Origin of the sequence: Leeuwenhoekiella polynyae (genome assembly GCF_004104075.1) — a bacterium.
In the GTDB taxonomy this organism is placed as follows: domain Bacteria; phylum Bacteroidota; class Bacteroidia; order Flavobacteriales; family Flavobacteriaceae; genus Leeuwenhoekiella; species Leeuwenhoekiella polynyae.
Genome location: NZ_QOVK01000001.1, coordinates 57,672 through 115,342 on the forward strand (window position 1 = coordinate 57,672; position 57,671 = coordinate 115,342).

Annotated in this window: 45 protein-coding genes (2 of these 45 cut by a window edge); 23 read left to right on the top strand and 22 right to left on the bottom strand. The window is 39.9% G+C overall.

Annotated features, from left to right (window positions below):
• A protein-coding gene (ligD, locus tag DSM02_RS00225) for a DNA ligase D (RefSeq protein WP_128763765.1) crosses the window boundary here: on the bottom strand, positions 1 to 1,417 show its 5' portion. It extends 1,013 nt beyond the left edge of the window; the window shows 1,417 of its 2,430 coding nt (coding positions 1-1,417); it begins with the start codon at positions 1,415 to 1,417; its stop codon lies off the left edge, out of view.
• Between the two features lie 2 nt (positions 1,418 to 1,419).
• Positions 1,420 to 2,196, bottom strand: a complete 777-nt coding sequence (ku, locus tag DSM02_RS00230; protein WP_128762049.1) for a non-homologous end joining protein Ku — start codon at positions 2,194 to 2,196, stop codon at positions 1,420 to 1,422.
• 740 nt (positions 2,197 to 2,936) lie between these two features.
• Between ku and DSM02_RS00235 the strand changes: the two genes are divergently transcribed.
• The 5 genes from DSM02_RS00235 (at position 2,937) to DSM02_RS00250 (ending at position 6,215) form a co-directional block, all read left to right on the top strand.
• Positions 2,937 to 3,227, top strand: coding sequence for a hypothetical protein (locus tag DSM02_RS00235; RefSeq protein WP_128763766.1), 291 nt, complete (start codon positions 2,937 to 2,939; stop codon positions 3,225 to 3,227).
• Between the two features lie 10 nt (positions 3,228 to 3,237).
• On the top strand, positions 3,238 to 3,675 hold the full coding sequence (locus DSM02_RS00240; RefSeq protein ID WP_128763767.1) for a hypothetical protein: 438 nt from the start codon (positions 3,238 to 3,240) through the stop codon (positions 3,673 to 3,675).
• A gap of 94 nt (positions 3,676 to 3,769) precedes the next feature.
• Positions 3,770 to 3,904 (top strand): hypothetical protein, encoded by a 135-nt coding sequence (locus DSM02_RS20645; protein WP_262707827.1) that lies wholly within the window; start codon positions 3,770 to 3,772, stop codon positions 3,902 to 3,904.
• A gap of 28 nt (positions 3,905 to 3,932) precedes the next feature.
• A complete protein-coding gene (locus DSM02_RS00245) occupies positions 3,933 to 4,781 on the top strand; it encodes an SDR family oxidoreductase (protein WP_128763768.1) in 849 nt (282 codons plus the stop codon).
• Positions 4,782 to 5,084: 303 nt separating this feature from the next.
• Entirely contained in the window at positions 5,085 to 6,215 is a 1,131-nt protein-coding gene (locus DSM02_RS00250; RefSeq protein WP_128763769.1) for a sensor histidine kinase, read from the top strand.
• A 78-nt stretch (positions 6,216 to 6,293) separates the two neighbouring features.
• Here DSM02_RS00250 and DSM02_RS00255 read toward each other — a convergent pair whose 3' ends face one another.
• The 7 genes from DSM02_RS00255 to sbnA all read right to left on the bottom strand — a co-directional run bounded on the left by DSM02_RS00255 (position 6,294) and on the right by sbnA (position 14,145).
• Positions 6,294 to 8,432: a catalase gene (locus tag DSM02_RS00255; RefSeq protein WP_128763770.1), complete on the bottom strand. Its 2,139-nt coding sequence runs from the start codon at positions 8,430 to 8,432 to the stop codon at positions 6,294 to 6,296.
• A 165-nt stretch (positions 8,433 to 8,597) separates the two neighbouring features.
• Entirely contained in the window at positions 8,598 to 9,005 is a 408-nt protein-coding gene (locus tag DSM02_RS00260) for a hypothetical protein (RefSeq protein ID WP_128763771.1), read from the bottom strand.
• Between the two features lie 15 nt (positions 9,006 to 9,020).
• Positions 9,021 to 9,581 (bottom strand): hypothetical protein, encoded by a 561-nt coding sequence (locus DSM02_RS00265; protein ID WP_128763772.1) that lies wholly within the window; start codon positions 9,579 to 9,581, stop codon positions 9,021 to 9,023.
• A gap of 124 nt (positions 9,582 to 9,705) precedes the next feature.
• Positions 9,706 to 9,969, bottom strand: a complete 264-nt coding sequence (locus DSM02_RS00270; protein WP_128762057.1) for a SemiSWEET family sugar transporter — start codon at positions 9,967 to 9,969, stop codon at positions 9,706 to 9,708.
• An 11-nt stretch (positions 9,970 to 9,980) separates the two neighbouring features.
• Positions 9,981 to 11,408, bottom strand: a complete 1,428-nt coding sequence (locus tag DSM02_RS00275) for a Y4yA family PLP-dependent enzyme (protein ID WP_128763773.1) — start codon at positions 11,406 to 11,408, stop codon at positions 9,981 to 9,983.
• A 2-nt stretch (positions 11,409 to 11,410) separates the two neighbouring features.
• Positions 11,411 to 13,168: an FAD/NAD(P)-binding protein gene (locus DSM02_RS00280; RefSeq protein WP_128763774.1), complete on the bottom strand. Its 1,758-nt coding sequence runs from the start codon at positions 13,166 to 13,168 to the stop codon at positions 11,411 to 11,413.
• Positions 13,168 to 14,145 carry a 2,3-diaminopropionate biosynthesis protein SbnA gene (gene sbnA / locus DSM02_RS00285; RefSeq protein WP_128763775.1) on the bottom strand — a complete coding sequence of 326 codons (978 nt, stop codon included), beginning with the start codon at positions 14,143 to 14,145 and terminating at the stop codon, positions 13,168 to 13,170. Before sbnA ends, DSM02_RS00280 begins: the two co-directional genes overlap by 1 nt.
• 192 nt (positions 14,146 to 14,337) lie before the next feature.
• Here sbnA and DSM02_RS00290 point away from each other — a divergent pair, with 192 nt between their 5' ends.
• A complete protein-coding gene (locus tag DSM02_RS00290) occupies positions 14,338 to 14,862 on the top strand; it encodes a DUF421 domain-containing protein (RefSeq protein WP_128763776.1) in 525 nt (174 codons plus the stop codon).
• A 126-nt stretch (positions 14,863 to 14,988) separates the two neighbouring features.
• On the opposite strand, the gene DSM02_RS00295 is transcribed toward DSM02_RS00290, so the two are convergent.
• Complete coding sequence (locus DSM02_RS00295; RefSeq protein ID WP_128763777.1) at positions 14,989 to 18,429, bottom strand: T9SS type B sorting domain-containing protein; 3,441 nt, start codon at positions 18,427 to 18,429, stop codon at positions 14,989 to 14,991.
• Between the two features lie 200 nt (positions 18,430 to 18,629).
• Positions 18,630 to 20,024, bottom strand: coding sequence for an RtcB family protein (locus tag DSM02_RS00300; protein ID WP_128763778.1), 1,395 nt, complete (start codon positions 20,022 to 20,024; stop codon positions 18,630 to 18,632).
• 214 nt (positions 20,025 to 20,238) lie between these two features.
• On the opposite strand from DSM02_RS00300, the gene DSM02_RS00305 reads away from it, so the two are divergent.
• A complete protein-coding gene (locus tag DSM02_RS00305; protein ID WP_128763779.1) occupies positions 20,239 to 21,249 on the top strand; it encodes a helix-turn-helix transcriptional regulator in 1,011 nt (336 codons plus the stop codon).
• A gap of 186 nt (positions 21,250 to 21,435) precedes the next feature.
• Here DSM02_RS00305 and DSM02_RS00315 read toward each other — a convergent pair whose 3' ends face one another.
• From DSM02_RS00315 to DSM02_RS20270, 6 genes are all read right to left on the bottom strand, one after another.
• Entirely contained in the window at positions 21,436 to 22,698 is a 1,263-nt protein-coding gene (locus DSM02_RS00315) for a YdcF family protein (protein WP_128763780.1), read from the bottom strand.
• Between the two features lie 107 nt (positions 22,699 to 22,805).
• Positions 22,806 to 24,470 (bottom strand): RagB/SusD family nutrient uptake outer membrane protein, encoded by a 1,665-nt coding sequence (locus tag DSM02_RS00320; RefSeq protein ID WP_128763781.1) that lies wholly within the window; start codon positions 24,468 to 24,470, stop codon positions 22,806 to 22,808.
• 11 nt (positions 24,471 to 24,481) lie between these two features.
• Positions 24,482 to 27,631, bottom strand: coding sequence for a SusC/RagA family TonB-linked outer membrane protein (locus DSM02_RS00325; RefSeq protein WP_128763782.1), 3,150 nt, complete (start codon positions 27,629 to 27,631; stop codon positions 24,482 to 24,484).
• A gap of 576 nt (positions 27,632 to 28,207) precedes the next feature.
• Complete coding sequence (locus DSM02_RS00330; protein ID WP_236638889.1) at positions 28,208 to 28,876, bottom strand: helix-turn-helix domain-containing protein; 669 nt, start codon at positions 28,874 to 28,876, stop codon at positions 28,208 to 28,210.
• Positions 28,873 to 30,525 (bottom strand): tetratricopeptide repeat-containing sensor histidine kinase, encoded by a 1,653-nt coding sequence (locus DSM02_RS00335; RefSeq protein ID WP_128763783.1) that lies wholly within the window; start codon positions 30,523 to 30,525, stop codon positions 28,873 to 28,875. The genes DSM02_RS00330 and DSM02_RS00335 overlap by 4 nt, the downstream gene beginning before the upstream one ends.
• Before the next feature lie 20 nt (positions 30,526 to 30,545).
• On the bottom strand, positions 30,546 to 30,716 hold the full coding sequence (locus tag DSM02_RS20270; RefSeq protein WP_164918198.1) for a hypothetical protein: 171 nt from the start codon (positions 30,714 to 30,716) through the stop codon (positions 30,546 to 30,548).
• A 360-nt stretch (positions 30,717 to 31,076) separates the two neighbouring features.
• Between DSM02_RS20270 and DSM02_RS00340 the strand changes: the two genes are divergently transcribed.
• The 7 genes from DSM02_RS00340 to DSM02_RS00370 all read left to right on the top strand — a co-directional run bounded on the left by DSM02_RS00340 (position 31,077) and on the right by DSM02_RS00370 (position 39,703).
• A complete protein-coding gene (locus DSM02_RS00340) occupies positions 31,077 to 31,613 on the top strand; it encodes a hypothetical protein (protein WP_128763784.1) in 537 nt (178 codons plus the stop codon).
• Positions 31,614 to 32,039: 426 nt separating this feature from the next.
• Complete coding sequence (locus tag DSM02_RS00345) at positions 32,040 to 32,357, top strand: hypothetical protein (RefSeq protein WP_128763785.1); 318 nt, start codon at positions 32,040 to 32,042, stop codon at positions 32,355 to 32,357.
• Between the two features lie 378 nt (positions 32,358 to 32,735).
• Positions 32,736 to 33,431 carry an ABC transporter ATP-binding protein gene (locus tag DSM02_RS00350; RefSeq protein WP_128762069.1) on the top strand — a complete coding sequence of 232 codons (696 nt, stop codon included), beginning with the start codon at positions 32,736 to 32,738 and terminating at the stop codon, positions 33,429 to 33,431.
• Positions 33,432 to 33,452: 21 nt separating this feature from the next.
• Positions 33,453 to 35,927: a TonB-dependent siderophore receptor gene (locus DSM02_RS00355; RefSeq protein WP_128763786.1), complete on the top strand. Its 2,475-nt coding sequence runs from the start codon at positions 33,453 to 33,455 to the stop codon at positions 35,925 to 35,927.
• 2 nt (positions 35,928 to 35,929) lie between these two features.
• Positions 35,930 to 37,357, top strand: a complete 1,428-nt coding sequence (locus tag DSM02_RS00360) for an ABC transporter permease (RefSeq protein ID WP_128763787.1) — start codon at positions 35,930 to 35,932, stop codon at positions 37,355 to 37,357.
• A gap of 2 nt (positions 37,358 to 37,359) precedes the next feature.
• Positions 37,360 to 38,625: an ABC transporter permease gene (locus DSM02_RS00365; RefSeq protein WP_128763788.1), complete on the top strand. Its 1,266-nt coding sequence runs from the start codon at positions 37,360 to 37,362 to the stop codon at positions 38,623 to 38,625.
• Positions 38,626 to 38,650: 25 nt separating this feature from the next.
• Positions 38,651 to 39,703 (top strand): succinylglutamate desuccinylase/aspartoacylase family protein, encoded by a 1,053-nt coding sequence (locus DSM02_RS00370; RefSeq protein ID WP_128763789.1) that lies wholly within the window; start codon positions 38,651 to 38,653, stop codon positions 39,701 to 39,703.
• A gap of 480 nt (positions 39,704 to 40,183) precedes the next feature.
• Here DSM02_RS00370 and DSM02_RS20515 read toward each other — a convergent pair whose 3' ends face one another.
• The 5 genes from DSM02_RS20515 to DSM02_RS00400 form a co-directional block, all read right to left on the bottom strand.
• A complete protein-coding gene (locus tag DSM02_RS20515) occupies positions 40,184 to 40,366 on the bottom strand; it encodes a type II toxin-antitoxin system RelE/ParE family toxin (RefSeq protein ID WP_240673940.1) in 183 nt (60 codons plus the stop codon).
• Between the two features lie 3 nt (positions 40,367 to 40,369).
• Positions 40,370 to 40,558: a hypothetical protein gene (locus DSM02_RS00380; RefSeq protein WP_240673941.1), complete on the bottom strand. Its 189-nt coding sequence runs from the start codon at positions 40,556 to 40,558 to the stop codon at positions 40,370 to 40,372.
• A gap of 447 nt (positions 40,559 to 41,005) precedes the next feature.
• The gene (locus tag DSM02_RS00385; RefSeq protein ID WP_128763791.1) at positions 41,006 to 42,304 is read right to left on the bottom strand and encodes a TlpA family protein disulfide reductase; all 1,299 of its coding nucleotides are present in this window, start codon (positions 42,302 to 42,304) and stop codon (positions 41,006 to 41,008) included.
• Between the two features lie 621 nt (positions 42,305 to 42,925).
• Positions 42,926 to 43,240: a DUF6730 family protein gene (locus tag DSM02_RS00390; protein ID WP_128763792.1), complete on the bottom strand. Its 315-nt coding sequence runs from the start codon at positions 43,238 to 43,240 to the stop codon at positions 42,926 to 42,928.
• A gap of 245 nt (positions 43,241 to 43,485) precedes the next feature.
• Positions 43,486 to 44,514: a LacI family DNA-binding transcriptional regulator gene (locus tag DSM02_RS00400; protein WP_128763793.1), complete on the bottom strand. Its 1,029-nt coding sequence runs from the start codon at positions 44,512 to 44,514 to the stop codon at positions 43,486 to 43,488.
• 249 nt (positions 44,515 to 44,763) lie between these two features.
• Here DSM02_RS00400 and DSM02_RS00405 point away from each other — a divergent pair, with 249 nt between their 5' ends.
• The 9 genes from DSM02_RS00405 to DSM02_RS00445 form a co-directional block, all read left to right on the top strand.
• A complete protein-coding gene (locus DSM02_RS00405) occupies positions 44,764 to 47,865 on the top strand; it encodes a SusC/RagA family TonB-linked outer membrane protein (protein ID WP_128763794.1) in 3,102 nt (1,033 codons plus the stop codon).
• Between the two features lie 17 nt (positions 47,866 to 47,882).
• Complete coding sequence (locus DSM02_RS00410) at positions 47,883 to 49,244, top strand: RagB/SusD family nutrient uptake outer membrane protein (protein ID WP_128763795.1); 1,362 nt, start codon at positions 47,883 to 47,885, stop codon at positions 49,242 to 49,244.
• Positions 49,245 to 49,287: 43 nt separating this feature from the next.
• Positions 49,288 to 50,724, top strand: coding sequence for a CBM96 family carbohydrate-binding protein (locus DSM02_RS00415; protein WP_205875033.1), 1,437 nt, complete (start codon positions 49,288 to 49,290; stop codon positions 50,722 to 50,724).
• Positions 50,725 to 50,738: 14 nt separating this feature from the next.
• Positions 50,739 to 51,503: a glycoside hydrolase family 16 protein gene (locus DSM02_RS00420; protein ID WP_128763796.1), complete on the top strand. Its 765-nt coding sequence runs from the start codon at positions 50,739 to 50,741 to the stop codon at positions 51,501 to 51,503.
• A 62-nt stretch (positions 51,504 to 51,565) separates the two neighbouring features.
• A complete protein-coding gene (locus tag DSM02_RS00425; RefSeq protein WP_128763797.1) occupies positions 51,566 to 52,342 on the top strand; it encodes a 6-phosphogluconolactonase in 777 nt (258 codons plus the stop codon).
• A 12-nt stretch (positions 52,343 to 52,354) separates the two neighbouring features.
• Positions 52,355 to 53,905, top strand: coding sequence for a family 20 glycosylhydrolase (locus tag DSM02_RS00430; protein WP_128763798.1), 1,551 nt, complete (start codon positions 52,355 to 52,357; stop codon positions 53,903 to 53,905).
• A 34-nt stretch (positions 53,906 to 53,939) separates the two neighbouring features.
• A complete protein-coding gene (locus DSM02_RS00435; protein WP_128763799.1) occupies positions 53,940 to 55,412 on the top strand; it encodes a sodium:solute symporter family protein in 1,473 nt (490 codons plus the stop codon).
• A gap of 12 nt (positions 55,413 to 55,424) precedes the next feature.
• Positions 55,425 to 56,573, top strand: a complete 1,149-nt coding sequence (locus DSM02_RS00440) for an N-acetylglucosamine-6-phosphate deacetylase (protein WP_128763800.1) — start codon at positions 55,425 to 55,427, stop codon at positions 56,571 to 56,573.
• Between the two features lie 11 nt (positions 56,574 to 56,584).
• Positions 56,585 to 57,671 carry the 5' portion of a beta-N-acetylhexosaminidase gene (locus tag DSM02_RS00445; RefSeq protein ID WP_205875034.1) on the top strand. Its footprint extends 554 nt past the window's final position, so only the first 1,087 of its 1,641 coding nucleotides appear in the window; its start codon is at positions 56,585 to 56,587; its stop codon lies beyond the right edge, outside the window.

The window sequence follows — 57,671 nt, forward strand, 5'->3', positions numbered from 1 at the left end:
TTGTTGTCCATTCGGAAAATTTAACTTCACAAATCAATTGTGGAATGATCCAATTTGGCTTTCGGCCCTTCAGGTTTATCTTTTTACCAAAGGGATTTTCAGCAACCGAAAGTTTTTTCAGCTGCTTCAGCAACCCATGTTGTTCTTCATTGCTAAACCCGGAACCGCAATTGCCCACATATTTCAGTTTATCTTCGGTATACATCCCTAGAATTAAACTCCCAAACGGGGTACCGCCACTATTTGAATTGGTATACCCGCAGATCAGCGTCTCTTCGGTGAGCACGGCTTTGATCTTTAGCCATTTTTCAGAGCGGTATCCCGGCGCATAGGTCGATTCTTTGTGTTTGGCGATGACGCCTTCCATACCGGCATCAACCGCTTTATTGTAGAGTGCAGATCCCATACCTTCAATATGGTCGCAATACAGCGTAGCTTCACAACCTGCGATGACTTCCGGAATCAGGCTTTTACGGTCTAAAAGGGGCAGGTCTAGCATGTCATGCCCGTTGAGGTTGAGCATATCAAATACATAATAGCGCAACGTGCCCGCCGTAGTATGGGTATAATTCTGCAACGCCTGGAACTGCGGTAAGCCGTCAGCATCTACCACGACCACTTCACCATCCAGTATTGCATCATGCTCAATTGCTTCTAAATCCTGTTTCAGTTTTTCAAACTTTTCCGTGTAGTTGATACCGTTTCTCGAATGCAGATTAACCTTCCCATCCTGAATATGTGCCAGAACCCGGTAACCGTCCCATTTGAGTTCATACACCCACTCGGGATCGTTAAATATGTTTTTAGTCGCTGTGGCTAACATAGGTCGGATGAATTGGGAGGGGTCGAGTTTTTTGATGGGGGTGGAAGAGGAAGCAGGAGATTGGTTGCGGTTTACAAATACCTCTGCATCGTAGTGTAAATCGGTAGCGTAGGAATCTTTCTTCTTGATGAGCAACCAGTGGTTATCTGCATTTTCTCTTTTGGTATGTACAAGGGCAAATGTTCCTTTTATTTTGGTGCCAAAAAACTGAATCTTTAAGTCGCCTTTTTCATAGTGTTGCAACAGGGCATCCGTGGGATATCCGGCTGCTATGGTAAAGGTGCCTTCATCCCAAATGATCATTTCCCCGGCGCCATAATTTCCTTTAGGGATGGTGCCGTGAAAAGTTAGATAGCGTATAGGATGATCTTCAGTCTGTACCGCAAGGCGCTTGTCTGCAGGATTGAGCGAAGGGCCTTTGGGAACCGCCCAACTTTTGAGCACCCCATCCAACTCCAGCCGTAGATCGTAATGCAAACGTGAAGCCTGATGGCGTTGTATGACAAACCGACCCGCTGATTTGGAATGGATGTCTGCGGCGGGTTCTGGGGTTTTGTTGAAGTCCCTTTTACGTTTGTACTCCTCCAGCCCCATAATCAGGAAGCTTTATTTTTTTTCTTTTTCTCAAGACTGGCTTTTAGCTGTGCCATCAGGTCTTTTGCGGGAGTGGGTTTGCTTTCAAATTTTTCAGGCTCCTTTACTTTTCCGGTGGACTTCGACTTGATAATTTTCATCAACTGGTCGTTGTATACGTCTTTGTATTTAGCAAAATCAAAGGTCTCGGTGTAGTTTTCTATGAGCGAGATAGCCATATCCACTTCTTTCTTAGTCACCTTAGTCTTGGATAATTTGAGTTCCCCAGGATCGCGTATCTCGTCTTCAAACCTGATCACATGCAAAACCAAAGCATTGTCGTAAACTCCTACCAGACTAAGATGCTCTTTTTGACGCATCACAAAGGTGGCCACGCCTAGTTTTTTGGTTTTTTTCAATGCGTTTCGTAGCAGGTTATACGATTTCCCTCCTTCTTTCTGCGGTTCGAGAAAATATGGCTTTTTAAAAAGAACATCGGCAACTTCAACCTCGTCTATAAATTCCTCGATATCGATGGTTTTGCTTTTTTTGAGGTTGGCCTGTTCAAAGTCTTCCTTTTCAAGGACTACGTATCCGTCATCCTGCTTAAAACCTTTAACGATATCCTTCCATTCTACTTCTTTTCCGGTTTCTTCGTTAATGCGTTTGTAGCGTATACGCGCATTGTCGTGGCGGTCAAGCATATCGAGATCCAACTTGCGGTCCTCCGAGCCGGAATACATTTTTATAGGTATGGAAACCAAACCAAAACTTATTGAACCATTCCAAATTGAGCGCATAGTCTTTTATTTAAAATCAGATTACTCAAGGTAAGTCTTTTAATGAAGATTTAAATTGAGCATTTTGTTAATACTATTTGAATTAGGGAATACTTAACGAATGCCTGAAGAGCCAAGATGGGCATTATTTTTTAAAACATTCACCCAAGCCTTCCTTCAAAGTAAGGGAGTTGTGATTGGACACCAGACGAATTATGCTGTTTAAACCTCAGCACAAACGCGATATGAAGCAGGTGGAAACAATAGATTTAAATTAAAGGCGTCGTGCTGAACTGGATTCAACATCGTTTTACGCTAAGCTTCTTGAATGCGAAATTGAATTGGCGGGCAAGAAAATAAGCTTCTATTTTTTTGGTTTCTAGCCGCATCAACTCGCTCAAAGACATGCTTTGCCGTATCGATGGAAATAATGAACAGGGAGATGAATGGAAGTTCTATGTTCAATTTTTAGCCCGCTGTTGATTATTTGTTGTGCTTCCTATGGTTAATCTGAACCGAAGGATTTTGATTCATTTAACCATGCGGGTTTGGTAGTATAATGCTATACAAATCGGGTATCCAAACCTGGAGCTGCTTGAAGTCTATATCGATTCTGAATTTGAATGGTTTGAATACTATTTATTCACGCATTAACAAGACTTTTTGATAGGCTATTAAAGTTTTCTCAATTGGCATTTTTTACAGTTGTATTATTTTAAGTTATCAATACATTTAATGTACGATTAAAAACAATATTTAATATGAAGACTTCTCCAAACTCCCATTTTGAACGTGCGCTAAACAAACTGCTAAAGCGTTACGACTGCACCCAGAACGAGCGCAAGCGCCTGCGTGCTGTAGCTATGACAACTATCTCTAAGATCTCTCACACCGAATATGGCGGTTTTGAGGAACAGACCGGAGCGTTTTTGAGTGAGGCAATGAGCAGCACATTTAAAATTAAGATCGACTATATAGATCAACACACACAGGCATTCAAATCCCTGTACCTCGTTCCCAATACTGAGGAGTATTCTGACACAAGTATTTAAGGGTAGTATTATGGAATCCTTTTCGATCAATACCCGGGATGTACTACTGCTTGAAACGATAGCCGATCAGCTTGCTAGAGATCAATCTGATTACTTCGATAGACACAAGCGCAGCCTTTATCTGTATGAATCTTACCTTTTTGAAAAGCTTTTTAAGCTTAAAAGAGCTTCCCATATGGTAATAGCAGGCATTTTAAAAGATAATAGGTCTAAAAACCTGAATGCTAATGGGCAAGCGTCTGCCATACGGGAGAAGGCTGCCTGCACTACGTATCAGGGGCTTTGTATTAAAAAATATGAGAATCAGAAACTACAGGTGCTATCACATTATGTGAGTCAATTGGAGGACCATGCCTTACAAAAGACCTTGTACGCTCAATTGAGCGGGATCAACCAGTTTGTAAAAGGGATCGAAACCTATCAGGTATCTAAAAACTACGTGGAATAAATGCGCTGTGATTCACAAGATCAGAAGCAGCAACCTGTTTTGCGCGTGAAGCAATTAACTATAAATACATATTACGAATCTAAATCTATAAATTATGAGTGCTAAAAATGAAAAGTCGAAAAACGATAAAAAAGAAAATAAGGACTCCATCGACAAAGGACCTTTAAAAGATAAACATACCAATCAATACGGTAATACCGATGATAAGCCTAAGAAAAGAGGCGCATAATAGATCATAAGCTCAAACAACCTATATCATGACAAAACCATCAAAATTTCCGGAACAGGAACAAGAGTTACCCGGTAGTGAAAAAGACATGAACCCGCAGCCCGAAATTGTACGGAAGGGCTATACCGGTTCGGGTAAATTAAAAAATAAAGTAGCCTTGATCACCGGCGGAGACAGCGGCATCGGTCGCAGTGTGGCCGTTCATTTTGCCATAGAGGGGGCTTCTGTAGCGATTATTTATAAATCAGAGACCGAAGACGCATTAGATACTCAGAAGCTGGTAGAAGAACACGGAAAGAAGTGTCTTTTGATCGAAGGGGATGTGCGGGATGCTGAATTTTGTAAAGAGGCTGTTGCACAAACCCGCTCAGAGCTGGGACACATTCATATTTTGGTTAACAATGCAGCAGTGCAATTTCCAAAGGATACGGTTTCTGAGATCGACGAAGACCAATTGGCTACAACTTTTGAGACCAATATTTATCCGTATTTTTTCTTTACCAAGGCATTAGAAAGTCAGTTTGAAAGTGGAGACTGTGTGATCAATTCCACTTCGGTAACCGCATACAGAGGTTCATCGCACCTGCTGGATTATAGCAGTACCAAAGGAGCTATCACAACCTTTACCCGTTCCCTGAGTAAAATGTGGGCACCCAAAAATATTCGCGTCAATGGCGTGGCTCCGGGGCCGATCTGGACGCCGTTAATCCCGGCAACCTTTGATGAGGTATCAGATTTTGGTCAGGACGTGCCTTTGGGCAGAGCCGGGCAACCCAGTGAAGTTGCGCCCGCTTATGTATTTCTGGCATCAGAAGACAGCAGCTATATAACCGGACAGGTTATTCATGTGAATGGGGGAGAAGTGGTAGGAGCTTAACATCAAATCCCATTTATTATTTTAAATTATGTTTTAAGTATCCCGTTTGCATACAACAGCAAACGGGATACTTCTTTTTATACCTCAACAAATCGTTGAAAAAAGATTCTTTAAAACCAATTTATTTTAAAAATTTGTATTTATTTGAATATTTAATCAATTGTTTTTAAGTATTTTACACTGTAGTTTTTAAGTTTTACCCCAAGTCGTTTATTTGAGTTAGAAGTCTTTATACACGTATTCAATCTTGAATTTTTGCAATACTATTTTAATCAACCAACTAAAAAGTTTAAGAGAATCGATATGAACGATATTGCTAAGTTAATTGAGAATAATAACGACACCATTATTAACATGTGGGAAGAAAAGGTTATCAAAGAAATTGAGGTTTCTAAAAATACCAAAAGCTTAGTCTTGAGGAATCAACTTCCGCATCTGCTGAATGATATCGCAGTTATATTAGAGGGACAGGATGATCTTATCAATATAAAAAATGAGGAAAGTTATAAAGGCATCTTAACGAATAGTGAAGACCATGGAAGGCATAGAGCAACTACACTTAATTACACCATAGCTAGTATATTAGAAGAATATGTAGTTTTTAATGAGGTGATCACAGCATTTTTGAGAGAGCGAAATTCATATGATGTAAATGTAGGTTTAGTTCTGCATTATGTAATTCAAACTGCAATGGTTCAATCTGCTCGATCTTTTAGTGATTCTATTAATGACATGAAAGAAAAGTTGATAAGCATGCTTGCACATGATATTAGGAACCCCCTTTCAGCAGCAAAAGTAGCACTAGAAATGCTTAAAACAGAAACCGATATCAATGAAATTCATGAAGTTTCTAAAATGACAGCAACCAGTCTGGATTTTTCTTTAAAACTAATTGAAGGCCTGCTAGATGCAATCACTATAGAAGCTGGAGAAGGTATAACGCTCAATTTTAAAGAATGTGATTTACTGAAAGATATACGGTGGGTAGTTGAGGAGACCCGATTGATATTTCCGAATACGATTATTGAAAATTTTCATGCTTCACAAATTATTGGGGTCTTTGATGGTATGGCCATACGAAGAATTTTAGAAAACTTAATCACCAATGCTGTAAAATACGGAACTAGTAAAGAACGCATAACGATAGCTGTTAGTGATTTAGGAGATCAAACGCGTATAAGTGTTCATAATTTTGGAGAACCTATACCAGAGCACAAACAAGATGAGATTTTTGATTATCTAAAGTCGAATAAGCGTGTAAAAAAAGAAGGGATTAAAAGTTGGGGCTTAGGTCTTAGCCTGGTTAAAACTGTAACAGAAGCTCATGGCGGAACTGTAAAAGTTTTGAGCAATGAAGAACTGGGTACTGAATTTCAAATAACCCTCTTAAAGAATATCAGTAAATCGGGTAAGATAAAAACACAACTATCCTGAAACTGAAACCCTTTTTCTTTAAAAAAATAACCCAAAGCGGATACTGCTTTGGGTTATTGCTTAAAAAAGTATTTAATTCTATACCGGTATTGAGGAAGCAGTCTCCATACGGTCCCAGTTTCGATGCTGTTTAATGGCATCAATAAAATCCTGGGCTTTTGCATCTACAAATACAGCTTTATCTTTCGTGTAATTTTTGATATAACTTTCTTTGAGTAGTTCTTCTCCAGCTCCTAATACAGCTATGGCTTTGCAATGTTTAAAAGCTTCACTGATAAACTTAGCATATTTGCCTTTCTTTAAAAGGCTTTTAACCGATTTCTCACCTCCCGGAACCAAAATGGCATCAAACAATACACTTTCGGTGGTCATGATCGCAGCAGCAACTTTATGTTCCATATCCTGATCGCAGGTAATACTACCTCCGTGAGGTGCCACAATTTTAACAACAGCACCTGCTTTTTCTAAGGCAGCTTTATACGGTTTAAAACTTTCCATCTCAAAACCATCTGCAGCCAGTACCGCGATCTGGCGGGTAGCAATGCTGTCAAATTTGGTCTTTGCCTGACTCAAGGCATTGTCTTTTTTCAGATAGTCTTTTTTAGGTTGAGGCTGAAACTTTTCAACATCAGCATCAGCACCTATGGCCTGGTTTACAGGCTGCTCAATCTTTTTAGGGATTTTTAAACCGAGGCCGTCTGCAACTTTAGTGGCCAGGTTTTCATCTATCTGATTGATGATCCAAAGCATGCGCTCTTGAATGTCCTGATGGTTGCATTTACCCAATTCAAACGTATACGCATCTGCTACGTGCTCTTGTTCCCAAGGAGCCAGACTGCGGTAAAATAATGCAGGTTGTGAAAAGTGATCGCTAAAGCTCTCGCTGCGTGAGCGTATTTTATGCGCGTCTATACGTTCTTCGTGATGCGTAAAACCGCCCTCGGCCATTTTAGCCAAATGCGGACAACCCATACTTAGGGAGTTGGGGAAATAAGCCGTTTGTCCTTTAGGGATTTCCGTCTGCATATGTCCGTCTCGCTGGTTGTTATGACTGGGTACTACCGGTCTGTTGATGGGGATCTGGTGAAAATTAGGGCTGCCCAAACGCGACAATTGCGTATCGCGGTAGGAGAATAACCTTCCTTGTAAAAGCGGGTCGTTCGTAAAATCAATTCCCGGGACGATATGTCCCGGTAAAAAAGCAACCTGTTCGGTTTCTGCAAAGAAATTTTCAGGGTTTTTATTCAAGGTCATTTTACCGATGATCTCTACAGGCACTAGTTCTTCTGGAATTAGCTTCGTAGGATCAAGCAGGTCAAAATCGTATTTATGTTCGTCTTCTTCTGCGACCACCTGAATACCAAATTCCCACTCGGGATATTGACCGGCTTCAATAGCGTCCCACAGATCTCTGCGGTGAAAGTCAGAATCGGCACCATTGATCTTTACTGCTTCATCCCAGGTAACCGAATGCACACCCAATACCGGTTTCCAATGGAATTTTACGAAGTGTGATTTCCCTTCCTTATTTATAAAACGAAAGGTGTGAATCCCAAAACCTTCCATCATACGGAAGCTACGCGGAATACCACGGTCGCTCATCACCCAGATGTGGTTGTGCAGGGTTTCGGTAGCACGAGAAACAAAATCGTAAAAGGTATCGTGTGCAGAAGCCGCCTGCGGGATCTCGTTATTCGGTTCGGGTTTAACCGAGTGAATGAGGTCTGGAAATTTCATCGCATCCTGAATAAAAAAGACAGGCATATTGTTTCCTACCAGATCCCAGGTACCTTCTTCAGTATAAAACTTTACGGCAAAACCGCGTACGTCCCGAGCTAAATCTGGAGAGCCTTTAGAACCCGCAACGGTAGAAAAACGTACAAATACCGGGGTCTTGCGTTGTGTGTCTGTAAAGAGTCCGGCTTTCGTATACTTTTCAATACTCTCATACAATTCAAAATATCCGTGCGCTCCACTTCCTCGAGCGTGAACGATGCGTTCTGGAATGCGCTCATGGTCAAAGCTGGTGATCTTTTCGCGTAGCAAAAAATCTTCAAGCAACGTGGCGCCGCGTTCACCGGCTTTTAAGGAGTTGTTGGTGTCGTTTACTTTGAGACCCTGATTGGTTGTAAGGTTTTTATCTGTAAAATCTTTGGTACTGTCAGCAAGCTGATCGATCTTTTTAGAAGTTGGTTTACTTTTATTTTCTTTAGCCATTATGCGAAGACTTTTGGTTAGTATATTTTCTAAAATTAGGTTGAAAACACACCAAATGGTCAAAATAAAGGTTAAAGTATATCTATAGATAAATTAAAATTATCTTAAATAATAGCTTAGAGCGCTGTAGGAGGTATAAATAGATCAAACCATGCGGAATGCGTTTTAGTAGGTACATAGTGCTGCTGTGGCAAAAACGATATGCGCTGCTATTAGGTTTACATAGTACCAGGAGACATTGAGTTTATGAGGATAGTGGGTCATTTTAAAAAGGATCCCCCACATTACAATACCCAAAACACCTTCTAAGAATCCATATATTAAAATTGTAGTGATCAATGAAAGTGGATAAAGATCATTAAGGAAAATGAGTAAATACATAAAACCAATTCCTGTTAAATAATGAGTTACCCACCCCAGTGGATTGCGCCATCCTCTTTTTTTAAAGAGCAACACATTCAACCAATACGGTTCAATCAAATTCTGCGCGAGTATTTTGCTGAGGATACAACTAAATGCGGTCATCAAGACGGTGCTCAAAAGCGCAATACCCAATATTAAAAGGACATCCATAGGTTAGTATTTTGTTTAGTTCTTTTCTTCTTCTTCTTCTTCTTCTTCTTCTTCAATCTCTTCTTCGGAAATCAAGTAATGGTCTTTACCCAGGCCAACGATTGAAATGATATTTGTTACTGTACTGTATAGCAACAGTACTACCGTAACCATCATTCCACTAATTAAAGAAGAGAAAAAGAGCGTGATCCAGTATAAATACTTAAACCAAGAGGTGGGTACTTCTTCAGATTCTGTAATGGGAATGTTGAACATCTGAAATAAAACTAAGGCGGTGATGAAAAGTACCGTGTCTATTTTGGCAATGTTAGAAACCTGAATATAATGCGCTTTTTTAAGGGTAGACTTTGAACTGGTACTGATTCCCAGAAGGGTTAGTAATAAAGTTAGAATGGTAGCAGAACCTAATACAATGGTATTGCATAGCATATTCACTCCGGATAAGGAAGCTTCAATGAGTTCTTTCGCTTTATAGCCACTCACGTTACCCAACAGGAAGATACCGATCAGTAAAAAAAGAAAGGTTAGGAGTCCGCCAAATATGGATCGTTTATTTGTTGTAAAAAAATCGTTCATAGGTGTTCTTAATGGATTGGTATTTTATTGGATGATCAAGCGTTAAGCAGTTTCTTTTTAATCCTCTTCGGGCTTGCCTTAAGGCGGTTGCTCAAGAGGTAGAAACAGATTGGGTTGCTAAAACTTATTTTGGAGGGGGCTTACTATATGCCAGTTTGGTATACACCATGATGCTGTTAAAAAGAAAAGAGAGTCCGTTTGTGATGATGATGGGCCAGTCTTCTTTGAATATCCCATAAATCGTCCAGGAGCCCACACCGATCAACAGGCAGATAAACATCCACAGTGAGATGTCTTCAGCCGATCTTGTTTGTATAACCTTAAACACCTGGGGTAGTACAGCCAGCGTTGTAAATATACTCGCGATAACTCCTATTGCTGTTTCCATGATATTTAAGATTATAATTCTTCTTCTATAGTATCTATAGAGAAGGTTTTTGGGTTATTGGTCAGGCTTAAATTTTTTGCTCGTTCAAACAAATGCGCTTCCGTTTCAAAGAAGTGCATCATATAGCCTGCTGTATTTACAAACAGTACGGTATCACCTATCTCGGGGAGTTGAGGTAAGCTGATTTTACGTTTTAAAAGTACATCTCGCTCCAGGCAATACGCTCCTGTAAAATATACCGCTACGGCTTCTGAATCAGCATTTGGGTTTTTATAACTTATAAAAGGGTCAAGGAGGAAGTCGGCGCTTGAGCTTTTGAGTTGCGACATATTCATTTCAAGACCTATAAGGTGGTTGCCTCTGGCATCTACTTTACGGTGTGCCACGCGTGCAAGAGTGATTCCTACCTGGTTGAGCAAGCTACGACCCGGCTCCAGACGTAATTCGATACCTTTTTGTTTAAGACGTTGCGCCACTGTTTTATTTTCGGTATTGGTGGTTTCTAAAATCTCTTTGAGGAAACTTGCTTTAGAATTTTCATTAAAATAAGGGTAGGTAGCCAGATCGCCTTCCAGGTGCCCATCTCTATTGCGATACCCCAAACCGTCGTTGTTATACGTTATGGGATCGTGTTTTTCTAACACCGCCTGCTTGAGCGTGTCTTTAAACCTATTCCATTCCTGTTGCGATTGCAGGTAATTCATCAGAATTCCGCCTCCTATATCTATAAAAGATATGGGAAAGTTTACATGCTGTAATTTAGCTATAATATCCAGAGTCTGGTGTAAGGCTTCTCCGCGCTGGGCTGTACTGTATCCGTCCAGATGAAAATGAAAACCTTCCACGCTAAGTTGTTCATGAGTATCGGGATTTTTGAAATAGGCTTCTAGAATTGGGATTACAGCATCTACGTCAAAACCAAATCGGCTGAAAAGTTTAGCTTCCTGATGTTTAAATCCTGAAATACGGATACCTATTTTGGCAGTTTGGTTCAAAGATTTTGCAATAGCTCTAACCTGATCCAGTTCATCTTTGTTGTCAATTATCAACAGCACTTTATTCTTCACAGCCAGCTCCAGAAGTGCTTTATTTTTGATCGCGGCGGTGGAGATGAGTTGTTTAGGATTTACATCAAGATCCAGACATTGTTGAAGTTCCGGTAAACTTGCAGTGTCTATTCCAATTCCGACTTCAACAGCTGCAGGAATCAAGTTTTTAAACTTATTGGCTTTCCGCGCAAAAAAGAGTTGGTATTTAAAACCGTAGGTGTCTAATATGCTTTTATATTCGGCAATATTATCTTGAAAAGCACCTAAATGATGCAGGTTAACAGGCGAGTTATAGGTTTCCAATACTGCTTCCTGCAGTTTAAAATCCTCCATGATGCTATGCATCCAGGGAGAAGTAATGGGCTTTAAAGGAGGTAAATTAGTATTCATAATTAGGTTGTAAGAGCAGTTTTAGATTGAATGTATTGAACGACCGTATTTTTAGCCCACATACTGGCGGTATCATTATGCTTACGGGAAAGGGTGTCATTATCAAATAAGGCACCTTCTGTAGGAGTACCGTATAAAACCATGTTTTTTTCGATAGCCCCTGATGCATCTACCGGATGTCCTTGCCGGGTACATTTAACTTCAACAGCATTCAGATTTGCCGTATGTGAAAAAAGAGCAGGCCCAGCAATCGGGTTAAAGAGTACTGCGGCTTCCTTAGAAAAACCACGGGGAAGCCGGGCATCTAGTACATAGTCCATTTCTATTTTTTGAGTTTTAGTTTGCAGGTAACAGGCATCCCGTTTTTCAATTAACTGTGGACTTTTTGCATAGGAAAATTCAAGAATTCCTGCTTGCATTAAAGCTAGCATTTTTTGAATATTTTGAACCGGAGGGCCATAAGCAACCCGGTTAAAAAGTCCGAAATACTTATTTTGAAAGATTGATCTAGAAGCAGGAGTTAATACATTAGCGCTGTACAAGCGGTTAAAATCCTCAGCTGCAAAACGCCAAGCTGCAACGGCTGCCGCATATGGGCTCTCCTTTTTTTCAGACTCATTGATCCAGAATTCCCAAAAGTTTTTGACTGCTTGTTGCAAATTACTTTCAGGATTTAATTTAGGGTATAAAATGCTTTGAGCTTTAAATTGATTGACTTTTGGAAAGCGCTTATGAAAGTCTTTTTGCACGTTACGAAAATGTTCGATACTTACTGAAGGAGTATATTCGTAGTGGTAGTGCTTAAATAGTCTATGATAATATTCAGCTTCAATATCCACTTTGAGTATTGGAAGAACTTGTTTTTCAAAATCTAGTATCCGTTTATTTTTTAAAGTATCTTCAACAAGATGCTTAAGAAAAAAACTGGTTTGTTTTAGATTTATAGCAGCTACTCCTCGAGGGATGATAGGAATTCCAGATCTTGAAAAGGGCATTATTTTAAAGGGCTCAGTTCCACTTTTAATATACGAATAGCTTCCTGATTCTGATTTTTTGAACGCTCCGTCTCGTCCTTCGGTCAAACCCAGAATCGTATCAATAGCTGTAAGGCCTATGCCTTTGCACAACACTGTTGTTCCCGATTTTACAGGCGTTAGTTTTTTATCAAAAGGATAAACAAACGGAATCGTGTACTCACAATTAGAAGCGGTTTGGTAAGCACTTGAAATAGCCGGACTATGACCTGTTGTGAGTAACAGTGTTTTAAAAGTGAGTCCCGCACCAGCACCAGTTGTAGTATCAATATAAAAACCGCTATCCCCTTTTTTAATTGCGGTTACCGTAGTAATGTGTTTTTTAATTTTTACTCTTGAGCTTCCAGCTTTGAGCAGTAGATTGAAATAATATTTCAGATAGCGACCTACAGCTGCCCGTGGTGCTATTTGCTTTTCTTCATATGAAATACTATTACCGGTAAACTTACTAACCCATTCACTGTATGAGCTCATGGGAATCATAGGATCGCATTCGGTACGGGGAACAGATGAAATATATTTATTAGGGTAATTCATCAGGAGGTATTCCGGTTGGTTGATATCATAAACCCAGCCGGTAGCAAAAGCATCTGATTCATTAAAAAGATGGATGCACATCTCTGTATGATAGTCCAATTGATCAATCTCAGCCAAAAGCCTTTCAAACCCGTAAAAACCTTTAGGACCTAAACCAATAATCCCCACATTGAAAACGGAGGTGTCCATTATTTTAAATGTTTAGTTACCCAAGCTTCATTATATATTGTATCCAGATAGCGCTCTCCTCTGTCGCAAAGAATCAATACACACTTACTCTCTTTATGCAGACTAGGAGCTCTCTTTAAAAAGGCGGAAACTACAGCTCCCGAGGAGCCACCAGCTAAGATACTTTCGGTTTTTAAAAGTTTTTGACAGCCTTCAACACATTCTTTATCAGAAATATGCATTACGCCATTTACGAGCTCTTTATTTAAAAATTGAGAAGGAAGGCCCGCGCCATGACCGGGGATGAAACGTTCTTTGGGCGAGTCTCCAAAAATGACACTTCCACATGCATCTACAGCGATGAGCTTTGTTCTTAAATTATTTTCTTTGATATACGTGGCACAGCCCATTAAGGTTCCACAGGTACTGGTAGCAGAAAATACATAATCTACATCCGGCAACTGACTTGTAATCTCGCTCATCGTTTTATAATGTGCGTGAGGATTTGCACGGTTACCATACTGGTTCGTCCAAAGAGACTGAGGGATTTCTGAAAGCAACTGCTTGACTCGGTTTAAACGAGCTCCTAGATAGCCTCCTTTTTTATCGGGTTTGGTGACTGTATTTATTTGAACTCCATAGGCTTTCAGAATTTTTAAAGTATGGTTGTTAGCTTTAGGATCAACAACAATCACAAGAGGAATGTTGTAATAGCCACAAACTTGCGCCAGCCCTATAGCCATATTACCACTACTGCTTTCGACAAGCGTAGTCTTTGGAGTAATTTCTCCTTTCTTGATTCCTTCTTCAACAATACTTAATGAAGTGCGATCTTTAATGCTTCCTCCGGGGTTTGCCATTTCAAGCTTTCCGAATACATCAATACCCGAACGCGCAGTTAGTTGTTTTAAATGAATCAAAGGCGTATTGCCTATCGTATTTAAAATGGAATTTTGCTCACTTACCGTGAATCTGGGAGAAGCTAGTACCGTGTTCATTGGGCGCGTTGCTAGTTGAAAATTTATGAACTCTATATTCTATAAAAATATATTGCCTGAAGTTGTATTTTATTTATAATAACAATATTTAACAGTAGTGCGTTAAAAATTTTAAAATTGAAGGATTTCTAAAGGAGCCGCGGGGTCTTTTAGCCTAATTTGTAAGTCTAACTCCTTAAAGAGAAAAGACCTATGGAAAACTGGATTTACGCCTCACTCCCTACACTTTTAAAAGTATTGATTTCGGTATTGGTTATTTTTACCATAATTGTAGCGATCACAAGGATCTCGGGCTTGCGCACGTTCGCCAAGATGTCGAGTTTTGATTTTGCTTCAACCATCGCAATAGGATCTATATTGGCTTCGGTTGTTATGAATACGAACCAGTCTTTATTAAAAGGTGGTTTGGCTCTTGCAGCCATTGTAGCATTTCAATCCTTTTTTGCATTTGTAGTTCGTAAATCTAAAAAGGCAGACAGTTTACTTACCAATGATCCCATTATGTTGATGTATAACGGTAAAATTCTTTATGAAAACCTAGAACAAACCAATGTGGGAGAGACTGATCTAATTGCCAAACTCAGGGAGGCAAATGCCCTGCGATTTTCTGAGGTAAAGGCAGTTATCCTAGAATCTACAGGAGACATGTCTGTTTTACACGGCAACGAAGGAATCGAACTCGACCCTGATATTTTAAAAGGAGTAAAAGGGTTTTGAGGATTGTTGAATACTAAATCAGATACATTTTCGGAATCTATAAACCAAGTTTGATAGACGCGTTTCCAGTTTTAGATATCTCGAACACAGCGAAAACTAGCTGTGTGAGTTCATGTTTAGAATCGCTTATCTTTTCAACGTAAAATGGTTTTTGTAAGAACGACCGTTACCGAGATCTACTTCAAACCAGTAATCGTTAGAAGGCATAGTTTTAGTATTAAAAGTACCATCCCAACCTACACTTTGTGGAGTTAATTGTTTGAGTACCTTACCATACCGATCATAAATACGAATGCTAGCGTCAGGAAAGGCTTCAATACCTTCTATTTGCCAATAATCATTATAGCCATCACCATTAGGAGTAAATACTTTTTTATAATCAATTAAAACCACCGTTTTAAAATCTATACCACATCCTGCTTTATCTCTTACTGTAGCTTCATATACACCACCAGAGATGAATTGAAAGAGCGGATTGTCTTGAAAATGAATGCCATCAATGCTGTATTCAAAATTCCCACCTCCTGATGCTTGAACTTCTATATAGTTATTATCAGACCAATCTGCAAAATCGACTTTCTGAATGGCAGGCGGTTCTGATCGTTTCAGTTCAAAAGCATACGAATTAGTACACATCATTCCATTTTGAATTTCGCCAATAGTGAGCACATAATTCCCTTCAAGACTTAAATACGCGTCTGAAGTATTGGAAATGATAGTACCTGTAGGATCTTCCCATTCCCAGAGGTCAAAGGTCTCGGTACGGGAAAGGGCCAACCCCGGTTCGTTATCGCAAATGACAAACGTATCCTCAATAAGAAGTTCAGGAAGTGCGTTAACCTCGAGATCAATATAGGTTTCGCTATAACATAAAGCATTGGTTGCATTTTCGACGCGAATGTTGATACGTTGTGACCAGGCGGTTGTATTTTGAAATGAAGCTGAAAGGGGAGTGGGTAGTACAGTTCCGGTTTCATCGGTGTAGGTGATTGTCAGGCCGGCTTGAGTACCTATAAGCTCCTGTTCTAAATCACTCAGGTCAAAACTTGAATACCCATTACCGGCATCGCAGGCAAAGCGGGTGGTGGGTTGGTTTATTTGCGGTTGGGCGGAGGTAATCAGCTTTAATGAAGTCTCTTCATAGCAGCCCGTCTGGGTGTTTGTGACCCGTACGGTGAGCGTTTCGGTGTTTGCTGTGGAGTTGGTATACGGGTTGGGTAAGGGGCTCGGCAACGTATTTCCTGCAGCATCATAATAGGTAACTGCCATTCCGGTTTGGCCGTTAAGGACCAAGGTTTCAATCTGGGAGGTGTCAAAGTATTCGGAAATACCGTCGTTGTTATCATCGCAACCGATGAGGTCGGGCAGGGGATTGGCTATTGGAAGCGGATTTACCACGAGTTGTACCAAGGTCTCGGTACTGCATCCGGTCAACGTATGGGTTACCCGCGCGGTTAGGTTTTCGGCATTGGGTTTTTGGTTGACCAGTGTGGCCGGTAAAGGCATCGCAACCTGCTGGCCGTTTTCGTAGAAGAGTTCGAGCTTCAGATTAGGCTGATTCCCAATAAGGTCATTTTTTAAGGTGCTGATATCAAACAGCGCCTGACCATCTGTATCGTCATCGCAGGTCACCAATGGGTTTACAGGGTTGATTTGGGGTAAGGCGTTTACGATCAAATCAAAAGAAGTCTCAGCATAGCACTCCGGATTATCGACATTATAAACCCGTGCGATGATGGTTTGTTTGCCCGGTGTGGTATTGGTAAATGGGTTGGGCAGGGGACTGGGTAATTCGGTGCCTGATGAGCTAAAGTAATTAATAATTAAGCCTGATTGACTTGAAATAATCTCATTTGAAATGGTAGAGGTGTCAAAAGTGCTGGATACAGAGCTTCCAACACTATCTTCACAACTATATATATTAGCGGGTTGGTTGATACTTGGTTTTTCAGATGAAACCACTTTTACTGTGATTGTTTGCTGTTCGGTACCACAAGTTACCAGGGCAGAAACATTATAGATTCCAGCGCCCGTAAATGTATGCGTAGGTTCGATTAAAGAAGATGTATTATCCGTGCCAGATAAAGGATCATCAAAATTCCACGACACGGAATCAAAATTACCTCCAATAGAAAACCGGGTCTCCTGAGATGTACAAGTTTCCTCAAAAGTAATAAGTGCATCGGGGTTAGTTTGATCTAGATTGTGTTTATAATAAAGAACATCCCTAGAATTGTTTCCACTATTATTTTCTATACTAAGACCATTAATTGTTATAGGGTAACTCATAAAAGAGGAAGTTATATGTATGCTGTTATTTACAGCAATTATGGGGCCCGCAAGATCCCGGTAGACTAAAGATGGGTAATAGTTTTCTCCTGTTGATCTTAATATGAGTTTCTCGCTAAAATTAGTCAAATCGATTTCGTATAATATCAAATCAGAATTGTGGTCACCGTGAATGTCACGGGTAGTAGTCAAAGTTTCACTACCAATAGTTATTTCCCCTCTGAAACTTGATAAAACATATAGGTTAGAATCTTCATGTGTTATAAAGCTTCTTTGTTCTACATTACCAATGCCATTCCCTACCGATTGTAAAAAACCACAATTGTCAATAACTTTATAATCCTCTAATTCACCAGAGTTTTTAGATATTTCCATTAGGACACTTCCAGTATCACAACCATTGCTAACAGCTACATTATTGCTATAAAAACTAGCGCTAACATAGTACTTACTCCAAACATAGAGCTTTTGATTAGTCTTGTTATAGTAAAGGGTCATTGGTTTAAAAACTCTAGCTGGTTGATTGTCGGACATTTCTTTGGACCAAATCAAACTTAGGTTTGAATCTATTTTATTCAAATATGTTTTTATATTCGAAGAATAGGAACGTGGAGTGACAGTACCTGTGAAATAAATGCTTCCATTTTCATCAATTTGGGAGTCGTGGAATGTTTCATCAGATTCAGTTCCATACTGCTGAGCATCTATTAGATTTCCAGAAGCATCAAACTTAGCAATAAAGTACTGACTTCTAGAGCCAGTCGCGACAGTTAAACCAATATTAGTATTAATGGCCTCGTCCAATTGACCTATCACAAAAACATTATTATTCCATACATGCACTTTCCGAGGAAGATATCTTTCATCACTTATTTTTCTAACCCATAGTATATTTCCACTAGAGTTTAACTTTATTAAACTGTTTCCCTTTTCAATACTAAATCCATCAATGACAACGCCTCCTCTATTATTTCCTATTACTGAATAGATGTTATCATTCTCGTCAACCGTTGTGTTAAAAAAGCCCGTGTTATCTGTTGAGCCGGTATCAGGATTAAAATCATTAGCCCAGATGAGATTACAATTAAAGTCATACTTGTAAATTGATCTTCCCCAACCCTGTCCCGGATTAAATGTTAAAATTATACCATCTGATGCTTTATCTATATCCACAGCATAATCTTCAACATGTCCACCTAAACTTTGTCCACAGTCAAAGCATTGCGAATAAGAACAAACAGAGTATAAAAGGAAAAGCAGGAGTAATTGTTTTTTCAAAGACTAAAATTTTTGTTAAAATACTTATTTCCTGTAAAACACAATCACCTACAGATTGAATTAACTAAAAACACAGGTCTATGTCGGCCTGCAGCATAGGCTTACGGGTTCACTAAAAACTTAAGCAGATACGCAATACAAAAAACGCCTTTTTCTATAATTGAGAAGGCGTTTTAAGATTCAGATTGGTATTCCAAATTCTAACCCCTGCGTCTACGTCTTTTGTTCCGCCAGGGCGCGTTCTTTTGCCAGTCGCCGGCCATAATGCAGCCGTAGGGTAATATCTCGTCGAGTACGGTACCCAGGTTGTATTGCTGCATTTGGGCACGAACGGTAGCAGCCGGTTTATAAGCGCTGGGCAGTTCAGAAATATCGATCTCTTTGGAGAAAAACCGAATGTCGAGTCCGGCGGTTTCTGTTTTAAAGATCGTTTCATCGGCCTGCTCGGCCAGGTTGCGTTTGTGCTGACTTCTACTCATATTACGCCCGGCTCCGTGCGGGGCAAACCCCAAATTTGTTTCCGTCGTTGCGCCTTCTACAATCAGTACGGGTTCGGCCATATTCAGGGGAATCAAACGAGGTCCCGTGATATCAGGCATAAATTTGCTATCGAGTGGAGTAGCCCCTTTAGCGTGGTAAAAGGTGTCTCCGTCTTTAAAGACAAAGTTATGCTCGTTCCAAAATCGGTTTTCGGCGGTTATTCCTAATTTTTCAGCTACGCCGTCATGAATCAGCGTATGGTTTAGTTTGGTCCATTTTCTTATGGTTTGCAGCGCATTCCAATAGTCCTGGCCTTCTTCGGTATCAAAAGGAATCCAGGCGTTTTGCTTTAGCGTTTCGGGAGACAGCAATTGTCTAAAGCGTTCTGCGATGTGCATACCTTTGGTGTATAAACGCGCTCCGGGACCACGGGAACCGTGATGGGTGATCATCATGGTGTTACCGGTTGCAGCCGAAGTACCTACAAACAAAAAGTGATTTCCGTCGCCCTGGGTACCCAGGTGTTCGCGGGCTACAGAGATGGACTTTTCGTCAAACAGAAACTCGTTGCTTTTAAAGGCTTCGAGCAGGTCATCGGGCAGTTGAAACTGCTTTCCGCGGGGTCTGCCTCCGGGTCCAAAGTGGGTGCTGGCGTGCGCCGCGTCAAGTACAGCTTTAGGATCTGCACTGCCAAAGTCGGTCAACATCACCGAGCAGCAGATGTCTGCACTGTGCATTCCAGGATGAATGGTATTGTGTGTAGCCACCACACCCCCTACGGGAATGGTCCCTTCGGGACCGGCAGGGCAGGCATCGGGCATCACGGCTCCACCAAGAACAGTGGGCGTACGCATCACGGCATCCATCGTTGCTTTGACTTTAGCCACATTGTCGAGCTCCAGGTCGTTTTCGGCAGCCAGGTTAAAACTGTAGGCAACCGGCTGATCGAATAGTTTCGTAGGTTCAGGGAGCTTAAATTGCTCCAGGTAGGCTTCCATTTCAACTTTTGAAAGCTGCTCGCTGTTGATGTGCTCGAGGGCACGACGGTACCATTTTCCGGGAGGGTATCCCATGGCTTTTAGATCGTGACCGGTAATGTGGTTAGTAGTTTCCATAATTGTAATTTTATATCATTGCCCGGACTTATTTGCTCCGGGGCCTTTCTAAGGCCTTTGTTAAGCCCCACCAACTCCTCGTTTGGCGGGGCGCTACCTGAACCGTGATTCCAAAGACAAGGTTCGTTATTCTACCTTACAAATATGCACACCCTACTGCGCAACCTTTTTGCGTAGTCAAATAATTAATCTATTTTTCTTTAAAATTTAGCTTATGGCCCTTACCAAAAATGCCCTGATTCGATACAAAACCATCGACAAATGCCTGCAAAATCCGTATCGCAACTGGAGTCTGAATGATTTGATGGAAGCCTGTAGTGATGCCCTGTACGAGTTTGAGGGGCGGGATGTAAATGTGAGCAAGCGTACGGTGCAGCTTGATCTGCAGGTGATGCGCAGTGATAAGCTGGGCTATAATGCGCCTATTGAGGTGTATGAGCGCAAGTATTACCGGTATAGCGATCCCAACTATACGATAACCGATATTCCGCTTACGGAAAACGATATGAATGTGCTATCGGAAACCATGCATATGCTGAAGCAGTTTCAGGATTTCTCCCTTTTTTCGGAGTTTAAAGGAATCCTGAATAAACTGGAAGATAAAATCTATACCGAAAAGAACCACAAGCAGGCGATCATTCACCTGGATAAGAATACCGATTTAAAAGGTTTGCAATGGCTTGACGAACTCTATCAGGCGATTTTAAAAGAGGTCGTGTTGAAGGTGATGTACCAGTCTTTTAAAGCGCAGTATCCTTCAGAATTTATCTTTCATCCGCATTTGCTGAAGGAATTCAATAACCGCTGGTTTTTAATAGGTCGCAAGACCGAAAGTGACCGGGTGCTTACGTTTGCCCTGGATCGTATTCTGGGGGTTGATTATGATTTTCAGACGGAATATATTCCGATCGCTTTTGATGCTGATACCTATTACGCGCATACCATCGGGGTCACTGTTTTAGAACAACGTCCACAACAGGTAGTATTTAAAGTAGACCGCCAAAACGCCCCTTACGTAGCAACCAAACCCTTCCACAGTTCGCAGCAACTCGAAGAACACTATCCGGATGGTAGCATCCTTTTTAGTATGCAGGTACATCACAATTTTGAACTCGAACGCCTGTTACTGGGTTTTGGGGATAGCCTGGAGGTGTTAAAGCCAAAGATACTTCGGCGCAATCTGAAACGCAAACTGAATGCTGCGGCCGGCTTGTATAAAATTTGATAGGGGGGATAAAAGTTTTCTAACTAAAGAAAAGGATTTTATTCTTTCTGAGGTAAAGGCTGTGATCTTAGAATCTACAGGAGACATGTCTGTTTTACACGGCAACGAAGGAATTGAACTCGACCCTGATATTTTAAAAGGAGTAAAAGGGTTTTGAGGTTTGTTGAGCACTAAACCACATCTTATTTAAGGATCTAAGGGCTCCATCGGGTTTTGTTGTAATGCTTCCAATTGTGGTAAGAACTCCAGAGTCGTGGCATCTATACGATTTAAAATTCGAGCAGGAGCATATCCCAGCTCTTCTTGACAACGCTCTATAAACCGCTGGTCTCCGGTGTAAGCACTGTGCAAATTATTCGCAATTACAAGAGATTTTTGCTTCAAAGGCATCGCATAGGCAATCATAAGCCGGGCTGCATTTCTCAGGTTTGTGGTTGTATGCCGGGCGTGGGGTTCAATAATGATATGCTCTTCGGGAATTTTATAGTAGTTTATGAGCTCCTTTTTCATTTCAATAGCTTCTGCATAGTCGGCACGAAACGGGTGTGCGTGTCCTCCAGACACTATAATGAACGGAGCTTGCTTTTGACGGTATTTTAAAACACCCAGTTGTAAATTTAGTTTTCCCACTGCAGAAAGTCTATCTCTGTAGTTTTCGGGGCCGTTGCCCAATACCAAAATACTGGCATACGGATATGCATCAAAGTCGGTGTGCTTTACGTGAGCAGCAGCCTTTGCATTTTCTTTTAAGATGAGCGGTTCATAACGGCTTGCTTCGTCCCGGTGATTCATATAGAGTAAGGCCAGCGCATAGTTGAGACTGTTCTCAAAAAACAACGCCGGTTTATCATTCTCCTGTTTTACAAACCGGTCGCTCCACATCCATAAGGCTCCTTTGTAATAGGAAGAAGAAACATCATAAGAGATAGAGTCTATGGTAGCATATTGTGGTGCTTCACCCAGCCCATATACTGTTAAGTTATGATTGATGCCTGCCGCGCATAAGTTCCAGCTTGCTTCCAGATAATCGGCATCAGAAAGCTCTTTATAAGCTTCATATGCCCCTGAAGGTCTCAGGTTGGTTCTTATAAAGTGTTGTAGTACGGCTGATCGCTGCACCAAGTTTTTCAGTTCGTCACCAATTTGAGAAATTTCCTTTTGAGAAAGGAGGTATGTTTTTACCAGCAACGCGGGATTTTCTTTATGCTGTTGTAAAGATCCTGCCAGCAATTTATCCTGGGACTCCTTGAATGCCTTGAGAACCGAATTAGTCATTAAGAGTTGCTTTACTGCTTTCTCATTCTGAATTGCGGTAAAGAGGTAAAAGTTTTTATCCTGAAGTAGATTTTCTGATCGAGAGGCTTTAAAACTCGGATCGTATCCTTTTTGAGCCTTCATCTGTACAGTAGTAAAACAGATGATCACCAGTATAACAACAAACGTTCTCATAATTATAATATTAAAAAGAGGTTAAAGAAATCAGCTATCGAGATCCGGAGTGTAGTTACCCATCCATAAATCGATTCCTTTTTCTTTAACCTCTTGATCAAAAAAACTTAGTAGCCTGCATTCTGAGTGATGAGACCTTCCGGGCTACTGTCTATGTAGCGTTGTGGGATAGGCCAATACTCGTGGGTGCCTTCTATAAAATTAGCATTTGTTAAATGTGTACGGCGTGTTTTTTCAACTTCAAGATACGCATTGATTACTTTTTCAGCTTGTCCCCAGCGTACCAGATTGAAGAACCGATGCCCTTCCATAGCCAATTCTAAACGGGTTTCCAGATGAACCGCTTCACGGGCTGCATCTTTGTCGGTCCAGTTAGTATCATAGGTGGCTACACTATAATTTGCAGCATCGTGCGAACCGTCTAGCGTTTTTACCGTTTCGGTATTGGCAGCACGTGTTCTGATCTGATTCACTAAAGCTCTTGCTTCTTCAAGTTTATCTAACTCAACAGCAGCTTCAGCTCTCCACAAGAGCACTTCAGCATAGCGTATGATGTAATAATTTAAAGCGTTCACATACGGCCAGGTATTTACAAAGGCTGGAGAGTTGGCAGAAACTATTCGCTTCTTAGGAGCCAGAGGACCATATGTAGCCAGATCACGTGCCCAGCTTGCGTCATAAAGAATATCTAAATCCTTATAAGGAATACCGGGACGTCCTACTGTAATATCTAAACGAGGGTCTACATTATCTGCATCGGTCAGGTTGATGTTATTGTCAACCGGTAAACCGTTGGCATCTGTTTTAAAGGTATTGATCAAATTTTGTGAAGGACGGTGAAAACCATACTGGGAGTAGAACGGTCCGCCCGGTGCCGTTAAACGATCTCCGATACTTCCATTATAGTTATCAGGTTGGCCATCATTCACCGTATGTTGTACCGCAAAGATCACCTCTTTACTGTTATCATTTTCCGGCAAAAACACCTCCTGAAAATCCTCTAAAAGTCCGTACTGACTATTGAGTACTTCTGTGCTGTTATCATAAACTTTTTGCCATTCTTGCTGAAATAAATAGCACTTAGTCAAATACGCTTTAGCAGCAACTTTGGTAGGTCTTCCCAAGTCGGTTTGTGTATCGGGTAAGCCTTCATAAGCTGTCTGAAAATTCTCTTCAATTTTAGTCCATAGCTCTTCAGATGTAAATTCTGTATTGGATTTAGCATAATCAGCAACAGTCAGTGCAGATTCATCAATATAGGGGATATGGTTGTAGATCTTTTTAAGTTCAAAGTAATAATGCCCGCGTAAGAAGTTCAGCTCTGCGTGGCGTTGTACCTTAAGTTCTGAATCAAAATCTTCTGATGCATTGAGTAATTTTATCGCTTCGTTACTGCGTTTTACTCCTTCGTAGAGTGCCATCCATTTGCGCTCTACATCAAGTACACTAGAATTGGTATTGAAAATTTCCATCTGGTGAATGTTGTTATTGTCACCAGTACCGCCGCCACCTTTATAGGCGTCGTCAGATACCACATCTCCAAAACTCCAGTTAGAAGCCGGGGAGTTGTAGGCGTTACTTGCACCGTCAAACTGACCGTTAAGTACACTGTAGGCAGCGATGATTGCACGCTCTACATTTTCAGCTTTTGTCATTTCTGACGGAGCTACTTCCCCATAGGTGGTCTCATCCAGATAGTCATTAGAACACGACAAGCTGTTAGCTGCAAAAGCCAGAATAAATATATATTGAATAGTTTTAGTACGTTTCATAAAGATCATTTTTAAAATGTTGCGTTGATTCCCAGAGTGAATGTGCGAGATGGAGGGTAAATTCCACGATCTACACCAATGTCTAAATTCCGGTTGCTTGACGAATAGTTCTGCAAACCTATTTGTGGATTCATACCGCTATAATTAGTAAGGGTAAACAAATTTGTAGCTTGCCCAAATACTCTTAGTTTAACACCCAATAACTCTTCTGGCTCAAAGGTGTAGCCGATCTGCATATTTTGCAGTTTGAAGTAAGACCCGTCCTCTACATAATACGATGAAGGTCTGATGTTGTTATTAGGATCATCAAGCGATAATCTGGGAATAGAAGATCCCGTATTTTCCGGGGTCCATGCATTTAAAACAGCACTGTCTTTGTTGTAAGCCGCCTGATTGAAGAACTGTGTTTTGTATTTGGTTAGATTGTATAGATCGTTACCAAAGCTTCCATTAAAGAACATCCCCAGATCAAAGTTCTTATACGTGAAGTTTAAATTGAGTCCTAGCAGTACATCTGGATGCGGAGAACCTATAAAAGTACGATCGTCACTGTCAATAACCCCATCGCCGTTAACATCTTCAAAGCGTAGATCTCCCGGTTGTGCATTAGGCTGAAGACCGTAATCTAAAACTTCCTGTTCGCTTTGAAAAATTCCAGAAGCAACGTGCCCGTCAAATGAACCGATAGCATGACCTACGGCACTTCTGGATACTTCCTGATCAAAGTTTACACTGTGTAAAGTAGAGCTTGGTATTCCCAGATAAGGAACGCTGTTCAATTGGGTAAGCTCGTTTTTATAAGCTGTTGCGTTTAACGCAACATTGTACCCAAAGTCTCCGTGTTTATCAGCGTATGAAAGATCTAATTCAAAACCGTGGTTTTTCATCTCCCCATCATTAATCCATTGACCGTCATTAGTACCGCCGTAAGTCAACGGAATGATGTTGTAAACCAGAATGTCTTCGGTTTTTTTATTGAAATATTCAGCAGTTAATTGCAGCTTATTATTGAAAAACCCAAGGTCAACCCCAAATGTGGTTTGCGTTGAAGTTTCCCATTCCAGATCAGCATTAGGAACACGAGTCTGAGTAAGACCGGTATTCACATTGTTCTGACCTCCACCAATTCCATAATCAGAATTTGCATTGTTGTTTCTGTAGCTATCTACTGTAGAGTAAGAAGGTACTTGCTGGTTACCGGTTTGCCCCCAGCTTCCGCGAATTAAGAAGGACGAGAACGCATCTCCCAGGTCAAAGAAATCTTCACGGTCTAAACGCCATCCTGCAGAAAATGCAGGAAAGGTACCCCAATTGTTGTTAGCAAGCTTAGAAGTCCCATCACGACGTACCGTAGCAGTGAATAAATACTTCTGATCATAGTCGTATTTAACCTGACCAAAATAGGAGTTAAGCGCCCACTCATTAGCAGACCCTGAATTTAGCTGATTTTCTGTTCCAAAACTCAAATAACGGAAGTTAGGATCTTCATATAAGAAGTTTTGACGTGAGGCATCAAAGCCCTCGTAATAATATTTAATAGCCTCCTGACCTACTAAAACTTCCAGATTGTTCAAATCTATTTTCTTTGAATAGTTAAGCGTGTTAGTCCAGGTCATCTGGTAATTGAAACTGTTGCTGGTGCTCAAAGAATTCACAAGATTTTGAGATAAAATCTCGTTATACAGCGGAGAGAAGCTGCGTCTGTTATTCGCTTGATAATCTATACCTAAAGAAGTACGCGCTGTAAAATCACTGATAGCAATTTCAGCAAAAACATTACCTAAAGCCTGAATGCTTTTTTGCTTATTGTCTTTAGAGCGGTTAAGGCTTCCTAAGGGATTAGAAATATCATTGATAGGATTACCACCATAATTACCATTGATATCTTTGATAGGAACGATAGAAGGAAATTGTAGCGCATTGTAAACAATAGAACCTAAGGAGCTGTTAGTACCTACTGAAACACGTTCTTTATAGGAAGCGGTAAAGTTTTCACCCACAGTTACAATGTCCATAATCTTGTAGCTTGAGTTGAATCGCGCTGAAACCCGTTCAAAACCAGTATCTTTAATGATACCTTTCTGGTTAAAATACCCTATAGAAAAAGCGTGTTGTGCTTTTTCATCACCTTTAGACATTGAGATGTTGTAAGACTGTACCGGTGCCGCTTGCATAATCGCATCTATCCAATCTACGTTACCGCTTGGTATGGTCTGATCTGCATCAAGCCATTGTGGAATTACCGGATTGTCAGGATCGTTGCCATACACATCACTAGCTGGTGTTTGGCCGTCATTTTTAAAAGCCTGCCATAATGCATCACCATATTGTTGAGCATTTAGCATTCTCGGAAGGTTGAAAGAAGACTGCACCCCGTAATAGGCATCCAGGCTGATAGCGTAACTTCCGTTTTTGCTTCCTTTTTTAGTAGTCACTACAACCACACCATTTGCAGCACGCGAACCGTATATAGAAGAAGATGCAGCGTCTTTAAGCACCTGAATGGTTTCAATATCTGAAGGGTTTATTCCGTTCAGGCCGTTTGAAACCGGTACTCCGTCAATAACAACTAGAGGATCATTGTTGTTGATCGTACCAAAACCGCGCACGCGGATAGAGGTCCCTCCACCCGGACTGTTATCGCTCATGATTTGTACACCCGGAAGTCGTCCTTCAAGCATTTCTGTTACGTCAGCAGTAGGTATGGCAGTAATTTCTTCAGGATTTATAGAAGCAATAGAGCCTGTTACATTTCGTCTAGATTGCTCACCATATCCGGTAATAACCACTTCATCAAGCGCATTATCGTCTTGTTGAAGTTGTATAGTGATGGCATCCAAAGATTCAATAGTTAGTGTTTGAGTTTTAAAACCTACATAAGAGATTTTAAGTTCAACCGGAAGTTCAGAAACGGTTAACTCAAAGTTCCCGTCAAAATTTGTAGAGGCACCGTTAGTGGTGTTTACCTGCATAACAGAAGCTCCGGGTAGGGGCATTCCGGTATGGTCTAAAATGGTTCCGGTTAGTGTTTGTTGTGTAACATCGTCGGCTCGTAATGTAGTAGCCTGTAAGCTGTAAGAGAATACTAAAATGGCGAATGCAACCAGAATTTTAGGCACACGCACTTGTAATGTAAAATAATTGAGTATTTTGTTAATCATCAGAATTAAACTATGGATTTGTACTGTAGTTTTATTTAAAGACCCCGTTTCTGCTGCAACAGAAACGGGCTTTAAGTTTTGGGCTAATTCAAAAAAATCAGTCGTATAGGCTTAGTTTTAGAGGTTAAACAGAATTGTGGTGCAAATGAACTGTTTCTTGTATAGAACTAGTTTATGGGAAGATTATCTAAAACTTAAGAAGTAAAAGCTTTTACTAAGAAATATAACCTTGAGATTATATAGATAACGTTTAAATTAAGTTTAGCTAAAACAGGTAAGCGTTGAATACATTACAGGTGATCGCTCTTCCCGAAAGCTATCAGGAGTGCTTGAGCTATTATGAGTTCTAAATAAAAACATCCCTTAAAAAGATGATTTAAAGGGATGTACTCAAGGATCAACCTACACTGTTCAGGCATTGTAATCGGGTAGAAGGACTTGGATGAAGGCGATCGCGAGAGGTGTTTTTCTAACCTTTAAGCGAGCTATAACTGAAAGCCCTAATAAAAGCTCAGAATAACATCTTGAACTGATAATCGTTTCTCTTTTTCAATTCAGAATTTTTTTAACTGAAAACTATATAAGACCCAGGTCTTTAGCATTGGAGATGAGGTGAACGGCATTATTTGCTTTAAACTGAATGCGTAAGCGGTTGATGCGCTTTTCTATAGAGCTGATTCCGTTTGGGGAAATATCATGTTCCTTAAAATAATCGCTTACTTCTTTGTTTGACAAGCCGGAAGACAGCTTCTTAAGAAGAATAAAATCATAATCCTCAATGTCAAGGCTGTGTCTTTTTTCTAGAGCTTTAGCGACCTGATGTGAGATGTAAGGTTTGTTGTTAGTTATAGCATCTAGTGCAGCAGATAAATGGTTAATGCTTTGCCGGCTTTTAAAAACGTATGCATTGATCTTGAGTTCTTCAAATAAAAAACGGATGCGCTGCAGGCGCTCTTCCATAGAAAAAACGATGATGTTGAGATTTTTCTGGTATTTGCGCACAGCAGAGATGAGTTCATCCCCACTTTTTAATTTTTGGGTGCGGTGGTCTTCTTTAAACGAAAGATCTGAGATCAAAAGATCAAAAGGGTCTTCATCGTTCAAAGCTCTTAAAAACTTGATATAGGCATCATCACAATACTCTGTGACAACAACTTCCTGAGCCCCTAATCGTTTAACTTCTTCTTCAATATTGCGGGTATTCCAACCCAAATCTTCAGCGATTAAAACTTTTCTAAACATCATAATACTATTTGAACTTTAAACCCTTTATTAGATTCTGATTCAAAATTAATAGTTCCTTTTATTGCCCGAATACGGAATTCCATATTCTCCATACCATTTCCTTTAATTACTGGTCCTCCAATGCCGTTATCACTGTAATTTATATGTAAATGTTTGTTTTTACTTTCAAAAGAAAGCAAGATCAAGCTGGCTTCGCTGTGTTTTTTTGCATTTGTAAGCAGTTCGCCAAGCACCATATAGATGGTGTCTTTTTTTAGCTGACTAAACACCGTCCAATTTATCTGATCTAAATTTCGGGTAATGATAGACAGCTCTTCTGTCTTATACGAATTTAAACGGCTCGTTAGTTGATCTTTAAAATTAGCACCTTCGATCAGCGGACTATGGTCTTTAGAGATGTTTCGGGTTTCAATATAAATTTTATCTAACCGGTCTAAAATATGCTCGGGTACGCTATTGAGGTTCTGCAATTCAGAAAGTACCTGAAAGGTATCATTAGCAAGACCGTCGTGTACTTTTTTTGAAATGGAAGCTTCGGTCTGCCTGATCGTTTTGAGCAAGCGTGTTTTTTTACGTTGCTGCATCCATACAAGCCCACCTGTACCCATCACGAGTAGCAAAACAATTCCGGAAAGATATAAGGTATTTATCCGTTTTTGACGTTCATTTTCCAGCATTGCCTGCTGTGTTTTTTGCTGTTCTTGCTCCACATCATACTCCATCGCTGCATACGTATTCCGGTTGGCTTGTTTAACCGTGTTGATGCTATCGCTTAAAAACTTAAAACGCTGTGCAAGCGTATCGCTTTTTAGATTTACAAGAATTCCTAAAGCTTCGTGCTCATATTCAGGATCTTCTATTTGGTAAGACAGTTCTAATGCCTGCATGGCGTAGGTATTGGCACTATCTAAATTATCAGCTTGCTTATGATATAAGGCTAAATGCCGGTAGTTAGAAAAAAGTCCGTGAGGGTCGTTTAGTTTTTTTCGTAATGCAAGGGATTCGTGAAGATGCACGAGGCTAGAATCGTTTTTGGCTAGTAATTCCGTGTATCCCAAGTTGTCTAGAATGTAAGCTTTTAGATAATTTGACTCAATATTTTTAAGCATTTTAAATGCATATTTTAAAGTATCTGATGCAGGAGCATACGCCTGTTGTTCTCTAAGTACATTTGAAATAGTGATCATGATCTGTGCGCTGTCCGTTCCGGTTTCTGCGTGAGCGAGACTGCGTCGTTGCAACGCCAAACTTTTATCGTAGGCTTTCAGGTTTTTATAGAGTAGGCTTAACTGGTAATAAATGCGTTTACGGGTTGCAGTTGTTGATCGTGCAGTATCCTTTTTGGTAAGTTTTAAGGCCTCTACCAATATAGTTTCAGAATCATTATAAGCACCAATATTAAATTTACCGATTGCCAGAAGTTCTAAGTTATAAAGTGCTTGAGTATAATTTTTTTGTTTGAGGTTCTTCTGGTAGGCGTTTGTATAATAGCGTATCGCTTCGTTATAGATCGATGGATTAGAGGGGTTGAGTAAAACCTTGTAATAGTTGGCGACTGTAGTGTCTTTATTGATTGCCTGTTGTCCTATAGCCGGAAACTGAATAAATGAAAACACTAAAAAGAGGAATGAAAGATGGGGGTTTTTCATTCCTCAAAAATACTATTAAATTAATTATTTTCTGCTACGCTATCTTTGGGTGGAGGTGGCGGAACCATAGGTGGTACTTCACCACAACAGGCTTGCGACGAGGATAATTCTTCATCTAATATATCTGGATTACACGCATAAATACTCAGAGTAAGGAAAACCGTAAGGCTAATAAGAGGTATTTTTTTCATTTTGTATGTTTTTAGAATCAGACATACCTGTGGCTGTCTGTTGTTTTTAAATGAGGATTACAGACGGAAGTTTTCCGTCATTAAAAAGAAAGAGACGTCTCTCTTTGGGTGAGAAGTACGGTGTAGTAGAAGCAGTTTAACTACTTCTCAATCGTTAGATCTACAGCTACTAACACAGCTTTTTTTAAATCAAACAGCTTTTAATACCCTATGCACAAGGAGTTTGATTGATTTATGCAGCAAATGAACAGGGATTTTGACACAGGTGTGGGAAGAAGACAGGAAAGCTTCTGGAAATATTTTGGAAAAGGAAAATCCTGAAAGTTTCTAGTGATTTTAATAGGGAATTCAAACTGAAAAATGAGTCATAGAAAACTTATTGTAAACGCTTTTGAACGTGCAGAAAAAGAAGAGGAGCTTAAAGGAAATAAGAAACCTTCTAAGAGCGCTCGTGCTTTAGAGATTTCGGTAGCATTGTATGAGCAATCTGGAGTACAAATAGGAGAAAAGAGTTTGCGGAACTATTACAATCTGGCTCTAAAAAATACGGCAGGAGATATCAATATAGCTCAGGTCGAAGTAGTAAAGGGACTTTTGAAGTATTTAGCATTTAAAGATTATAAAGAGTTTATTTCTGAAAAAAAGGGAAGCTTTGATGCTGAAGTTGAGAGCGAACAAGAGGAGAAGATAGGTGAAGAAGAGCGAACAGGAGCATATTTGAATATTACAAGAAATACCATTGTATTATTAATTCCGCTACTTATGTTTTTCTTGGTTCTAGCTACTTTTTTTATTCCGTGTTGTATTCTGTTTAGAAAAACACGATTGGGCTGGTGTGGAAAATTTACGATTAGGAATAACCAGGCTTTTGAATTGAATTATGTTCAAATGGATTAGTGAATTAGATTTGACCTTAAGATATTAGAGTAACTGTTGAAATGTACTTTCTTGATAGTTTTATAAAATTGTATCTATGATTGAGTAGATTTTTGACGCACACGATATTCAAACTTAATAAGTTTTAAATTATTTAATAGTGGAGTCGGGCGGTAAAGCCAAATGTTTATTGTTCAGTTCTTTATAGGACTTCTCAAGGATTTTTAAAAAAGCGGTATACCGGATAGACTTTTTAAGGTGTTCAAAGGAAATATGCCCTATTTCTGTGATGATTTAATAAGAATTTCTATACTTAAAATTTTAGACACCCATAAACAACTATGTAAACTGCACCTTTCAAGTAGTTTATATTTTTTTAAACCTAAACCAGCACTTTCGGTTTAAAAAGTCTTTTGTCTGTACTAAACTAAGGGTATATTTGCCGCAATGTTCAAAAAGCGTAACGCACATATTATCCCGATTTTCTTTTTGGCGGCATTTGCCCTCCTGCGGATTTTAAATGTGCATACCTTTGTTCACGTTTTTGAAGATCAGCAGGAAGTAGTTGATTGTAAGTACTGCCATATGGTAGTTGCCAGCGATCAGGGAACTCCACTGACCACTACACCAGAAGCTTTAACGCATAATTACATTCATTTTGAAGCCTTGCAGGCTGTTGAAGTTAACAATGTTTATAATGAACCTACGCTCAAGCTTTTAAAGTTTTCCTATTTATTCAATAAGCCGCCTCCGGTGGTTTCCTAAGTACTGTTACGTCTTTTTTTGACTTCCGGCTTTGCTTGAAACCATACAATCTTTGGTTGAGGTCTGGGGGTGTACAGTACATTTTCGTTTAAGGATTTAAGCAATTTTACACCTGATTATTTACTAGCGGCCCTTTGATAGAACAGGCTTTTGGTCTGTATACTATTGAATTTACAGTGCAGCCTGTATACAGCCTAAGGGTTTTGATATCACAAAATGAGTGATGTCACCTATGGTTTAGGTGTTGTTTAAAATCCTTCCTTTTTCCTTTTACTTAAAATTTTTGATCAGACAGCAAGGAGCTCAATCTCTGGGTTTTGCTATCAACCTATTGGGGATTGCTGTCTGTAATCTTACAACCTATAAAACATAAAACTTATGATTCAAGCACTTAACCTTACTAAAAGGTACGGCTCGCATTTGGCATTAAACAACCTCAATCTGCAAATCAATCCTGGGGAAATCTGCTGTTTGCTGGGGCAAAACGGAGCCGGGAAGAGTACTACCATTAATCTTTTTCTGGGCTTTATAGAACCTACTTCAGGGAATACCCTAATTAACGGAGTTAACGTTCAGGATCATCCTCAGGAATCTAAGAATTATCTGGCCTATATCCCCGAAACGGTGATGTTGTATCCCAATCTTACGGGTATTGAAAATCTGGAGTATTTCTCCAGTCTGGCTGGTTTTAAGTACAGCAAGACTGAACTCATCGCGTTTTTACTCAAAACCGGTTTACAGGAAGAGGCGCATAATAAGCGTCTGGGTGGCTATTCTAAAGGGATGCGTCAAAAGGTTGGGATCGCGATAGCGATAAGTAAACATGCAAAAGCCTTGTTTCTGGACGAACCTACCAGTGGTCTGGATCCTAAAGCTTCTAATGAATTTACGAAGATCATCAGGCAACTCTCAGACTCTGGTACGGCAATTCTGATGGCAACGCACGATATTTTCAGGGCAAAGCAGGTAGCTCATAGTATAGGCATATTGCGCTCGGGCGATTTTGTCTCGCAAATCAAAGCTGCTGACATTTCTGCAAACGAGCTGGAAGAACTTTACCTACAAACCGTTTAATAACCCCTACACTCCAATACAATGATTTCCATAAAACAAGTGCTATTTTCTTTTTGCTTTATAGTCTTTGCTGAAGCAAGTGCGCAGCAAGTTACCGGGCAGGTGAAAGATGCCGATACAAATATTCCCATCCCGGGAGCCACAGTACAAATCAAAAATACCAAACAAGGTACCGTAACCGATTTTGAGGGCAACTTCCGTTTGAATGGAAGCGGCAGCTTAGAAATTTCGTATTTAGGCTATAAAACATCAACGGTCAATCCCGATTCTACTTTTGTTACTATTTATCTTAAAGCTGAAAATTTTGCCCTCGACGCGGTTGAACTTGTAGGCCGAAAAGCGCAAACTTATACCAGTGATTATTCATTCTCCGCAACGCGTACTTCAACCTTAAATAAAGATATTCCGCAGGCGATAAGTACGGTGACCAAAGAATTGATAGACGAGCAGCAGGGCATACAGCTCGCTGATGCTGTGAAGAACGTGAGTGGGGTTTCGCCCAGCAGTTTTTACAATCAATATTCCATCCGCGGGATCAGTCAGAACGAAGAGGGGCAACTGATTAACGGAATGCGTACCCGCCAGTTTTATTTTTTGCAGCCGTTGCTGGCCAATGTGGAGCGGGTTGAAGTTATAAAAGGTCCGGCAAGTGCTACTTTTTCAAGCGTAGATCCCGGCGGAAGTATCAATCTGGTAACCAAAAAGCCACTGGATGTGGAGCGTAACGAGGTTAAATTCACCACCGGAAGTTTTAGTACGATTATGGCCGCTGTAGACTTTACGGGTCCGTTGAATGAGGATAAAACCTTGCTTTACCGTTTTAACGGGGCCTATGTGGAAGCCAATAGCTACCGCGACAACATCAATAATACCTCGTTGTTATTATCGCCTTCGTTTACCTATTTAGCCAGTGAAAAAACCGCTATAAACGTCGAGCTGATCTACAGCGATATGAAGGGGAAATTAGATCGCGGTCAACCTATTTTTGGTGCCGAAGCCGGCGTGACCGATCTGAACAGTACCCCCATAAGTTTGAATCTGGGTGCGCCCAATGACTTTTTCAACTCCAAACAATTTATCATCACCGGAAATCTTACGCACCAGTTTACCGACCAGATAGGCTTTACCACAACCTACATGAAGCAGACCTGGAAAGAAGATTTACAAGAAAGACGCACCACAAATGGGTTTGGAGTTGATATCGATAACAATCCTGTATCCACCCTGGCCGCGATGCGTTTTATACACCGTCAGCAGTCGTGGAGTGTAGACAATGTCAATAGCTATTTTAATTTTGACTTCAATACCGGTGCATTCAAACACAAATTGCTGGTGGGGTATGATCTGCACAGCTGGGCAAAATTAGAAGGCGGAGGACAAAATCAGGCACGGGGCTATCTGTTGAATGACGGTTCGGTAACTAATGCTTTTGATCCTGCAAATGCCGCAGCATATCAAACCTATTCCTACGAAGGGATGATCTTGCCCAGACCTAATGTGCCGCATTACAATCTGGAAGACCCTAACAATACCCTGAATAACCTTACCGACTATAATTTTAACGGAAGGTCAGCTTTTCCTACCGCACTGACCGAGACCCACGCGGCGTATCTGCAGGAACAGCTTACCTATAAGCGCTTCCATCTTTTATTCAGTTTGAGACAAGAATGGTTCCGCGATGTGACCAACCGGGGTGAGGTTGATGAAATTTCGTTTACCAACAGGGCGCTGCTGCCGCGTATAGGGCTAACCTATACCGTTAATGACCAGATCAATGTGTATGGAACCTATCTGGAAGGCTTTCAACCCCAATCCAATACAGTTACTATTATGTCAAATACTGCAAATTTTTACGGCAGTACCGACGATTCGGCCAGTAGATTTAAGCCATTAGAAAGTGATTTAAAAGAGGTAGGTGCCAAAATCACCCTGCTGAAAAATAAGCTCCACATCAATACGGCACTCTTTGAAATAAATCAGAAAAACCTGTTGCTTAATGCCAACGTCCCTTCAGCTCCAGATTCTTTGGTTACCCGCGGAGCGGAGCGCAGTAGAGGTTTTGAAGTAGATGTTACTGGTTATTTGTTGCCCAACTGGCAGATGTATGGCTCCTTTAGCTACAATGATGCAAAGATTATTGAAGACAATGATCCGGCGCTTATCGGCGCCCGTAAGCAAAATACGCCGATTACAACCGCTACTTTGTGGACGCGTTATAACTTTTTGAGTACTTCAAAACTACACGGACTGGGAATAGGTTTTGGCGCACAACATTCCGGGGATAAAGTACCTACTTATGACCGCAGTTTTAAAACGCCGGCCTATACCTTACTGGATCTAGCTGTCTATTTTACACCCAAAAACAGCAACATCCAGCTCAATCTGGCGGTTAAGAATCTTACCGATAAAACCTACTGGGTCGGGGCTCAAAATTACCTCAGGTTGTTTCCGGGAGCGCCGCGTAACTTTTTAGCAACAGCAACATATAGATTTTGAAGATGAATAGTATCAGGAATATTATAAAAGTAGAATGGAAGAATATCATCAGGACCAAAACAGCCATGGTGCTAATTGGTGTCTTTGCGGTCCTGCTGTTGTTTTCAGCCTTTATAGGGGTGGAAAACACAGCAGAACAGAACAGCATACGCGAGACCTATCAGGAACAGGTGCACGATGATTACGTCAATCAGCCCGATCGCAATCCCCACCGGGTGTCCCACTACGGATATCTGGTTTTTAGAGAGCGTCCTGCGCTGAGTTTTTTTGAATTCGGGATTGAATCTTTTGCAGGAAACTCCATTTTTCTGGAAGCACACCGGCAAAACACCGTCAACCTGAGTGAGGCCGGCTTTTCAAACGGGATGTTGCGTTTTGGAGAACTCAGCATGGCGTTGATTTTACAATTGCTGGTGCCGCTCTTTATCTTTTTCATCGGTTATGGAACCCTTGCCGATTTAAAAGCCAACGGCGTGCTCAAGATCATGCTTGCCCAGGGCGTAAGTGCAAAGCGGCTTATTTGGGGTAAAACCCTGGGGATTTTCAGTTTTACCACGGTTGTTTTTATAGGAGCTATGCTTTTGATTTTTAGTATTGCATTTGTGGCGTATCCTGAAGCACTTACTTCAGCTGTGCTGTTACGCAGTCTTTTTGCAATGGCCCTTTACACGGTGTATTTCTTGATCTATTCGTGGATAACGGTGCTTATTTCTGCCAAAAGTTCGCGTGGAGGTGCAGCACTTATATCATTGATTCTGTTATGGATGCTTTGCGGAATTATTCTACCCAAAATGGCGCAAAATGTAGGTTATGCTTTGTTTCCCGCACCCTCCAAATTGGAGTTTGAGACCCGTATTACCGAAGACCTGGAGCAAGTAGGCGATTCTCATGATCCGGATGATGCGTATTATACCAGTTTTAGGGAAAAAACTTTGGCGGAATATGGAGTGGATGACGTTAAAGACCTTCCCTTTAATTATGCCGGACATTTAATGGCAGAAGGCGAGCGGATTACTACAGAACTGTACCGAAGCCATTTTGATGAGCTGATAGACACCTACACCAATCAAAACAGTATTGCAGCCTATTTGTCGTTTATCAATCCGTATTTGATGGTGCGCAATTTATCTATGGCAGCAACCGGGACCGATATGGCGCATTACATCGATTTTCAGAAACAAACCGAAGATTATAGATACCGGCAAACCCAGTACTTCAACGAACTTCATAAGAATGAAGTTGATGCCGAACGGAGCGGCACCCAGCGCCTGAATAGTGCGCGGTTTAAGGAAAGAGACCCTTTTGAATATGAAAACAGAGGGCTGTTCTGGGCCTTGTCTAATAATGTGATCACGTTGCTGGCGTTGGTGTTTTGGCTCATGCTTATCGTGTTGTCATTTTCTTTTGGTTTCAAAAAAATAAAATTATAATAATGAATACAGCATTTTTTAAACTCTTTGCAACCGAGTATAAAAACTTTGCCCGCAATCCCATAAGTATATTGGGCTTTGCAGTGATTTTTATCATAGGGATCTATGCTATTTTTCACGGAAAAAATACCGTATCCCAGCAGGAAGAAACCATTGATAAAATTGCGGAAATACAGGAAGCAGAGTTGTCTAAGAATAAGCGATTGTTTTCTGATAATCTGAGCTATTTTACCTATTATCAGTTTTATTACACGCAAAACGATCCCGGCAAATGGGCTGCTTTTTCTTTAGGACAACGTGATGTAAATAATTACAGTCTTAAGCTGCGTATACTTGCGCTTGAAGGGCAATTGTACGATACAGAACTCACCAACCCGATGACCTTATTATCGGGGAATTTAGACCTGAGCTTTTTGTTTGTGGTTTTGATGCCGCTGCTCATCATTGCGCTGTGTTTTAACCTGATTTCTTCAGAGCGGGAATCGGGTGTGTGGGCAGTAGTGGCTTCACAACCGTATTCGCTTTCCAGGATTATATTCTTAAAGTTTTCAGTGCGATTTCTTGCTATTTTGGGACTTTCTGTACTTCTATTGACAGCAGCTTTGTGGTTACTCGGGCTACCTTTTGATACCGATTTTGGTTTGGTGTTTTTATTGATTGTAGGTTACGAACTCTTTTGGTTTGCGTTGGTTTATGTGCTAACGCTGCTTAAGAAAAATTCAAACTACAATGCCGTCACGCTTTTAGGAATCTGGTTATTTCTGGTAGTGCTTCTTCCGGCATTAGGGAATGTTCTGGTTAACCGTTTCATACCCATACCGGAAGCCTTTTCGACCACCGTAACCCAGCGGGAAGCCTATCACGAAAAATGGGATATGCCCAGAAGGGAGGCGATGGAACCGTTTTATGAGGCTTATCCGCAATACCGATCGTACCCCATTCCTGAAGATGCATACAGCAACGGTTGGTATTACGCGATGCAATATGTCGCCGATCAGGAAGCCGGTAAAGATTCAAAATTGCTTTTTGAGAAGCTTGAAAAGCGTCAGGAAGTGAGTAAAAAACTCGGTTATTTTATTCCCAGTTTACTGCTGCAAAATACCTTTAACCGCATAGCGGAAACCGATTTGCAAGATCATCTCAATTATCTCGAAGCGGTAAAGAACTACCACAAAGCGATTTCTGAATTCTTTTATCCTCATCTCTTTAAAGGAAATTCTATTGATGAAAAGGACTGGGACGATTTTCCGGAATTTGACACTTATTAAATAAACAATTGAAACATTAAAAATCATGAAACATATAACAATCCTAATCCTTTTTATTTCTGTCCAATTCAGCTTTGGGCAGCGCTCTTTTACATTTGAAGGAACAGAAATCCCAGCAGGGACCAAAGCTCATTTTAAAATACCTGTAGAAGATTCAGGTGAATCCACTTTTATACCCATCACTATTTTTAATGGGGCAGCAGCAGGAGAAACGCTGGGTATCACGGCCGGTGTTCACGGATACGAGTATCCGCCTATTTTAGGGGCACAACGGCTTATAAAATCAATTGATCCCAAAAACTTAAAAGGTACAGTTATTTTGGTACAGGTAGCCAATTTGAACAGCTTCTTAAACCGAAAATCGTTTATGAAGCCGGAAGATGATGAAAACTTAAACCGCGTGTTTCCTGGAAAAAAGGATGGCAATTTGAGTGAGCAAATTGCTTACTATATATCCAATAGCATTATTAATCGGGTAGATTATTTTCTGGATATGCACGCCGGTGATGCTGCTGAAGATCTGATGAGCTACGGAGCCTATTACCGCAATGCGAATATGCCGGAAATTTCAGCAACCGGGAAGCGGATGGCATTGGCACTTGGTTTTGATCATATAGTAACGTTTAATACTGACGGTAAGGACTATATGAAAGCGGAAAACCCCAGTTTATATACTTCTGCTGAAGCTTTTAAAAGAGGAATTCCATCTACAGATATCGAATGTGGAAGGTTGGGTATTGCAGATATGCAAGCTGCTGCGCAGGTAGAACATGCCGTTCTGGGTTTGCTTCAGGAACTCGATTTTACATCAAATTCAAAAGAAGCTGCTCAAAATACTGCTAATATCATTACAGACCGAACCTATGCCGAGAGTTCTGTTTCCGGAATTTTCTATCCCTTAAAAAAAGCCGGAGACTATGTTGTTAAAGGAATGGAAGTGGGGTACATTACCGATTTTTTTGGGAACATAAAAGAAACCGTATATGCTGAAGCAAACGGACTCCTGTTACTGATTTTGGGAACTCCACCGGTTAATAAAGGAGAGACGCTTACGGTGATAGGACAATTTGAGCAGTAATCACTTTTCAGAATCAGTTGTGCATGGCTGCAGTTACTCCAGTCCTGTAAGTGCAAAATTCCCATCCTTTGAAGGAAGGGCCGGGGATGGATGTTTTTTTTATTTTAGAAAGAGTAATATGCATTAGTCACCTTTTAATTTTAACTCATAAAAGGCGGGCTAGCTTCGCTTCACCGCAGGAACTTCGGACCTGCAAATGCAAAATTCCCTTCGCTAGTGCTCAGCGGTCTTAAAAGCAAAAACTCCTGCTCAGGTAAACCTGGCAGGAGTTTTACGTTTTAATCCCTGGATGTTCAGTTACGAATATAATGATTTGCAGTTTGAGATCCACAAGATTCATTGTAGAAACCCAACTTTCTATTTAATATCCTTTTTTAAGTCTTGAGGATTTTGTCTAGTGTCGAAAATTGTAATTATTTCAATTTCCCTTGTATCCAATTTGATTCTGTAATAGAATCTAGTCTGTTTGGTTACGACACATTAATACGAATTCTTAAACTCTGATGATTTAGGACAACTATCCGGATGTATAGCTATTTGCTTAATTCTCTCGGTAAGTTTTAAAATGAATTTATCGCTACTTTTTAAGCCCCAATTTTCAACTAAATATTTTGAAAGTTTTAAGAGTTTAGCTTCGGCAAGCTCAGATAAAAATACATTCATCCGTTAAGATATTTTCTTTAAAAAAGATTCGTAGGAAATTCTTTTTCCATTATCTAAATCTTTTATGCCTTTCTTTATCTCTTTTTGTTCAGATAAATTTAATTCATCCCAAAAATCAATTTTTTCATTTTTCACAAAATCAGAGACACGTTGGATAAAATCAGAATTTTCGTTTTCTAATATGATTTTCAATAGTTCAATTTTGTTGCTTGAATATCCATATATTGTATTTTAAACAAATTTACGAATTTTATCAGTTGTTTTTTTACTGTTTGGCTAAGGTGAATTTTAATCTGGTCATTGAAACAAGTTTTGGAAAATTAAGCAGTTCTAGTCTAGGGAAGCTGAAAAGGCATCTTTTGTTTTACCGAAAAGTAAAGTATTAATCTAGAGGGTGCAAGTCACTTTTGGGAAGGGGTAATGTCTTGAAACATTAGTAAGTCACAAGGGTGGTGACCGTGAGGGCACATCTGAGGAAAGCGAGAACGAAAAAGCTTTAATTTCTGCTTATTAGAAGGCACTTCAAATTAGAGTCTCAAATGAAAAACCGATTGTATTTTTTATACTGCAGGCTTTACTGAATAATGAGATCAATTCTTTGAATTTTTTCATTTCATTTTAATGAGATTCTCTTGGCGTTTAATTCATAAATTTTTGTAGCTGCTTTGACAACTGGTCAACTCTTAAATTTTTGGCAACAATTTCTCCTTTATCATTTATAAGATAATTAGTAGGAAAGGATAAAACCCCATATTTCTTTACGAGGTTATTTTCAGTACTAGATAAAATTTGTTTCCAGGGAATTTGTGCCTTTAGTAAATATTTTTCCAGAGATTCTGGACTGTCGTTTGCAATACCAAGAAATTCAATTTTGTTTTTATCTAATTTTTCATATAAGGATTTTAATTCAGGCATTTCTATTACGCAGGGTCCACACCAAGTACCCCAAAATTCAAAAAAAAGATATTTTCCTTTATAATCATCTAATTGAATTGGTGTGTCAGAAAGAAAATCAGTGCCACCAAATGAAATAGCGGGAAATCCCACCTGCGTAGAATTTATGGCATCTTTAGCATTTGCCCTTTTTTGGATTCTTAGCTTTTGAGATGAAAAGTCAACCCCTAAATTCTTATATGTCTGTCCCTCTATTTCAAAGAATTCTTCAAGTTCTATTTTTTGATTATCCTGAATTTGTCTGCTGGAGTCAACCACGATAAGCGTTGATTCTTTATAGAAGGAAGGATCTGTAAATCCTGAGCTTACAATAAGGGTTTTGTCCTTATACTTAGCTTTAGCAAATTGGGGGAAATTTGCCAGAAGCGCACCTGATTTTTCTTTTAAAATGTTGTAGGCATATTTGATGCTCTTCACTTTATTATGAGAAAATACTTCACCATCAATCCAATGACATTTTTTGCTAAGCGCATCTATATCCTGAAGGTTGGTGCGGGGAAATTCATTAGGTGAAAAAGTTTCTTCGTCAGAAAAGTCTAAATTATTATTTGTGTCGATTCTATATTTAATATCTCCATTATCTAGTTTTGTGAGAGCAATATGTGAAAAACACTTTATCGGTTTCTCTGAAAGATCCAATTCTTTAAGATCCACATGTAGATGATTCAAAAATCCCTCGACAAATTGTTCTTCTAAATTACCCTGTTTATAGTTTTGATAGATGAATTGAATGGGATCGAATTGAATTATTTGAACTACAGGATTTTCCCAATTTGAAGGAATACCCGTTACTTCCATCTTAGTCTCTTCCCACGGCGTACCAGTAGTGCGATCTTGAAGATAAACATAGTTATAACTGGGAGCAAATGGTATAATTCCATTTACTATTTTAATATCGAGTTCTATAATTTCATCTTTCTCTCTATTTTGAGCCGAAGAGCAAACTGTAGTTAAAATTAAGAGAATTAGTAGTACTTTTTTCATGAAGATGATAATGATTATAGAGAATAAAAATTTATGCTGTTCAATTTAAACTTTTATGACAACTTATTCATTAGTCCTTGTGTTATTCATTCTTGAATACGCGTTAGGGCAATATAGGCTTACTTAAAATGTAAACACATTCCCTGTAAGCTTACGTGTATTAAGGGAATAAAACATGGAAATGACGATTTAATTGAAAAAGTCATTGAAATAATTCAATAATCCGGAGATAAGGAAGGTGTAAACTAAAATAGTCATTGGCATTTTATTTGACAGTATTTAATATAAATAAAAACCTCAATTTTTTTTCAAATATCCAATTTGCTAGCCGTGGTTTATAAATACATCGGGGGAGTAGTAGCAGGTATTAAAACCGATTCACTATCAAACATAACCAAAGTTAATCCCTTTCAATTTAGCACTTTTGATTAGTGCTGCTAATCTTTAATCAAATATCCATTATATACTTTAGAGCATGTTACAATTGCTTAAAATACTTTATCTATGGAAATCGAGATCATCATCTTAGCTAATCTCCCTTAACCATCATTTTTTCTTTCGAAAAGGCCTTTATAACGGCTAGGTTTTTTTGAAAGAAAAAATTAATCCCCGTTTTTCATATCAGCGTAGCAGCAGATAAATGAGAGCAAATGCTTGTGAAAGAAAAAGAAGCAGGACTAGCACTAGCAACCAATTCGGAATCGTTCGAGAGTGCTTAGTAAGTTTTAAGATTTCTTCCTGATTTTCCTGTTGAGTTGTTTGCTCGAGGTGTAGGTTTCTAAGATGCTCTTCAACTAGTTTTTCAATCTGAGTACTGTCTGCTTTTATAGCTGTGCTTTTCAGTTTTTTTTCAATCTTTTCTAGACTGTTGACTTCTTCCTTAAAGGAATACAATTCTTCAACTAGCAGTTCTGAGATTAGTTCAAGCTTTGTCATATTCCAATTCCTTTATCGATTACAATTTTTAGCACTTTCTTAGCCACAGCTTTAGCAAGGCTTGGTGCGATGGGCACGCTTGTTCCTGATAAAACAACACTTTTTGCACGGTTGATAGACTTGCAAATTACTTGCGGACATCGGGCGGAACGACCGAATTTTGACTGTTTCAATGTTTATAGGGCTTCACAAGGGGTGTGAAAAAAGGGATACCGAATTGGTGATGCGTTAACAAAATTTAACTTTTAACAATTTTTCAGTGAAGATTCTCTAACGATGAGCTCAGTTTTAAGAGATATAGTTTCAGACTTAATAGATTCTTCTTCATCTTCAATAAGACGAATAGAAAGTTTTGCTGCTTCGGCACCCATTTCATACGCGCGGTCATTTATTGTTGTGATGTGGGGTTCTATAACTCGCGAAATTGGATAATTACTAAATCCTACGATAGCCGTTTCATCCGGAATTTTAACACCTGCTTTCATAAATACCTGTAATGCGCTTACCGCTGTATAATCGTTAGCACAAAATATCCCGTCCGGTAAATCAGTCTGCTTTAAAAACCGGCTAGCTTGTATGATCCCTTCCTCGTAACTTAAGTTATGGGTCTGACCTACTAAATTGGCATCGAAATTCAGTTTATATTTTTTTAATGCTGCTTTATAACCTTCAAAGCGTGACTTAAATATTGCAGTTGATTGGTTACCGGCAATATGAGCAATACGCTTACAGCCTTTAGTAATTAAATGCTCGGTTGCCGTAAAGGCCGATTCAAAATCATTGATGACAATGCTGTTTACATCAAGGCCTGTAGGAACCCGGTCATAAAAGACCAGAGGAATTCCCAGACGTTTGAATTTTTTAAAGTGATCGTACTTATCGGTTTCAATAGATAAACAGACAATTACCCCTTCAACCATTTTATTCTGAAGGATTTTTGTGATTTCCTGTTCCCGTTTTAATAAATCTTTAGACTGAAAAATGGTCACATTATAACCTTCTTTGTATGCAAAATCCTCAATCCCACTTATAACCAGTGAATGGAAATAGATGTCTATTCGGGGAACAATTATACCTATTGAACGGGTCTTTTTCTTTCTGAAACTCGAAGCAATGGAGTTAGGTATAAAGCCTAATTCTTCGGCCTTTTGTTGGACTAATTTAGTGGTTGTTTCACTTATTCCAGGGTGATTTCCCAAAGCTCTTGAAATGGTAGAAGCCGATAGATTTAGTTCTTTAGCTAAATCCTTAAGAGTAGTCCTTGATTTTTTCATAAAGGAGTAACAAACGTTTGCGTAAATATACATAAATACATATAATAACGATTTGAATATTAAATTATATTAAAGTTGTTATATGTGTTTATAATGCGATATGCGCAGTATTTAAACGTTTTTGTAAACTATTTTTCATAAAAAATGCTAAAATAATCAGTGCAAACGTTTGCATAATGTAAAACTTAAGTTTACATTTGGAGCAATCAATTGCTTTTTAACAGTCTAATCGATCAACGAATCTTAATTATGAACGAAAAAAACAAACTCCATCTCCTGAGGTTTAAAAGAAGCGAAAATTCCGTTTCACGGCTGGTTTCTACTACAGTGCTTTTCTTTTTTATTTCAGTCCTGACTTATGCTCAGGAAACAACGATTTCAGGAACTGTAACCCATGCCGGCACCGGAGAGCCTCTTATAGGTGTTAACGTCATACTGAAAGGAACTTCAAAGGGTGTTTCTACAGATCTTGATGGTAACTACACCATTACGTTACTACCTGCAGATGCTGTTTTGAGTTTTACCTTTTTGGGTTTTGAGTCCAAAGAGGTTATGGTAAACGCACATACTTCAATTGATGTAGCACTCACTCCGGTTACCAGTGAACTTGATGAGCTGGTAATTGTGGGTTATGGTAAAAAGAAGAAACGTAATTTGACCGGTTCCATCGCTTCTGTGGGAAGTGAGGAGATTGAAAAAACCAACCAGCAAGACGCGGTTTCCATCTTACAGGGTAGAGCTGCCGGAGTACAGGTGACTTCAAACTCTGGTGCTCCGGGAGGTGCTATGACCATCAGGGTAAGGGGTAATTCTTCCTTAAACTCGGGTAACGACCCTCTGTATGTGGTAGACGGTGTCCCTATAGAGTCTAATAGTTTATCGTCGCTCAACGGAACTGAAAATTTTGGATTAAATCCCCTTGCAGATATTAATCCGGGAGATATAGAATCTATTGAGGTATTGAAGGATGCCGCTTCTACTGCTATTTACGGTTCACGTGCAGCAAATGGTGTTGTTATGATAACGACAAAAAGAGGTAAAGAAGGTAAGGCGCAAATCAATTTAAACATATTTACCGGAGTAAGTGAAATCACGCGGAAATTGAGTGTATTAAATGCAAGTCAGTACAGGGCGGTGATACTCGATTCGTATCGCAATATGGAGAATCCCACTGAACCTACTTTTGCTGTTATTGATTCGTTGAGTCCCAGAAATAATGGAGATGTAGATTGGCAAGAAGAACTTCTGCGCATTGCGCCCCAATATAAAATTGACCTTTCGGTACGCGGTGGCTCAGAAAATGTAAAATACTCTTGGAGTTCATCGTTTCTCAATCAGGACGGGATTATTATAAACAACAATTACAAGCGGGTAACCTCGCGATTAAATGTCGATTTTAATGCGTCCGACAAATTAAAGTTTGGTCAGAGTATATCGTATACCAATGCTATCAATAACAGAATCAATGCCGGAGGATCGGGGAACTTAAGTGTGGTGCGTGAATTATTGATACGACCACCTTCCTACGCTATGTACCTGCCTGATGGATCTTTAAACGGATATCAGTTTGGAAAGCGAAATCCGGTAGGTCTGGCTGAATTGGCAACACATCTTAATAAAACAAACCGAATCATAGGTAATGAATATGCTGAATATGAGTTTACCGATGCGCTAAAATTGAGAAGTAATGTAAATCTTGATTTTGTCTCTATGAAAGAAGATGAGTTTATACCATCAGTACTTGATTACAGACCGGGTTATAATACCGGGGCGGTTCGCTCATTGACTAACCTGACCTGGGGTAATGAAACCTATTTGACCTATAATAAAGAGTTTAATGAGGTTCATAATTTTTCGGGACTACTCGGTTTTAGTTTTCAAAACTGGAAATACGAACAAACTGGTCTGGATGGCATGTTTTTCCCCAGCGACAACATAAGAACGCTAAATGGGGCGGGAACGATTTCCGGTCAGGAAGTAAACATCATTACAGAGCATTCCATGCTTTCGTATTTTGGACGACTGTCTTATGATTACAAAGGCAAATATTTAGCTGAAGTAAATCTGAGAGCCGATGGCTCTTCCCGTTTTGGGGCAGATAACCGATTTGGATACTTCCCTTCAGCCTCACTGGGATGGCGTTTTTCTGACGAAGCCTTTCTTAAGGATAATACGGTAATTACCGATGGTAAATTCCGATTTAGTGCCGGTCAAACCGGTAATGAAGCCATAGGGAATTATACTTCGCAAGGTGAGTTTGCAGTAGGTGTTAATTATCTGGATTACTCAGGGGCTGCTCCAACGGTAATGCCTAATGCAGGCTTAACTTGGGAAACAACCACGCAGTACGATGCAGGTTTAGATCTTTCCTTTTGGAAAAACAGAGTCATGTTAACTGCCGATTATTACGTGAAACTCACGGAAGATTTACTGTACAATGTGCCAATACCCCGAACAACCGGTTTTTCATTCATCACTCAAAACATTGGAAGCATAGAGAATAAGGGGATTGAGTTTACCCTTACAACGCGCAATCTGGTAGGAGATTTTAAATGGGATACCAACTTCAATATCAGTTCAAACCGCAATAAGGTTACAGACCTCCCTGATGAGCTTTTAACCAATGGGTTTATCCAGAATGGGAATTACCATATTCTAAGAGAGGGTTTGCCTATAGGTACGTTTTACGGTTACCAGTTTAACGGGGTTTATTCCAGAGATGAAGACAATGTAAATGGGGTGACTAACGGCTCACAAGGTGCTGTCTTTAAAGGAGGAGATCCTATCTGGGAAGATGTAAATGGCGATAACATCATTGATACCGATGACCGTCAAATTATAGGAGATGCAACACCTGATTTTTATGGAGGTATTACCAATAATATTTCCTATAAGAATTTAAGTTTAAGTGTATTCTTCCAGTTTTCTTATGGTAATGACATCTATAGTGAAATCAATCACCAACGTAACTCAGTGGTTCGCTACAATAACCTTTCAACTCTTGCACTTGACAGATGGAGAGAGCAGGGTGACGTTACCAATTTCCCGAGACCAATACAGGATGATCCCTTACAAAGTGATAGCCGTATTCAAAGCCGTTGGGTAGAAGACGGCTCTTACATTAAATTGAAGAACGTAAACCTGAACTACAGTTTTCCACAGGCTTTGATAGGTCGTTTCGGTTTCTCTAAACTAGATGCTTATGTAACTGCTACAAATCTTATCACCTGGACCAAATACACCGGTTTTGATCCGGATGTCAATTCTTATAGTGGTTTGCGTGCCGGGGTTGATGAGGGGGCATATCCTCAAAGTCGTACGGTTATTTTAGGTTTGAATTTTGGATTTTAAGACAAAAAAATAAAGAGATGAAAAATATAGAAAAGTTTATACTGGCCGTTGTATTCTTAGGCACTGTATCGTGCTCTCAGGATATTTTAGATAAAGAACCCAAAAGCAGTTTTTCTGCACAGGGGTTTTATAAAACAACAAGTGATGCACAGGCTGGCGTGTATGGCATATATGCTTCTTTACAATCCAATTATCGCATCAACTTTGCGTATTGGGGAGAAGGAAGAGCAGATGCTGTGGCAACCAATCATTCAGGTGATCCTTCGTTATTAGCACAAAACACGCTCAATCAAACGATGAGTTCTGCACAATGGAATTCCTTGTACCAAACCATCAGTCGCGCAAATTATGCGATAAAATATGTTCCTGAAGTATCTCAGGGGGAATTGGGTTTGCGACTGGTAGGTGAAGCCCGCGCATTAAGAGCGTTATCCTATTTTTATGCGGTGCGCGTTTGGGGAGATGTGCCTTTGATAATAGAACCTTTTGAAAGTGCAGAACAGGATCTCTTTGTTGAACGTACCGATAAAGAACTTGTTTTAGATCAAATTGTAGAGGATCTTAAATTTGCAGCCGAAAATTGCAATACCAATTTTGGGGGAGAACGGGATCGTGTTTTAATAACGCAGGGCGGAGCCAATGCATTGCTTACCCAGGTGTATATGTGGAGAAAAGATTATCAAAACGCAGCCTTAACTGCAGATTTGGTTTTGGATAACTCCCTGTACTCACTGGTGAGTATGGCAGACTGGTCTAATATTTTTACCACCGGTTTCTCAAATGAAAGTATTTTTGAGGTGGGGTATAATGACGTTCAAACAAACGCTTTGCGTGTGTTGTACGCTTTAGGATCAGATAGTGATTACTTTCCCAGTGAACAATTTAGAAACTCCTTTGAAGACGGTGATTTAAGACAAACCAAGATTTACGACACCACTGCTGCTCAACCCCGTAAAATCTGGAAATACTTTGGTGAAGGTTTTAATGATGAGAGTCCGGATCCTTCTTCAAACAATATTGTTTTAGTGCGCCTTGCCGATATTATATTATTAAAAGCTGAAGCTCTAAATGAATTGGGGCAAACAGATGAGGCACTTGACCTTTTAAACAGAATTAGAACAAGAGCCGGTCTTCCAGATTTGGATGAGGCTGATGCTATTGCCGCCTATGGGGATGTGCAATCTGCAATACTACACGAGCGCTCTATTGAACTCAGTTATGAAGGGCATCGCTGGTTTGACCTGTTAAGAACCGATAAGGCGATTGAAGTGATGCAGCCTATAAACGGGTTGAGTGATGCGGCAAATTTGGTCTGGCCTATACACGAAGACGCCTTAAATAGAAATCCTAATCTTGATCAAAACTCATTTTACCAATAAGTAGATGAGCGTTGTTCGGCAATGTTTAATTAATAAAATTAAGATGATGAAGAATTTAAAAACTGGTTATTTCTTGCTAATTGGGATTTTTAGTGTTCTGATTACGAGTTGTGAAATTCAGGAGAATTTTGAATATCCATACTCGGGTTCAACAGGTAATCTGGGTGTAAATGCTTGGGAGTTTATACAGGCTAACGATTCGCTTGTTTTGCTCGAAGCAGCAATTGAACGTGTAGGCCTGGAATCCAGTTATTCCTCAATGGATGCTAAAACGTTTATAGCTCCAACAAACAGTGCCTTTGAGAGCTATTTGGCAACAAACTCATACACTTCCTTAGAAGATGTGCCCTTGCCTATACTTAAAAATACCCTTAACTATCATATAGTTAATGAGGTAGTTTTATTTACAGACCCGGAACTTGCAGACAGCAATAACCCCATTGCGTATGATACCGAAAATGGTCAGATTATGTTTCTGTCTCACAATACTAATTATCAAGGCATTGTAAATCAGGGAACCAGCATGCAATGGACGATTTTAACTTCAAATCTGGTGCCTACTAATGGCGCGATTCACGTAGTTCCTTCCATAGTATTTTATTCTGCTCCCGCTGCAGACTTGAATGTTCCGGACCCATCAGTTAAGACAGATACTATTTATCCTAAGCACGATACTTATATAAACGGGGGTTCAAGTTCTGGTGTTAATTACGGAAGGGATATCCTTATGAAGGTTAAGAACGTTACCGGTAATGGAGATTTTGACCGTAAGGCTTATATGATGTTTGATTTGAATGAGTTTGATACCGAAGGCGTAATTACAGATGTTAGACTAGACATGGCAGTGAAGTTTACTGCGGCAAAGGGGGTTAGCATGAATCTTTTTGCGGTAAATGATACCCTATGGAATGAGTCAAGTTTAACTTTTGACAATGCGACTCTACCTACAGGCGACCCTGTTACCAGTATAACAACAACTAAAATCAGCACATTCGCTTTTGACGTGACTGACTTTTTCAACAGTTTACCTAAGCGCCAAAGTGTTTCATTTGTTTTGGATGGTCAGCCGGGAAGTGACGAAACTGATGAGTTTGCTACAAAAGAAAATACAAGCTTAAATGCACCCATGCTCATTGCAACCATTGCTTCGGGTAACAACGTTTTAAACCTTGAGACCAATACGGGTTTTACAGTTGCCAGCGGAGAGACTTTTGTACTTAACAGTGAGGTTCTCGAGGTTACGGGTGCTTCAGCAGCAGATATTATATTCACCTTAGAACAGGGCCCTCAAAACGGCTGGCTTATTAGGGGAGCAGATATCTTAAAAACAGGCGATCGTCTTACCCAGCAGGATGTAAATGCTAAAAATTTAGTTTACATCAGTAATGGTACGGGTACTGAAGATAGTCTGGTGCTATCGGCAAGAGACCGCGCAGGATCAAGCTTAGACAGCTTCAGTGTAGATATAACCATTCAATAGTAAAACAGCATAAGATGGATTTAAATTTTGGTATTAAACATACCGTAATAGGTTATGTACTGATGTTATTTGTACTCCTATTCAGTTCTTGCGCAAGCTCTCAGGAGAATGAAGAACTGCCTGTAGTAAACTCAACCCGTATTATCAATTTCTCTGGTTATGAATGGATAGTACGTACTAGTGATGAAGGAAAACAAGGCCCCGGACCCAACTATTTTTCAGATTCTGAAGAAAACGTTTGGGTAGATGCTGAAGGCCGATTGCATCTTAAGGTTGTAGAACGTGATGGTAACTGGTATTGTTCCGGAGTGATTCTGAAACAATCCTATGGTTTTAAAAAATATGTTTTCTACGTAGGAAGCCGGGTAGATAATCTGGATGAAAATATTGTAGGTGGACTTTTTACCCATATTACAGATGATGAAGAAATAGATATTGAATTTTCACGCTGGTCTGATCCCGATAATCAGAATTCGCAGTTTGCTGTTCAACCTTCTTCTAAAGCAGGAAACAAAAAGCGGTACGATTTAGATTTAAAATTTACTAAATCCACGCATTTCTTTGACTGGAAACCTGAACGTATTGAGTTCGCCAGTTATCAGGGGCATAACCTAACTCCTGAAGCGGATGCGATCGTCGATACCTGGACCTATACCGGCGAAAGCATACCACCTCATACAGCAGAACGCGTAAAAATCAACCTGTGGCTCTTTAGAGGCGCAAGTCCTGCAAACGGTACAGGAGGTGAAATGATTATTGATCGTTTTGAAATGTATTAAGTCAAAAAAATAAATTATTCCAACTCAGTGAATTCCTATTCGCTGCTCTAAAAAAAAACTAAATGCTAGAATCTCGCGAAGATATAAATGTCCTTTCAACAGGAGAACTAACCGGCATCGCTGCAGGAAAAAAAATTGAAGCCTGTATTGTGAAGTTACAGGAAGAGAAAGAAACCATACGCATTGTTTTTGCTGCAGCTCCCTCGCAGGATGCCATGCTTGATTATCTATCAAAGTCAAAAATTATCAAATGGAACGCTATCATAGCTTTTAATATGGATGAATACATTGGCTTGCCTGAACATGCACCGCAATCTTTTGCCAATTATCTGGAGGAGAACCTTTATTCTAATATAAATCTAAAAGAAAAGCATACGATTAATCCCGGGTCTGATATTGATGCAGAATTGAATCGTTATGCCCACCTCATTAAGGAAGCGCCTATAGATATTGTGTGTCTGGGAATAGGGGAGAATGGCCATATCGCCTTCAACGATCCTCCTGTAGCAGATTTTGATGATTCACACGTAATAAAAGCAGTACATTTAGATAAGCCCTGTAGAATGCAGCAGGTTCACGATGGCTGCTTTGAGAAGCTGGAAGACGTTCCGGAAAGAGCATTAACCCTTACAATACCTACTCTGTTAAGCGGTACGTTTTTGTTTTGCGTAGTACTCGGAGCAAAAAAGAGTGCCGCTGTTAGAAATACATTTGCAGGGAAAATTACAACTGCCTGTCCTGCGTCAATACTTACCACGCACGAGCACTGTGAGTTTTTCTTTGATGAAGCAGCCTTTAAGGAGGCCAGAGCAATTAAAAGTAAAATCTTAAACGATTAAAGAATAGCATTTATGAGATTTCATTTTTTGTATAAAACCATTTTTTTACTCTACCTTTTAGTGGCAAGCTCATGTGGTGTACTCGCTCAGAACGAACAGCCGGATTTTAAAGTCAAAGGATTTCATCTTGATTTACGAATTCAGGTGATGACGCCTGCTGCTCTTAAAGCTTTTGCAAAAGAGCTTGCAGATTTAGGTATGAATACACTGGTGATGGAGTATGAGGCAACCTACCCGTTTAAAAAGCATGCCACTATTACAAATGAATACTCGTACACCCGGGAAGAAATTAAAGAGTTTATAGGCTATTGCAAGTCCATAGGAATCGAAGTTGTTCCGCTACAGCAGAGCTTAGGGCACTTAGAATACATTTTAAGAAACCCTAGATATAGTGAATTAAAAGAAGACCGGCAGGATATTTCGCAGGTGTGCCCTATGAAGATCGAGGAAAGTAAAGAGTTGTTTACCGAACTGTTTTCAGACCTGGCAGCGATGCACGACTCAGATTACATTCATATAGGGGGTGATGAAACACGACTTTTAGGCCATTGTCCCTTGTGTCAAAAGCGGGTAGAAGAAGTAGGGAAATCCAAGTTGTTTGTAGATTATATGTCTATGATCACTCAGATAGTTGTTGATCTGGGTAAAAAGCCGGTAATGTGGGCAGATATTATTCTAAAACATCCCGAAGCCGCTGAAGAATTACCCAAGGAAACCATTTTTGTAGATTGGAACTACGGCTGGAAAATCAATCATTTTGGTGATATACCGGCACTTCAGGATAAAGGCTTTTCCTTTTGGGGGTCTCCCGCCATTCGCAGTCACCCGGATAACTGGTATGTGACAGACTGGAAAACACATTTTAAAAACCAAAGAGATTTTATTCCGTATTCGCGTAATGCTGGGTACGAAGGTATGGTGATGACTTCGTGGTCTACCAGCGGCGTATACGGTTTTACCTGGGATGTAGATTATAGTGTGGTTGATATGGTGCAGCTAAGAAATACTTATCCGCTCTCCGGGTTTAGAATTTTAATCGCCAGCTATGCCGAAGCTTTAAAGACTAAAGACACGCTCGATACCGATAGATTTATTGAAAACTACGCCAAAACCCACTTTGGTTTGTCTACTGAAGATACCCGGCGGTTTGTAACTTTTTTGAACAGCAAGCCGGAGTTAATTGTAAACGGAAAGCCCAAAGAAAGTGAAAGTATAGCAGCGATGATTGAGTACTTTGATCCTATAAGGGATGAACTTCTTAAAGTTGAAGTAAAGAATCATAAGGACGAATTTGCCCATTTTAAGCTTATGGCAGACTTAAGGATGCATTACCTCAATTTTAAACAAATAGAAGCGGCTTATAATTCTGAAGAATACACCAGTGATCAGGCTCCGCAACTGTTAAATCAACTTGATGTATTGCTTGCGGAAGCTAATGATTTAAATGAACGTTTTTATAGCCTGAATAAAGACTTTTTGTACGATGCAGAATTGAAGGATCAAAATGCATTACGCTTACAACAAGTTGAGGTTTTATACGACCGCTTGTCAAAACTGAAATAGGAATTTAGTTACTAACAGACAGACCTTACTCTACATGGAATTACTAGACTGGATTGTATTATCGCTGTATTTTTTAATGCTGTTGGCAATAGGATTGTGGGCCTATTTCCGGGTTAAGAATTCTGAAGATTTTTATACAGCCGGCGGTAAATTGCCGTGGTGGCTGTCTGGTATTTCACATCATGTATCGGGGTACAGTGGTGCTGTGTTTGTGGCCTATGCAGGCATCGCATACACCCATGGGTTTACCCTGTATGTTTGGTGGGCTTTTACGGTAGGTATAGCAACAATGATTGCCGCGTTCTACATAGCACCCAGGTGGTCACGTTTGCGTATTTATGCAGGCATTCAATCTCCTACCGAATATTTGTTGTTACGCTATAATTTAACTACGCAGCAACTTATTGCGTGGACAGGTGCCATCATCAAAGTCTTTGATACCGGTGGAAAATTGGCTGCTATTGCTGTGCTTTTAAATGTGTTTAGTGGGACCTCCATAACTTTCGGGATTCTTCTGGTGGGTACCATTTCGTTGATTTATATAACCATTGGCGGTCTCTGGGCAGATGTATGGAATGACTTTGGTCAGTTTGTCGTGCAATTGCTGGCAGGCTTGACGATGTTTGTAATGATAGTTATCAAATTAGATGAGGGTTTTAAGGGCATTTTTACCATGTGGGAGCGCCTGCCTAAAGGGAATTCTGATTTCTTTAATGATCCCTATACCTTATCTTTTGCTTTGGTGATGCTGGTCATAAATTTCTTTAGTTACAGCGGCGGAACCTGGAATTTGGCCACTCGATTTATATCTTCTTCATCCGGGAAAACAGCAAAGAAGGCGGCGATTTTATCTTCGTGCCTGTATTTTATATGGCCCCTTATTTTATTATATCCCATGTTTGCCGCGCCATTGTTTTTTGAAAATCTTTCAGATCCTACCTTATCCTATGGTAAAATGGTCTTAGACTTTCTTCCACAAGGTCTGGTAGGGCTTGTTTTGGCTTCTCTGTTTGCCAATACACTTTCGATGACGGCTTCAGATTCCAATACCGTTTCGGCGGTGATAAGTAGGGATATTTTACCCAATCTCTTTCCGAAGATCAAAAGTTTTTCAAATAAAAAACTACTTCAACTCGCCCGCATAACTACACTCAGTTTTACCATACTCACCATAATTACAGCATTGAATGCTGGTGTTTTCGGTGGTGTTTTTGGCTTAATTATTTCTTGGTTTGCGGCATTATTAGGGCCAATTGCAATCCCGATGATTCTAGGACTTTTACCATTTTTTAAAAAGAGTGATGGTCGGGTTGCGATTATTTCTATAGTTGGTGGTTTGTGTTTTTTCGTTACACTCAAATTTTTTCCTGTAGATTCTTTTGCGCTTGAAGTTGGTGGTCCTACGTTGGTATCATTTATTTTATATAGTATTCTCGGTTTTTTCAACAAACGGGAAGTACCGGAACGTATTAACACATTGCATCTCAACCTTGATACTAATCATTAAAACCCAAACAAGATGTCTGGCATCTTAACAGGAATACATTACAAGACCGAACAACCTATTACGCTGGAAATCAAATCTGGTCTGATAGAAAAAATAAGCGCTGCTTCAGATTTTAAGCCGAATCGCTTCATAGCACCCGGTCTGGTAGATTTACAAATCAACGGTTTTAAAGGAGTTGACTTTAATGAATCAGGCCTGAATGAAGACAAGGTTTTAGAAATAACTCAGGAATTATTTAAAGAAGGAGTTACCGGTTATTTCCCCACACTAATTACCAATAGCGCTGAAGCAATCAGCAATACGCTTAAAATTCTTTTACAAAGCTGTACCGAATGTCAAATCATTAACGAAAGCCTACTTGGGATCCATCTGGAAGGTCCTTTTTTATCTGCTGAAGATGGTCCGCGGGGAGCACATCCTTTACAATACATACAAAACCCGGATTGGGAGCTTTTTTGCAAATGGCAGGAAATCTCACAGGGAAAAATACGAATCATTACATTGGCTCCAGAGTTGCCCGGGGCAATTTCATTCATCAAAAAGTGTGTCGCTGCAGGGGTGACGGTAGCGATAGGACATACCGCAGCAAGTCCAGAACAAATTCAGGAGGCTGTAAAAGCCGGGGCTCGCTTTTCAACGCATCTGGGTAATGCATCGCATTTGGTTTTGCCTAGGCATTCCAATTATATCTGGGAGCAATTGGCTTCAGAAGACTTATGGGCCACCTTAATCGCAGACGGTTTTCATTTGCCGGAATCCTTGCTTTCCGTGCTTTTGAAAGTGAAACAAAACAAAAGTATTCTGGTAAGTGACGCGACAAAATTCGCCGGTTTACCACCGGGTTCCTATCAAAGTCATATAGGTGGTTCGGTAGAATTAGCTGAAAATGGCCGGCTTTCTATGAAAGGCAGTCCTAAAATGCTTGCCGGTTCTGCCCGCTCACTATTGGATTGTGTTGATCATTTAATCAGTACAAAATTAGAAACCACCGTAAGCGTTTTTGATATGGCTTCTTTAAGACCCAATGAACTTTTAGATAACACTAAACGCTGTGGGTTGAAAGAAGGAAACATAGCAGATCTTATCGTGTTTGAAAGAAATTCAGGCATAACAAAAATTATACAAACCGTTAAATTCGGGGAAGTTGTTTATTCCCTTTAATGAACCTAATTATGAAACTACTCACAGCTTTTAACTATAAAAAATCACATTTATTAATCCTTCTCCTTTTCTCCTTATTACTGTTCCACAAGCAGGCCTTGATTGCTCAAGATCAGGTACAAATCATACCCCAGCCGTCATCAATCAGTTATGGCAATGGCAGCTATGAATTAGGCGATAAGGTAAATATTCAAGCTTCAGAAGATCTTGAGAATGAAGTACAATTTCTTTCCGCTTTGCTCGAAAAAGGATTCACCAAAACACCTAAACTATCTAAAAAGAAAAAAGGGATTGTTCTAACCTTAGATAAAGCCTTAAAAAATGAATTGGGAGAGGAAGGCTATACGCTTTCTGTTAAGAAAAAAGGGATTTTTATAACAGCTTCTACCGCTACTGGTGTTTTTTACGGTCTACAGTCTTTTAGACAATTACTTCCGGTAGATTTTGAGTTTCATAAACAGGAGAAGGCTATTGAAATTCCATTTGTTGAAATTACCGATAAACCCCGTTTTCCTTGGCGTGCTTTTATGTTGGATGTATCCCGACATTTTCAGGGAAAAGAAGTGGTTAAGAATATTCTTGACCAAATGGCGATGCTTAAAATGAACACCTTTCACTGGCACTTAACAGACGATCAGGGCTGGCGTATTGAGATTAAAAAATATCCCAGATTAACCGAAATTGGATCTAAACGAAAGGACACTCAACTAAGTAGAAAAAGTGAAGAACGCGTAGGAAAACCGCACGAAGGATTTTATACGCAAAGCGAAATTAAAGAGATTTTAGCATACGCCGAAAGTAAGCACATTACTGTTGTACCCGAGATTGAGATGCCAGGTCACGCAACTGCAGCAATTGCCGCCTATTCCTGGTTGAGTTCTATGGGTTTGCCACAGGAAGTGTCTGTAACCTTTGGTAAACTGGACGATTCATTTAATATAGCAGATCCTGAAGTAGTAAGCTTCTTAACCGATGTGTTGGACGAAGTAATCAATTTGTTTCCGGGTCAGGTTATTCACATAGGTGGGGATGAAGTGAATTTTAAACCCTGGGAAGATTCAAAAATTGCTCAGAATTTTATGCAGAAAAAGGGTTTGG

What these genes read in the sequence shown, in the direction of transcription:
- DSM02_RS00245 (WP_128763768.1), top strand. Translation starts at nt 3,933, where the DNA reads ATGACAAAACCATCAAAATTTCCGGAACAGGAACAAGAGTTACCCGGT.
- DSM02_RS00415 (WP_205875033.1), top strand. Translation starts at nt 49,288, where the DNA reads ATGATGAAGAATTTAAAAACTGGTTATTTCTTGCTAATTGGGATTTTT.
- DSM02_RS00255 (WP_128763770.1), bottom strand. Translation starts at nt 8,432, where the DNA reads ATGGCTAAAGAAAATAAAAGTAAACCAACTTCTAAAAAGATCGATCAG.
- DSM02_RS00400 (WP_128763793.1), bottom strand. Translation starts at nt 44,514, where the DNA reads ATGAAAAAATCAAGGACTACTCTTAAGGATTTAGCTAAAGAACTAAAT.
- DSM02_RS00440 (WP_128763800.1), top strand. Translation starts at nt 55,425, where the DNA reads ATGTCTGGCATCTTAACAGGAATACATTACAAGACCGAACAACCTATT.
- DSM02_RS00340 (WP_128763784.1), top strand. Translation starts at nt 31,077, where the DNA reads ATGAGTCATAGAAAACTTATTGTAAACGCTTTTGAACGTGCAGAAAAA.
- sbnA (WP_128763775.1), bottom strand. Translation starts at nt 14,145, where the DNA reads ATGAACACGGTACTAGCTTCTCCCAGATTCACGGTAAGTGAGCAAAAT.
- DSM02_RS00435 (WP_128763799.1), top strand. Translation starts at nt 53,940, where the DNA reads ATGGAATTACTAGACTGGATTGTATTATCGCTGTATTTTTTAATGCTG.
- DSM02_RS20645 (WP_262707827.1), top strand. Translation starts at nt 3,770, where the DNA reads ATGAGTGCTAAAAATGAAAAGTCGAAAAACGATAAAAAAGAAAATAAG.
- DSM02_RS00265 (WP_128763772.1), bottom strand. Translation starts at nt 9,581, where the DNA reads ATGAACGATTTTTTTACAACAAATAAACGATCCATATTTGGCGGACTC.
- DSM02_RS00280 (WP_128763774.1), bottom strand. Translation starts at nt 13,168, where the DNA reads ATGGACACCTCCGTTTTCAATGTGGGGATTATTGGTTTAGGTCCTAAA.
- DSM02_RS00330 (WP_236638889.1), bottom strand. Translation starts at nt 28,876, where the DNA reads ATGATGTTTAGAAAAGTTTTAATCGCTGAAGATTTGGGTTGGAATACC.
- DSM02_RS00275 (WP_128763773.1), bottom strand. Translation starts at nt 11,408, where the DNA reads ATGAATACTAATTTACCTCCTTTAAAGCCCATTACTTCTCCCTGGATG.
- DSM02_RS00315 (WP_128763780.1), bottom strand. Translation starts at nt 22,698, where the DNA reads ATGAGAACGTTTGTTGTTATACTGGTGATCATCTGTTTTACTACTGTA.
- DSM02_RS00335 (WP_128763783.1), bottom strand. Translation starts at nt 30,525, where the DNA reads ATGAAAAACCCCCATCTTTCATTCCTCTTTTTAGTGTTTTCATTTATT.
- DSM02_RS00390 (WP_128763792.1), bottom strand. Translation starts at nt 43,240, where the DNA reads ATGACAAAGCTTGAACTAATCTCAGAACTGCTAGTTGAAGAATTGTAT.
- DSM02_RS00425 (WP_128763797.1), top strand. Translation starts at nt 51,566, where the DNA reads ATGCTAGAATCTCGCGAAGATATAAATGTCCTTTCAACAGGAGAACTA.
- DSM02_RS00320 (WP_128763781.1), bottom strand. Translation starts at nt 24,470, where the DNA reads ATGAAACGTACTAAAACTATTCAATATATATTTATTCTGGCTTTTGCA.
- DSM02_RS00430 (WP_128763798.1), top strand. Translation starts at nt 52,355, where the DNA reads ATGAGATTTCATTTTTTGTATAAAACCATTTTTTTACTCTACCTTTTA.
- DSM02_RS00300 (WP_128763778.1), bottom strand. Translation starts at nt 20,024, where the DNA reads ATGGAAACTACTAACCACATTACCGGTCACGATCTAAAAGCCATGGGA.
- DSM02_RS00360 (WP_128763787.1), top strand. Translation starts at nt 35,930, where the DNA reads ATGAATAGTATCAGGAATATTATAAAAGTAGAATGGAAGAATATCATC.
- DSM02_RS00385 (WP_128763791.1), bottom strand. Translation starts at nt 42,304, where the DNA reads ATGAAAAAAGTACTACTAATTCTCTTAATTTTAACTACAGTTTGCTCT.
- DSM02_RS00370 (WP_128763789.1), top strand. Translation starts at nt 38,651, where the DNA reads ATGAAACATATAACAATCCTAATCCTTTTTATTTCTGTCCAATTCAGC.
- DSM02_RS00355 (WP_128763786.1), top strand. Translation starts at nt 33,453, where the DNA reads ATGATTTCCATAAAACAAGTGCTATTTTCTTTTTGCTTTATAGTCTTT.
- DSM02_RS00240 (WP_128763767.1), top strand. Translation starts at nt 3,238, where the DNA reads ATGGAATCCTTTTCGATCAATACCCGGGATGTACTACTGCTTGAAACG.
- DSM02_RS00270 (WP_128762057.1), bottom strand. Translation starts at nt 9,969, where the DNA reads ATGGAAACAGCAATAGGAGTTATCGCGAGTATATTTACAACGCTGGCT.
- DSM02_RS00290 (WP_128763776.1), top strand. Translation starts at nt 14,338, where the DNA reads ATGGAAAACTGGATTTACGCCTCACTCCCTACACTTTTAAAAGTATTG.
- DSM02_RS00260 (WP_128763771.1), bottom strand. Translation starts at nt 9,005, where the DNA reads ATGGATGTCCTTTTAATATTGGGTATTGCGCTTTTGAGCACCGTCTTG.
- DSM02_RS00410 (WP_128763795.1), top strand. Translation starts at nt 47,883, where the DNA reads ATGAAAAATATAGAAAAGTTTATACTGGCCGTTGTATTCTTAGGCACT.
- DSM02_RS00345 (WP_128763785.1), top strand. Translation starts at nt 32,040, where the DNA reads ATGTTCAAAAAGCGTAACGCACATATTATCCCGATTTTCTTTTTGGCG.
- DSM02_RS00250 (WP_128763769.1), top strand. Translation starts at nt 5,085, where the DNA reads ATGAACGATATTGCTAAGTTAATTGAGAATAATAACGACACCATTATT.
- DSM02_RS00420 (WP_128763796.1), top strand. Translation starts at nt 50,739, where the DNA reads ATGGATTTAAATTTTGGTATTAAACATACCGTAATAGGTTATGTACTG.
- DSM02_RS00365 (WP_128763788.1), top strand. Translation starts at nt 37,360, where the DNA reads ATGAATACAGCATTTTTTAAACTCTTTGCAACCGAGTATAAAAACTTT.
- DSM02_RS20515 (WP_240673940.1), bottom strand. Translation starts at nt 40,366, where the DNA reads ATGAATGTATTTTTATCTGAGCTTGCCGAAGCTAAACTCTTAAAACTT.
- DSM02_RS00405 (WP_128763794.1), top strand. Translation starts at nt 44,764, where the DNA reads ATGAACGAAAAAAACAAACTCCATCTCCTGAGGTTTAAAAGAAGCGAA.
- DSM02_RS20270 (WP_164918198.1), bottom strand. Translation starts at nt 30,716, where the DNA reads ATGAAAAAAATACCTCTTATTAGCCTTACGGTTTTCCTTACTCTGAGT.
- DSM02_RS00325 (WP_128763782.1), bottom strand. Translation starts at nt 27,631, where the DNA reads ATGATTAACAAAATACTCAATTATTTTACATTACAAGTGCGTGTGCCT.
- DSM02_RS00235 (WP_128763766.1), top strand. Translation starts at nt 2,937, where the DNA reads ATGAAGACTTCTCCAAACTCCCATTTTGAACGTGCGCTAAACAAACTG.
- ku (WP_128762049.1), bottom strand. Translation starts at nt 2,196, where the DNA reads ATGCGCTCAATTTGGAATGGTTCAATAAGTTTTGGTTTGGTTTCCATA.
- DSM02_RS00305 (WP_128763779.1), top strand. Translation starts at nt 20,239, where the DNA reads ATGGCCCTTACCAAAAATGCCCTGATTCGATACAAAACCATCGACAAA.
- DSM02_RS00350 (WP_128762069.1), top strand. Translation starts at nt 32,736, where the DNA reads ATGATTCAAGCACTTAACCTTACTAAAAGGTACGGCTCGCATTTGGCA.